Raw genomic sequence first — 54,656 nt, forward strand, 5'->3', positions numbered from 1 at the left:
CTGGACCTGGTGGTCGACGGGCAGCGCGTCCGCGCGGTCGTCAACGCCCAGCTGGGCCTGGACGGCCGCGGCTCCGTCGACGTCGTCCACCGCGGCCAGCTCTTCCGGTTCACGCCGCCCGACCGGCTCGCCGGCCACGCCGACGACCACGACGGCGACCTGCTCGCACCCATGCCCGGCACCGTGCTCGACGTCCGGGTCGAGGCCGGCCAGCAGGTGCAGGAGGGCCAGGTGCTCGGCGTGCTCGAGGCGATGAAGATGGAGCTGGCGATGAAGGCGCCGTACTCCGGCACCGTCACCGTCGTCGACGCCGCCGTGGGACGGCAGGTGCCGCTGGGGCACGTGTTGTTCCACGTGGAACAGGCGGGGCAGGAGGGCACGGCGTGACCGGCGTGATCACCCGGGCGACGGCCGTCCCCGCGCCCGGGCTCCCGGGCCGCGTCACGGTCTACGAGGTCGGACCCCGCGACGGACTGCAGAACGAGAAGGCCGTCGTGCCGGTGGAGGTGAAGGAGGAGTTCGTCCGCCGGCTGCTGGCCGCCGGGCTCCCCGTCGTCGAGGCGACCAGCTTCGTGCACCCGAGGTGGGTCCCGCAGCTGGCCGACGCCGCCGAGCTGATGACCCGCCTGGGCGCCGACGGCCTCGACTGCCCCGTGCTCGTGCCCAACGAACGCGGCCTCGACCGCGCCCTGGAGCTCGGCCTACGCCACGTCGCGGTCTTCGCCAGCGCCACCGAGACCTTCGCCGCCAAGAACCTCAACCGCACCCTCGAGACCCAGTTCGCGATGTTCGAGCCGACCGTGGAGCGGGCCCTGGCGGCTGGCCTGGACGTCCGCGCCTACGTCTCGATGTGCTTCGGCGACCCCTGGGAGGGCCCCGTGGCCCCCGAGCAGGTCGTCACCGTCGGGCAGCGACTGCTGGCCATGGGCGCGACCCAGCTCAGCCTCGGCGACACGATCGGCGTCGGCACCGCCGGCCACGTCACCGCGCTCGTCGAGGCGTTCACCGCCGCGGGCACCCCGCTCGACCGGCTCGCGCTGCACTTCCACGACACCTACGGCCAGGCCCTCTCCAACGTCCAGGCCGGCCTGCGCGCCGGCGTGACGACGTACGACGCCAGCGCGGGCGGCCTCGGCGGCTGCCCCTACGCCGAGAGCGCGACCGGCAACCTCGCGACCGAGGACCTGGTCTGGTTGCTCGACGGCCTGGGCATCGAGCACGGGGTCGACCTCGACGCCCTCGTGGAGACCAGTGCGTGGATGGCTCGGCAGCTCGGTCGGCCCAGCCCCTCCGCGGTGGTCCGGGCGCTGGCACAATCCACCTCGTGACATCCCAGCGTCGGGTCTACCTGCACATCGGTGCGCCGAAGACCGGCACCACCTACGTGCAGGACCGGCTCAGCCGCAACGCCAAGACGCTGGCCCAGCACGGCGTGCACTTCCCGAGCCGCTCCCCGCTGGTGAGCCCCGGGATGTTCCAGTTCCGCGCAGCGCTCGACCTGCTCGGCCAGGACTGGGGCGGCGACCCCGGCCACGCCGACGGCAACTGGGACGCCCTCGTGCGGCGGGTGCGGCGCACCCGCGGCAGCGTCATCGTCAGCCACGAGATCCTCGCCCCCGCACCCGCCGAGGCCGTCGCCCGGGCCAAGGCCGAGCTCGGTGCCGGCGACGACCTGCACGTCGTCTACGGCGTGCGCGACCTGGCCCGACAGCTCCCCGCGGCCTGGCAGGAGAGCATCAAGCAGGGCCGCAAGTGGACCTACCGCGGGTTCCTGCGCAAGGTCCGCACGGGCAAGCCGTGGTTCTACCGTGCCTTCGACGTGCCGGCCGTGCTCAGCACCTGGTCGGCGGGCCTGCCGCCGGAGAACGTCCACGTCGTCACCGTCCCGCAGTCCGGCACCGCCGGCCCCGACGAGCTGTGGCACCGCTTCTGCCGCGCCGTCTCCATCGACCCGGCCTGGGCGCCGGAGGAGTCTCGGCGCACCAACCCCTCGCTGGGGGTCGCCGAGGCCGCGCTCATCCGCCGGCTCAACAAGCGGCTGGGCCGCACGGTGCGCCGCGACGCGACGTACGACGACCTGGTCCGCGGCCTGCTCGCCGAGCAGGAGCTCGCCGGCCGCGAGAGCGCCAAGCTGCTGCTGCCCCCGGGCATGCACGACTGGGTCGAGGCCGAGTCCGCGCGCTGGGTCGAGTGGCTGGAGCAGAGCGGGGTCGACGTCATCGGCGACCTCGAGGACCTCCGCCCGCTCCCGACCCGCCGTGTCGACTACACCAACCCCGACAAGGTCACCTCCAAGGCCCAGCTCGCCGCCGCGCTCGACGCCCTCACCGTCATGACCCAGGAGGCGGCGCGGCGCGAGGACCCCGAGCAGCAGCTCACCCACCGCCTGCGCTCCGGCGTACGCCGGCTGCGCGAGTCGTGACCGGGGCGACCGGGCTGTCCCCGGGCCGCGGGACGTCATACGGACGGGACGTCCGCCCGTGCCGAGCGCATGACGTCCCGCGACGGGCGACCCGCCCCCGTCCGGAGACGTCATACGGCGGGCACGTCCGCCCGTGCCGAGCGCATGACGTCCCGTCGTCGAGGCCCCAGTGAGCGCCCCGGACCCGGGCGCCGCGCGCGCGACCGCCTGGGTCGCGCACCTGCGCGCCGGCGGCACCACCCCGTGGGCCGCGTGGACCGGCACCACCGACGGCCCGGCGCCGCGGGTGCTGCCCGGCGCCCAGCAGCTGGAGCTGTTGCGCCGCCTCAACGAGGTCGGTCCGGTGCCCGACGACCTCGCCGAGCGCGTCCTGGCGGCGAGCGCGGCCGGTCGCGGCCGTCCCGACCTGGAGCTGGTCGGCTCGCGGCCGCCCTCGGAGTTCGGCCCGCCGCCGGTCGACCCGGCCGACCTGCCGGCCGAGGAGCTGCTGCGGGTCGCCGCGCTGCTGCTGGCCGAGGACCTCGCTTCCGCCGACGCCGGACCAGGGGGCGACCCCGGCGCCGACGACCTGCGCCGGCTCGCCGCCGACGCCGCCCGCCGGGTGCGTCGCCGTGCCGCGTGGCGTCGACCCTGGCGCACCCGCTACCGCCTGGTCGGCGACCCCTGGCGCGCCGACGTCCTGCGTCGTGACCTGGTCGCCCGCGGTCGGCCGCCCGGCGGCCGCGGGGCGCTGGTGCTGGTGGTGGCCGACGACCTGGCCACGATGCTCGTCGACCTCTGGACCGACCGCTGCTTCTCCACCGGTGTCGCGGTCCCGGCGTGGGGCACCTGGCTGGACTCGCTGGCCGGGGCACGCCGGGTCGCGCGCGGCGCGGACCCCGCTGCCGTGGCCGCCCGCTGGGCGCGGGGCGTCGGCCGGGACCGGATCCGGATCGTCCTGGACGACCGGTCGCTGGCCGAGCTGCTCGGCGTGGACGCGCTCGCCGCGCGTCCGGTGCTGCCCGCGCACGCGGTCGAGCTGGCCCGGCTGGTCTCGGGCGCGCTCGGGCTGCTCGTCACCCCCGAGCCCGGCCGGCGGCTGATGCGCGAGGTGCTGCTGCCGCGGCTGCTGGAGCAGGCGGCCCGCACGGGCGGCCCGCCCCTCGGCGTACCTCCCGAGCACCACCGGTGGGTGCACCGCCGCTCACTGCGGCTGCGCGATGCGGTGCGCGCCGGTGACTACCCTGTGCTCGGCCAGGTCGAGGACCTGGTCAGCCGGCCGCGCGTCCTCGCCGCCCGCGCGCCCGCGCCCGCGCCCGCCGCGGTCGCGGACGAGCGGGTGCTCGCGCTCGCGGCCGACCTGCTGCTGGGTCGGACCGGGCCGGACGGGACAGCACAGGGGCACGCAGGACCGGACAGTGCAGGACCGGACAGGGCAGGACCGGACAGTGCAGGACCGGACAGGGCAGGACCGGACGGGGCAGGACCGGACCGGGCAGGACCGGACCGGGCACGACAGGAGGAGCAGGCGTGAGCGCGAAGGTCCTGCTGCACGTCGGCACCCCCAAGACCGGCACGTCCCACCTCCAGGACGTGCTCTTCCGCAACCGCGAGCGGCTCGAGCGGCACGGTGTGCTCTACCCCGCCGACCGGTTCGACGCGCACTTCCTCGCCGCCCTCGACCTGATGGCCCTGCCCTGGGGCGGGCTCCAGGCCGAGGCGATCGGCCGCTGGGACGCCCTGGCCGAGCAGGTCCGAGGCCACGGCGGCACCTCGATCATCAGCCACGAGATCCTCGCCACCGCCTCGCGCAGCCAGGTCGGCCGGGCGCTGTCCTCGCTGGCCCACGACGACGGCACCGAGGTGCACCTGGTGCTCTCGGTGCGCGACCTGGTGCGCCAGATCCCGGCCGAGTGGCAGGAGAACGTCAAGCACCGCAGCACGGTCTCCTACGAGGAGTTCCTCGCCCAGCTCCGCGACCCGGCGCGGTCCGGCCGGATCGCCAGCTGGTTCTGGGGCGTGCAGGAGATCCCCGACATCCTCGACCGGTGGGGCCACGAGCTGCCGCCCGAGCACGTCCACCTCGTCACCGTCCCCGCCCCCGGCGGGCCGCCGGACGTGCTCTGGCAGCGCTTCAGCTCCGTGTTCGGCCTCGACGGGCTCGACCTCGACCTCGAGGCCGAGCGCGCCAACCCCTCGCTCGGGGTCCCCGAGACCGCGCTGCTGCGTCGGATCAACCAGGCGGTCAACCCCGTCCTCGACCCGCCCGACTACCGCCCCCTGGTCCGCGAGCTGCTCGCCCACCAGACGCTCTCGCGGCGCACCCGCACGCCCCGGCTCGCGCTGCCCCCGGACCTGCACGAGTGGGCCCGCGACCTGGGCCGGCGGTGGAGCGAGGAGGTGCGCCGGCGCGGGTACGACGTCGTCGGGGACCTCGCCGACCTCGAGCCCGGTCCGCCGCCCGAGCACTGGGCCGACCCGGACTCACCGCGCGAGTCGCAGGTCGCCGGTGCGGCCGTCGAGGCGATCCGCGCGCTGCTGGTCGAGAACGCCCGCACCCGCTCCGAGGAGCAGCGGCTGGCCCACGAGCTCCACGAGGCCCGGGCCGCGCTGGACCGCGCGTACCTGCGCCCGTCGTACCGCGTCCGCGAGAAGCTCCTGCGCGGGGTGCGCCGCACCGCCGTCGGGCGCGGGCTGCACCGGGTCTACCGGCTGGCGCGCGGACGGAGCTCGCGACCGGCGTAGCGGCCGATCTTCCAGGTGGCGTAGCCGTCGGCGCCCATGCCGACCACGCCGCCGACGACCGGGACCCGGCGGCCCACGGTGACCGCGAGCCGCTTGCCGGTCATCCGCGCGATGATCTCCGTGCCCACCTGGGTGGCGATCGTGCGGTGCAGGGCCGGGTCGGCGACCGGTGCGGTGGCCAGGGCCATCGGGGGCGCGGGCAGGGTGCCCCGCTCCATCAGGGCGTCGACCTGGTCGGCGCCCAGCAGGCAGGCCATGATCGCGTTGCGCACCCGGGGGTCGGCCAGGTCGTAGCCGCGCAGGTGCGCGATCCCGGCGATCATCCGGCACTGGACCAGCGCGAGGCCGGTGATGTTGGCGGGGATGGCCACCGCCGCGGTCACCACGCCGCCGATGTTGGTGAGGAAGCCCTGCGCACCGGCGTACCGCACGTGGTTCTCCACCACCTCGTGCACCGCCTTCTCGACGTTGCCGCCCTGCTCGCGCAGCTGGGTCTCGGCGGCCTCCGCCGCGCCCGGCAGCGGTCCGACGCCGCGGATGGCACGCTCCAGGGCCTCGCGGACGAAGGTCTCGGTGATCCCGGGGGCGGCGCCGGCCACCTTGGGGGCCAGCTGACGGCCCACCAGGCCGGCGACGTTGCGGCTCCTGCTCACGGACCCTCCTGCTGCTGCTCGACCGCGCGTGAGGGGCGCGGGTGCTCGTGGTGTGCTCGTGCGGGGAGGGGGTGCTGCCCCTGCGGGCGATCCTACGAAGGGTGCGCTCACCCCCCGGGTGCAAGGGTGTGCCGCCGCGGCGGGCAGGGGCGTACGTTCAGGGGAATGCCCGTCGAGCCCCCCGCCACCGTGTGGACGTTCGGCGACCCCCGGAACTACGACGCGCTCGACGACCTGGTCGGCATCGGTGCGGACCTCGAGCCGGGGACCCTGCTGGCGGCCTACCGGCGCGGGCTCTTCCCCATGCCCTCGGGGCACCCCGGGGACCCGATGTACTGGTTCTGCCCGGTGTTGCGCGGCGTCCTGCCCCTCGACGGGCTGCACGTCTCGCGCTCGCTGCGCCGCTCCACCCGCGACTTCGAGTCGCGCGTCGACACCGCCTTCGAGGAGGTCGTCGCCGCGTGCGCCGACCCGAGGCGTGAGCAGGGCTGGATCGACGACGACATCCGCGAGGCCTACTGCGAGCTGCACCGCCTGGGCTGGGCGCACTCCGTCGAGACCTGGCAGGACGGGCGACTGGTCGGCGGCCTGTACGGCGTGGCCATCGGCGGCCTCTTCGCGGGCGAGTCGATGTTCCACCGGGTCACCGACGCCTCCAAGTCCGCCCTGGTCTCCCTCGTCGGGCTGCTCCACGACGAGCACGCCTCCCAGCGGCTGATCGACGTCCAGTGGCGCACCGACCACCTGGCCAGCCTCGGGGTCGTCGAGGTGCCCCGGTCGGCCTACCTCGCCCGGCTCGAGGTCGCCGTCGCCCTGCCCCTGCCGGCCGCCTTCGCGGGCTGACCCCCACCACCGCCGAGCCGTCAGCTCTGAACCGCCGAGCCGCCAGTTCTGAACCGCCGAGCCGTCGGTTCTGAACCGGCGAACCGTCGGTTGCTCCCCGCCGAGGCGTCCCTCCCGCATCGGCGGTGCCACCGTCCCGGGGCGTTCAGGTGCCTCTTGGGTCGGGATGGCACCGTCAGGGCCGCACCTGATGCACCTGATGCACCCGACGGAAGGTCCCCCGTGAAGCTCGCCCTCGTCCCGATCGCCCTGGTCCTCGGCCTGTCGCTGGCGGCCTGCGGCGCCGACGACTCCGAGGAGGCCGGGCAGTCCTCGTTGGGCTCCGGCACCGTCAGCCCCGGGATCGACTCGAAGGAGGAGGCCGCCTCGGTCGCCCCCTTCTGCGAGGCGCTCCTGGCGACCGCGAGCGTGCGCGACGGGGAGGACGTGGCCGACCTGCGCGACAGCCTTGCCGAGGCAGGTCTGCCGGAGGAGGCGGGGGAGGACGCGCAGTCCGGGCTGGAGGTCTACCTCGAGGTGCTCGGCCGGGTCGAGCCCGACGCCACCGCCCGCGACCTCGCCACCCTGGAGGACCCGGACCTGACGACGCGCGAGCAGGAGCAGGTCGACGCGATGGTCGGCTACGCCACGAGCGCCTGCGCGACCGGTGCCGGCCAGGACCCGGAGGCCACGGAGTCGCCCTCGGTGGAGTGAGCCCGGGCCGGGCCGGCTGCCGTCGTACGTCGGCGAGCTGCCGTCGTCCGACGGGGTCAGCCCAGCAGGGCCCGCATCTGCTCGATCTCCGCGGTCTGGCCCGCGACGACGTCCTCGGCCAGCTCGACGGCCGGGCGGAAGGTGCCCTCGGCGGCCTGCTCCTCGGCCATCGCCACGGCACCCTCGTGGTGGGCGATCATCAGCTCCAGCCAGAGGTCCTCGAACTCCGCGTCGCTCGCCTCCTCGAGCTCACCCAGCTGCTGGACGGTGAGCATGCCGGGCATGTCGCTCCCGCCCGTGCCCTCCATGCCCTCCATCGCCTCGGCCGCGGAGTGGTCGCCGTGGCCGGCGTTGGAGTGGTCGCGCATGGTCGCGGGCACCTCCTCGTCCCAGTCGACCAGCCAGTCCGTCATCAGCTCGATCTCGGGCGCCTGCGCGTCGCGGACCTGCTCGGCCAGCGCCGCGACCTCGGGGTCGAGCGGGCGTCCGCGGGTCAGGTCGACCATGGAGAGCGCCTGCGCGTGGTGCTGGACCATGTCGGTGGCGAAGGCGACGTCCTGCGCGCTGTGCTCGGTGTCGGAGAGGACCCGAGCGGGCTCGTCCGTGCCGCAGCCGGTGAGGAGGAGCGCGGGGACGAGGACGAGCATCGCGGCGATGTGGCTGCGCATGTGTGAAATATACCCCGGTGGGGTACCTGCTCCCACGCCATGGACCACAGCACCCATGCACACGAGGGCCACACCGCACACGCGCAGGACCACTCCGGTCACGCCGGTCACTCCGGCCACGACATGGCCTCGAACCGGATGGCGGTCTCCGCCACGCTCCACTGCCTCACCGGTTGCGCCATCGGCGAGGTGCTCGGACTCACAATCGGCACCGCCCTGGGCCTGTCGACCATCGCCACGATCGCCCTGGCGGTCTCGCTGGCCTTCCTGTTCGGCTACTCCACCCTGCCGCTGCTGCGCGCCGGCCTGGGTGTGGGCGCGGCACTGAGCGTCGTCCTCGCCGCCGACACCCTGTCCATCGCGACGATGGAGGTCGTCGACAACGCGGTGATGGCCGTGGTCCCGGGCGCCATGGAGGCCGGACTGGTGAACCCGGTCTTCTGGCTCTCGATGCCGCTCGCCCTCACGATCGCCTTCTTCGCCGCACTGCCGGTCAACACGTGGCTGCTGTCGCGGGGCAAGGGCCACGCGCTCACCCACGAGTTCCACGGCGCCGCCGTCACCCGCCCCTGGATCCCCGCGCTGCAGACGCCGGTGCTGGTCGCCGCCATCGCCGCCTTCTTCGTGGGCGGCCTGGTCGTCTCCGTCGTCGACGAGCTCGGGGCGGGCGAGTCGGGCAGCCACGCCTCGGCCCTGCGCTGAGCGTTCCGGGAGAGGCGGCGCACCGGGTCGGCCGGGCGGCCAGACCTTCCCGGTGCCGGCCAGGAGCCCGCGCCGCCCTACTTCAGCAGCCGCGACATCCGACGGTCGGCGAGCGGCTTGCCGCCGGTCTGGCAGGTGGGGCAGTACTGCAGGCTCGAGTCGGCGAAGGACACCTCGCGCACGACGTCGCCGCACACCGGGCACGGCTGGCCGGTGCGGCCGTGCACGGCCAGGTTGCTCTTCTTCTCGCCCTTCAGCTCGCTGGCGGCCAGGCCTCGGGAGCGGTCCACCGCGTCGGCCAGGGTGGTGCGCAGGGCGGCGTACAACGTCGACAGCTCCTCGGGCTCCAGCGAGCCGGCCGGCTTGTACGGCGACATCCGCGCCGCGTGCAGGATCTCGTCGGAGTAGGCGTTGCCGATGCCGGCGATCGTGCCCTGGTGCCGCAGCACCCCCTTGAGCTGCTTGCGCCCCTCGGCGGCCAGGATCGACCCGAGCACCTCCTCGGTGAACTCCGGGGCGAGCGGGTCCGGTCCGAGCGAGGCGATCCCGGGCACGTCGAGGGGGTCGCGCACGACGTACATCGCCAGGCTCTTGCGGGTGCCGGCCTCGGTGACGTCGAGCCCGGGGGAGACCCCGGTGCCGTCGTCGTCGAGCACGATCCGCACCGCCAGGGTCGACTTGCTCGACGGCTTCGGCGGGATCGTCGGCACCTCGTCACGCCACCGCACCCACCCGGCCCGCGCGAGGTGCAGCACGAGGTGGGTCCCGGAGCAGTCGAGGTCGAGGAACTTGCCGTGCCGTCGTACGCCGTCGACGAGCGTGCCGTGCAGCGCCGAGATCGGCGGGTCGAAGGTCTTGAGCGCCGCGAACTGCGGCACGTGGACCGTCACGATCGCGCGCCCCGCCAGCCGGCCGGTCAGGTCCTGGGCCAGCGCCTCCACCTCGGGCAGCTCGGGCATGGGCCGATCCTAGGGTGGTCGGCGCACCCGGCCGGGTTTGTCGGCTCCCCGACGAACCCGGGAGTCCCACGACGAAGCTTCCGACCGCAGCTTCCGGGTCTGTCGGTTACCCGACAAACCCGGCCGACGCCGCGCGGAATCGAATCTCACGATTTCACTAGACACCCCGATACCGTCCGATCGTGGACCCGGTACGCAACCCCTACGCCCCCGGCGCCGGCCAGCGCCCGCCCGAGCTGGCGGGGCGCGACGAGCAGCTGGCCGCCTTCGACGTCGTGCTGGAGCGCGTGGCGCGGGGCAGGGCCGAGCGCAGCCTGGTGCTGACCGGACTGCGCGGGGTCGGCAAGACGGTGCTGCTCAACGCGCTGCGTGGCGCGGCGGTCCGTCGCGGCTGGGGCACCGGCAAGCTCGAGGCCCGGCCCGACCAGCCGCTGCGCCGGCCGCTGTCGAGCGCCCTGCACCAGGCGGTGCGCGAGCTCGGCCACCCGGAGGAGGACGAGCGCGACCAGGTGCTCGGTGTGCTGCGGGCCTTCGCCGAGCGCGAGGCCGGCAAGGACGCGAAGCTGCGCGACCGGTGGAGCCCGGGCATCGACGTGCCGCCCGCGCGCGGGCGCGCCGACTCCGGTGACATCGAGATCGACCTGGTCGAGCTGCTCGGCGACGTCGGCGGCCTGGCGCAGGACGTCGGCAAGGGCGTCGCGGTCTTCATCGACGAGATGCAGGACCTCGGACCGGCCGACGTGAGTGCCCTGTGCGCCGCCTGTCACGAGATCAGCCAGTCCGGCCTGCCCGTCATCGTCGTCGGCGCCGGCCTCCCGCACCTGCCGGCGGTGCTCAGCGCCAGCAAGTCCTACTCCGAGCGGCTCTTCTCCTACCAGCGCATCGACCGGCTCTCGCGCGACGCCGCCGACCGCGCCCTCGCCGCGCCGGCCGCCGAGGAGGACGCCGAGTTCACACCCGAGGGCCTCGAGGCGATGTACGCCGCCACCGGCGGCTACCCCTACTTCATCCAGGCCTACGGCAAGACCGTCTGGGACCTCGCCCCGCGCAGCCCGATCACGGCCGAGGACGTCGAGGTCGCCGCCCCCGAGGCCGAGCGCGAGCTGGCCGTCGGGTTCTTCGGCTCCCGCTACGAGCGCGCCACCCCGGCCGAGCGCGACTACCTCCGCGCCATGGCCGACGCCGCCCTCGGCGAGGAGACCGACGCCGTGGGCGCGGTCGCGACCGCCGACGTGGCCGCCGTGCTCGGCAAGAAGCCGCAGTCGCTGTCGCCCGCCCGCGACGCCCTGCTCAAGAAGGGCCTCATCTACTCCGGCGAGCGCGGGCGGATCGCCTTCACCGTGCCGCACTTCGGCCGCTACCTGCTCGGCCAGGAGTAGCCGGCCCGACCGGAGTGCGGGTGACACGCCGGGTGCGTCGTACGCACTCCGGTCCCGCGCGCCGTACGCCGGCGGCCGGACGTCCCCGGAGAGCGACCCGCTCGACCGGGTGGTGTCCGGGCGGTCGGCCGCGGGCACGGTCGAGGTCATGGACCACGCGAACCCCGACAGCCAGGGCGACCGGACCACGGTGGTGCTCGAGCGCACCATCCGGCACGTGGAGGACGAGCTGCGCGGAGCTCCGGAGGAGGAGGTCGTGGCGCGGCTGCGCGCCGAGCTGCCGGCCGACGTCGACGTGCCCGAGCGCAACCTGCTGGCCGCGGCACGCGCCATCGCGGAGGGACGACGCGAGGACGGCACGCCGGACCGCTGATCGCTCACCCCGACGGGCGAACTGGCCCATCATGGGGTCATGCTCGACCGGCCCCTCGTGCTCGCCCACCGCGGAGCCAGCCACGACCACGCCGAGCACACCCTCGGCGCCTACCTCGCGGCGCTGGAGGCCGGTGCCGACGGCGTGGAGTGCGACGTCCGCCTGACCGCCGACGGGCACCTGGTGTGCGTGCACGACCGCGACCTGCGGCGCACCGCCTCCACGCGCGGGATCGTCTCCACGATGGACCTGGCGGAGCTGAGCGAGCTGGACTTCTCCAGCTGGAAGCACCCCTGGGCCGACCTCGACGACGAGCGGCCCGACCTGGTCGAGGAACACGGGCGGGTGCTGACGCTGCGCAAGCTCTTCGAGGTCTGCGCCGACTTCGACCGGCGGATCGAGATCGCGGTCGAGACCAAGCACCCGACGCGGTACGGCGGGCTGGTGGAGCGGCGCGTGGCCGACCTGCTCCAGGACTTCGGGTGGGACGAGCCCGGCGGGCCGGCGCGGGTGATGTCGTTCTCCCACACCGCGCTGCAGCGGATGGAGCGGCTCGCACCAGGGGTGCAGGTGGTGCAGCTGCTCGAGCACATCCCCTACTGGCCGGTGCTGCGCCGGGTCGTGGGCCGTGACTGGCTGGTCGGCCCGGGGGTCAAGCTGCTCCACGAGAGTCCCAGGCTCGGTCGCAGCATCACCGCCGCGGGCCACGACATGCACGTGTGGACCGTCAACACCGACGACGACCTGCGGGTCTGCCAGGAGCTCGGTGTGAAGGCCGTGATCAGCGACCGCCCGGCGTACCTCCTCGACCTGCTGGACGGGCAGTCGGACCAGGCCGGGTAGTTTCACCGCCATGGCCAAGAAGAACCGCACCAAGGGCAAGCCCAAGAAGACGATGCCCGCCTTCGTGAAGCGTCCCTTCGAGGGGCTGCCCTCGGAGTGCGACGTGATCGCCCTGCGCGAGCTGGTCCCGGCCGGTACGGCGCCGCTGAGCCTCAAGGACTCCGACCGCGAGGTCGTGCTCTGCTCGCTGCTGCCGATGGCGGCCCCGGCGATGGTGCGCGAGTCCGGTGCGATCTGGCTCGGCATGCAGGTGCAGCACCACTTCGGCGACCCCGCCCGCGACCTCGGTGCGGTGCTCCGGAAGGCGGTCGCCCAGGCCGAGGCCGGTGAGCCCGGCATCGTCGGGCTGACCGAGCTGCCCGAGGACGCCCCCCGCCTGCAGGACCTCGTCACCGGCGACACCCTCGACGTGACCGTGCACGAGGGCTTCGACTTCTGGCTCGCCGACGTCGAGGAGAAGGACGACCTCGCCGGCGCGCTCGACCAGGCCAACGCCGCGGCCGTCCCGACCTCCCGCCTGAGCGGCGTCGAGGCGGCGTACTGGACCAACATCGGCACCAAGGAGCACCTGCGCTGGGTCATGCCGCACCCCGAGGACGCGCTGCTCACCGCGCTGGCGCGGCTGCACGCTGCCGGCAAGGACGTCCTGGTGCCCGGTGCCCGCTTCGTCGGGATGTTCCGTGCCCACGGCCTGCTCGCCCCGGTGTGGGACCTCGAGGTCGGCACCGGTGCCGACGCGCTCGAGGAGCCGGCCGCCGCGTTCCAGCAGGAGCTCGAGGCCGCGCTCGCCGACGACTCCGACCTGACCCAGGAGGAGCGCTCGGCCCGCAACGGGCTGGCCAACCGCCAGGTCACGCTGCGCTGAGGCGGGGCTCGCGGCGGAAGGGGTACTCCGAATCATTTCTGATGCTCAGCTCGAGCTGAGCATCAGAAATGATTCGGACTACCCCGCTCCGACCGCCTGCCCCGGCGCCCCCACCCGCGCCAGGTGCCGCTCGGCGGCCCGGGCGGCGGGGGCGATGGCGGCTGCTGCGACGACGACGAGGGCGCCGATCGTGATCCAGCCCCAGGTGCCGACCTCCATGGCGAGGAAGGTGTAGGCGGCGGGTGCCCACACCGAGCCGAGGATGAACCCCAGCTGCGACACGCCCTGGTACTCCCCGCGGCGGTCGGGGTCGGACAGCTCCGCCTGCAGGCCCCACGAGCCGGCGGAGTCGTAGAGCTCGGCGAAGGTCACGGTGACGTGCCCGATCCACATCAGCGCGATGGTGACCCAGCCGATCGTGTCGTGGGTGACGAGCAGGACCCCGCACGACAGCACGAAGAAGAACGCCCCCCGGCGCACCGCCCGCAGCGACGTGCCCACGTCGGACACCCCGCGCGCGGTGGCCACCTGCAGCGCCACGGCCATGACGGTGTTGGTGCCGAAGAGCCACGCCAGCAGCACCCGTGGGGCGTCGGTCTCCGCGACCAGCCACAGCGGCACCACGACGTTGAGCAGCACCTGGTGGGTCGACAGGACCCCGCTGAGGGTCGAGGTGAGGATGAAGGGCCGGTTGCGCAGCGCGGCGCGCGGGTCGCTGCGCCGGCTGCCCGCCACCGCCGCCTCGAGCGCGGTGTCCCCGGCCTCGGCGTGCGCCTCCGCCTCGCGCGAGAGCCGCGGCATCCGGGTGATCCACGCGGTGTTGAGCAGCAGGATCACCGCGGTCACCAGCGGGATCGCCATGATCGGTCCGTCGGAGCCGGCGGCCAGCGCGAGGCCGCCCGCGCCGGCGCCGAGGGTGTAGCCGACGTTGCGCGAGGCCCGCATGTAGGCCAGCGACCGCACGCGCGTCTCCCGCGGGAACACCTCGAACCGGTACGCGTTGCGCCCCGACCGCATCCACGAGGCGGCCAGCTCCAGGGCGATGGTGACGGCGACGTACGCCGCGAACCCCTCGACCAGGAACCACGAGCCGAAGAGCAGCGCCTCGAGGAGCGAGCCCAGGATCCAGGTGCGCCGGGTGCCGACCGCGTCCGCGAGCCGGCCGAGCGGCACCGAGGCGCAGAAGACCACGACGCCGCCGATGGTCAGGCCCAGGCCGACCTGTGCAGGGGAGAGCCCGACGATCTGCGTGAAGTAGACCGCCGACCCGGTGAGGAACGCGCCCTCGCCGAAGGCCGACAGCACCGACTGGTAGGACATCGAGCGGATGAGCGGGTCGTCGGAGAGCACCTTCGTCATCAGCCGGGTCACCGGCGCATCCTAGGTAAAGAGCCGGGCCCCGGCGTACTCGATACTGGCGGGTCCCGCGTCGCCGCGTCGTCGGCGTACGACGACGGGCGCTGGGCCGGGGGCACGGGTCAGCCCGAGCGGTCGCCGTCGTCCTCGCGCCGGCGCAGCGCCCACGGCCGCAGCGAGGAGTAGCCCTTCACCGAGGTCCGCGGCACCCGGCGCAGCGACCACGCCGGGTCGTCCCCGAGCTGCTCGCGCATGCCGTCGTCGACCAGCACCGTGCCGTCGCGGGCGATGCCGGTGAGGCGGGCAGCGATGTTGACGGTCGGGCCGAGCACGTCTCCGAGGCGGGTCACGACGTCGCCGTACGCGATGCCGGCGCGCACCTGCGGGAACGGGTCGTCCTCGTCGGAGCCCATCGCCACCAGCGTCAGCGCGATCCGCGCGGCCGCGGCGGGGTCGTCGGCGACGAGCAGCACCTCGTCCCCGATGTTCTTGATGACCCGGCCGCCGTGGTCGACGACGACCTCGGTGGTGCGGGCCTCGAAGGTCTCGATCCACGCGACGAGCTCGGCGTCGCGCATCGAGCGGGAGCGGGAGGTGAAGCCGACGATGTCGCAGAAGCAGACCGCCTGCGGGGTCGTCCCCGCCGTGGCCCCGGTCTCGTCGGACTCCGTGCCGGCCATCAGCCGACCGGAGGCGCCGGCGAGGTGCCGGCGCCACACGTAGGACTGCAGCCGCTCGACCCGGGGGAGCACCTCACCGGTCAGCACCCCGAGCCGCTCGACCGGGTCGGCGTCGGGGTCGGCGGCCGCGACCCGGGCCAGCAGCGTGGTCTGCCACTCCGCGAGCCGGGCGAAGGAGCGGCCCCAGGTGCGCACCAGCGCCGCCTGGGAGTCCTCGCCGAGGATGCCGAGCCCCACGAGGTCCCCGGCCAGCTGGAGCGCCTCGACGTCGGCGGCGGTGAAGGCCGGGTCGTCGTCGGCGGTGGCCGCGAAGCCGAGCAGGCGCCACAGCTCGCGCGCGACCTCGAGGGGTACGCCGGCGGCAGCCGCGACCTCGAGCCGGGTCAACGAGGGGCGCTCGCCGAGCAGCAGTTCCTCGACCGACCCCTCGTCGTCGAGGTCGGGTGCTGGGCCGGGTGCTGGGCCGGGTGCTGGGTCGGGTGCTGGGTCGGGCGCTGGGTCGGGCGCGGGCGGCGGGGCGCCGGGACCGGCCGGGTCCTCGGGCCGTCCGGGCTGCTCGGGGGTGCTCAGCGCGGGGCTCCGGACCGGGTCAGGACTGCTCGCCGCCCCCGGCGAAGCGCTCCTTGGCCACCGCGTCGAGCTGCTCGGCGAACTTCGGCATCTCCACCGCGAGCCGGTTGAGCTGCTCGGGGGTGAAGTGGATGAGCTCGAGCGGGGTCAGCGCCACGATGCTGGCCGAGCGCAGGGAGTGGTTGAGGATCGCGGCCTCGCCGACGATGTCGCCCTCGCCGACCTGGGCGATCTCCTTGCCGTGCTGGCGCACCGAGACCGTGCCGGACAGGATGATGTAGGCCTTGTCGGCGCCGGTCTTCTCCGAGATGGGCGCCCAGCCCTCCGGCAGCGTGACGCGGGTGCCGGCCGAGCTGATCTTCGCGATCTCCTGAGGAGTGAACGCGCTGAAGAACGACATGGGGGTCCTTTCCGCCGGTCGTGGGTCCTCCCGGCCGCATCCTCGCGGACGCGTGTCAGAGGTGTAAAGGAAGCGTCTCGCGCGTCACAGCAGGTCAGCGCGCGACCGGGTGGGCCTCACAGCGGGTCACGGGTGATCGGACAGCTCATGCAGCGCGGGCCGCCGCGGCCCGAGCCGAGCTCGGAGCCGGCGATGCGAACGACCTCGATGCCGGCCTCCTCGAGCCGGTCGTTGGTCTCGTCGTTGCGCTCGTAGGCGACCGCCACCCGCGGCGCGAGAGCCAGGGTGTTGTTGCCGTCGTCCCACTGCTCCCGCTCGGCGGTGACCGGGTCCAGGCCGGTGTCGATCTGGTGCAGCTGGTCGATGCCCATCGCGCGCGCCGCGGCCACGAGGAACGGCTCCGGCTCGGCGACGCTGAGGGTCAGCGTGGCCTCGTCGCCCTGCTCGGTCATGGTCACCGCGTGGGCGACGAGGGAGTCGGCGACGTTGGGGTACATCACGACCTTGTCGACGTCGACCAGGGTGCAGATGGTGTCCAGGTGCATCGTGGCCCGCTCCTGGGCGATCGGCACCGCCAGCACGGTCCGCGCGAGCCCGGCGTGGAACACCTGGCGCGCGAAGCGCTCGACACCGGCCGGCGTCGTACGCTCCCCGACGCCGACGGCGATCACGCCCGGCGCGAGGTGCAGGACGTCGCCGCCCTCGACGTGCTCGGAGTGCCAGCCGTGGATCTTGCGGGTGCCGCGGAAGCGCGGGTGCTCGGTGTAGATCAGCTCGGTCAGCTGGGTCTCGCGCGAGCGTGCCGGCATGGCCAGCGAGGTGATGGCGACCCGGTCGCGCACCCAGACGCTGGAGTCGCGGGTGAACAGCAGGTTGGGCAGCGGGTCGACGAGGAAGTCGTACGGCGAGAGCAGGCTCGTGACCAGGCCGAACCCACCGCGCACCTCGTCGTTGCGGATGCCGGCGGTGAGGTAGGCCGTCAGCTCCTCGGGCGAGGCGTCGTGCAGGAAGTGTGCGAGGTAGTCGCGCAGGGTGTCGCCGAGGTGCAGGCCCGACAGCGCGGAGGAGATCGCGTGGTTGCGGGCGATCTCGTCCTGCAGGGTCTCGGTGAGCAGCTCGGTGAGGTAGAGCACCTCCACGTCGCGGTCGCGCAGCGCCTGGGCGAAGGCGTCGTGCTCCTCCTGCGCGCGGGCCACCCACGGGATGCCGTCGAAGAGCAGCCGGTCGTTGTTGCGCGGGGTCAGTCGCTTCAGCTCGTTGCCGGGTCGGTGCAGCATGACGGTGCGGAGGCGGCCGACCTCGCTGTCGGCGTAGTGGGCGGGGCGCTCGCTCATGGACGCACCCTAGTGAACCCGGCTCGCGCCCCCGGCCACCCGTGAGGCGTGATCGCTGGTCGAGGTGCGAGGAGCGCCAGCGACGAGCCACGAGGCCCGCCCAGGCGCGGGGTCAGGCCTGCGCCCGGAACGGGTCGGCGGGGTAGACGCCGAGGATCGTGATGTCGGTGGTGAAGAAGGCCAGCTCCTCCAGCGCGTTGCGCAGCGGCGTCTCCTCGGGGTGCCCGTCGACCTCGGCGAGGAACTGGGTCGCGGTGAACTGGCCGTCGACCATGTAGCTCTCGAGCTTGGTCATGTTCACGCCGTTGGTCGCGAAGCCGCCGAGCGCCTTGTAGAGCGCGGCCGGCAGGTTGCGGACGTTGAACACGAAGCTGGTCACCACCGGGCCCTTGCCCGGCGCGGCCCGCACGAAGTCGCGGCTGAGCACGACGAACCGGGTCGTGTTGTGGTCCTCGTCCTCGACGTCTGCGGCGAGCACCTCCAGGCCGTAGATCTCCGCGGCCAGCGGCGGGCTGATCGAGGCCTGGGTCGGGTCCTTCGCCTCCGCGACCTCGCGGGCGGCGCCGGCGGTGTCGCCGGAGATGAGCGGGGTCAGGCCGTGCTCGCGGATGATCCGGCGGCACTGGCCCAGGGCGTGCACGTGGCTGTGGACGGTGCGGATCGTGTCCAGGCTCGCGCCGGGCACGGCCATCAGGTGGAACCGGATCCGCAGGAAGTGCTCGGCCACGATGTGCAGCCCGCTGCCGGGCAGGAAGTGGTGGATGTCGGCGACCCGGCCGGCGATCGAGTTGTCGATCGGGATCATCGCCAGCTCGGCCTCGCCGCTCGCCACGGCCGCGAAGACGTCCTCGAACGAGGCGCACGGCAGCGCCTCCAGGTCGGGGTAGTGCTCCTGGCACACGATGTGGGAGTTGGCGCCCGGCTCTCCCTGGTAGGCGATGCGTCGCGGTTCCGGCACCCGCGCAGTCTAGGCCGCGGTCGCCGCGCGTCGCCGTCGCGAGCGGCGCCAGACGCGTGGTCTGGCAAGGCGCCGATGCGAAGGCCCACTCGTTCGTTCGTCGAGCGTCGGCAACGCAGCCAGGGCGCGCGGATGGTGTCGCGTAGCAGGCGACGGTCGGTGGCCGCGGGCTAGGTTTCCGCTCGTGGAGATCCTGGTCGTGCTCACCCTGGTGGTCGCCCTTGCCGCGCTGGCCTGTGCCGTGCAGGCCCTGCGGACGGTCCGCGGCGGCGTACGACGCGAGGGACCGGACGCGCTGCCCGAGGACGTCCTGGGCCTGCGCCAGGAGGTCGCCGCCCTGCGCGCCGAGGGCCGCGACGCCCTGCGCCACCTGGCCGCCGTCCGCTACGACGCGTTCGGCGACATGGGCGGGCACCTCTCCTGGTCGGTCGCCCTGCTCGACGACGGCGGCAACGGCGTGGTCCTCACCTCGATCCACGGCCGCTCCGAGGCCCGCACCTACGCCAAGTCGATCGCCGCCTGGCGCTGCGACCAGCAGCTCTCGCCCGAGGAGGCCGAGGCCGTCGAGGCCGCCCGCCCCTGACGGACCGCCGGGCTGTTGCGATACCCGGTTACCCGGGTATCGCCGCACATCCGGGCCGCTATAGCACTCGAGAAGTGCACCGTGACGCACTTGACCGGGTACTCCACTTGGGCCGTTCGGGCTGCAACACTCAGAACAGGCTGAGGACCCCGACCGCACCGAGTACGCCGGCAGCGACCGCGGCCACCCTGGACACGATCCCGGCCGTCCGTGCCGACCCCGCGGCCGACTCCAGCAGCTGCTCCTCCGACCGGGTCGTGACGACGAGGTCGCCCTTCGCCGGTGCGGCCACGACCAGCCAGCCGTCCCGCTCGCTCACCTCGCCGCGCACGAACAGCCGCGTGCCGGGCGCCAGCACCCACTCCTCGTGCTCGAACCCGATCGTGTCCCGTCCGCCACCGCGCCGGCCCTCGCGGAACTCCGACACGGTCCGCCGCGCCCCGTCGACCCCCGAGATCGGCTCGACGAGCACCTCGCCGGTGGCGTCGCGCAGCACGAAGGCCGACTCCGAGCTCTCCGAGGTGACGGTCTCCTCGGCGGTCGAGGAGGTCCGGTTGCCCTGGGCGTCCTTGGTGACCTTCGTGTAGCGCCGGGTCACCACCTGGCGGTGCCACACGCACGGCGTACCCGTCTCGGGGGACCGCAGCGGACCGCCGGGCCCCGGTGCCGCCTCGCCGGAGAGCTCGACGACCTCGCGGTAGGACCCGGCCCCCGCGGCGCCGGTCGCCGCGGCCGCCAGCTCGTGCAGCGTCGCGACTGTGGAGGTCTCGGTCGCCAGCATCGCGCCGCGTCGCCGCTCGGCAGACCGGCCGACCCACCACGCCACGACCGCCACGACCGCAGCCACTGCTGCACCCACCAGGAATCCCATGACCTGCTCCTCAACGGGCCAGCCCGACCCACCTGTCCGTCCCGAGAGTCGGGGCCAGCCTCGCAGAGCCAGCCGGCGTACGGGCCGGAAGTGACGTCCCGAGGGTGCGGAACTGCCGGTTCGGCGGTGCGGAAGTGCCGGTTCGGCGGGTCAGCGGGGGACGCGGACGAGCACCCGGCCGTGGACGCAGCGCATCGAGAGCTCCCGGCCGGGGCCGATGGAGTCGCCGTCGAGCTGGCGCGGGGTGTCGGTGGCGGCGCGGACGACGACGGTCGAGCCGGTGCGGCGGTCGATGAGCGCGTCGGTGTGCGGCCGCTTGAGCAGCACCCGCCAGGCGAGGGGGATCCAGGCCAGGAAGTTCTTCGGGTGCAGGATCACCACGTCGAGGGTGCCGTCGTCGATGGCGGCGTCGGGCAGCAGCGGCATGCCGGCCTGCAGGAACCCCACGTTGCCGACGACCACGGTGCGGGCGCGGTGCTTGGTGAACTCCCCGCCGTCGACGGAGATCTCGACCTTGACCGCGGGGAACATCAGCGACTTCAGGCCCGAGATGACGTAGGCGATCCAGCCGACCCGCTTCTTGATGTCCTCGTTGACGCCCTCCATGATCGCGGCGTCGAAGCCCATGCCGGCCATGACCATGAAGTAGCTGTCCTCGATGCCGTCGCCGGAGACCTCGACCATGTCGATGGCCCGGTCCTGGCCGGTCAGTGCGACGTCGATGGCGGCGCGGAGGTAGAGCGGGATGTCCAGGTTGCGGGCCAGCAGGTTGCCGGTGCCGGCGGGGACGATCCCGACGGGGATGCCGGTGCCCGCGAGCTCGGCGCACACCTCGCGCACGGTGCCGTCGCCGCCGCACACCAGGACCAGGTCGGCGCCGGCCACGGAGGCCTCCTCGGCCATCCCGGTGCCCGGGTCCTCGACGGTGGTCAGGTGCCAGGTCGGGTCGGCCCAGCCGGCCTCGCGGGCCATGCCGGTCACCACCGTCTGGAACTGCCGGAGGTCCTCGACCTTGATCGGGTTCAGCACGACGGCCAGCCGCTTGGTGCCGGGGATGGCCACCGGCAGCGGCTCGGCCTTGACGGCGTGGCTGCGCGGCAGCGGGGAGTACGCCGCCACGACGGTCAGCAGGACCGCCGCACCGAGCAGCACGCCGGCCACGACGTCGCTGGGGTAGTGCCGCCCCAGCAGCACGCGGTCCAGGCAGATCGCCACGACGACGACCGCGACCGCGGCGTACGCCGTGCGCCGCATGCTCGCCCGGCGCACCAGCATCAGCACCAGCACGCACACCACGCCGCCGAGCGCGGCGGCCGAGGAGGCGTGGCCGGAGGGGAAGGAGTTGGTCGACAGCAGCGCCTCGGGGTCCTGCCACGGGGGCCGCTCGCGGCCGAGCCAGACCTTCATCCCGGTCGTGGCGGCCGCGGTCAGCGCGGGCACGAGGGCGGCGACGAGGGCCGCGCGGCGGTAGCCCTTGGCGAGCATCAGGCCGGCGACGACGACGGTGAGGACCGTCATCCCGATCGTGCCGAAGGTCAGCTCGACCCACCGGAGCAGGTCGTAGGCGGGCGAGCCGGCGTCGACGTACGGCGTCTCGGGGCCCGAGCTGCCGCGGGCGTCGACGTCGGCCAGCGCGCCCCACCCCTGGACGACGCCCACGGCGAGCAGCGCGAGGCCGGCCCAGCACAGCAGCGCCCAGGCGAGCAGCAGGGAACGGGAGCGGTCGAGCACGGGCGACAGCATGGCAGAGGGGAGGCGGCCACCAACTGGGGTGAGGTGGCCCCACGAGCCCGGATAGCCTGACGCCCATGATCGACCCCAAGGTCCTGCGGGACGACCCCGACCGCGTCCGTGCCGCGCTCGCCAAGCGCGGGCTGTCCGACGAGGTCGTCTCCCGCTCCCTGGAGGCCGACGCCACCCGCCGGGCCGCGATCGCCACCTTCGAGGCCAAGCGCGCGGAGCAGAAGCAGCTCGGCGCCCTCATCCCGAAGGCCCAGGGCGAGGAGAAGCAGGCCCTGCTCGCGCAGACCAAGACCCTGGCCGCGGAGGTCAAGGAGGCCGAGGCCGCCCGCGTCGCCGCCGACGAGACGTGGGACGCCGCGCTGAAGGAGATCCCCAACCTCGCTGCCGACGAGGCACCCGAGGGTGGCGAGGACGACTTCGTCGTGCTCGAGACCGTCGGCACCCCGCGCGACTTCGCCGCCGAGGGCTTCGAGCCGCGCGACCACATCGAGCTCGGCAAGCTGCTCGGCGCCATCGACATCGAGCGCGGCGCGAAGGTGTCGGGCTCGCGCTTCTACTTCCTCACCGGCGTCGGCGCCCAGCTGGAGCTGGCGCTGGTCAACCTGGCGATGGAGCAGGCCCGCGAGGCCGGCTTCACCCAGGTCATCGCGCCGTCGCTGGTGCGCCCACGTGCCATGGACGGCACCGGCTTCCTCGGCCAGGCCGCCGACGACGTCTACCGGATCGAGGGCGAGGACCTCTACCTCGTCGGCACCTCCGAGGTCCCGATGGCGGCCTACCACTCCGACGAGATCCTCGACCCGGCGACGCTGCCGCTGCGGTACGCCGCGTTCAGCCCCTGCTTCCGCAAGGAGGCCGGCTCGCACGGCAAGGACACCAAGGGGATCATCCGGGTCCACTGGTTCGACAAGGTCGAGATGTTCGTCTACACGACGCTCGAGGAGTCCTACGCCGAGCACGAGCGGCTGCTGCAGTGGGAGCGTGAGTTCCTCGACAAGCTCGAGCTGGCCTACCGCGTCATCGACGTCGCCGCCGGCGACCTGGGCCTCTCCGCGATCCGCAAGTTCGACTGCGAGGCCTGGATCCCGACCCAGGGCAAGTACCGCGAGCTCACCTCGACCTCCAACTGCACCGAGTTCCAGAGCCGCCGCCTCGACATCCGCGGCCGGTTCGAGGACGGCACCAAGCCGCTGGCCACGCTCAACGGCACGCTCTGCGCCATGACCCGCACCATCGTCGCGATCCTCGAGACCCACCAGCAGGCCGACGGCTCGGTGCGGGTCCCGAAGGCGCTCCAACCGCACATGGGCGGGCTCGAGGTGCTCAGGCCGCTCGGTGGCTGAGCCGGCGGCGGGCTGGGTCCCCAAGCTGGTCGCCCTCGACATCGACGGCACCCTCCTGCGCTGGGTCGAGGGAGCCGGCATGACGCACGCCGACGTCGCGCCCGCGGTCCGCGACGCCGTACGCCGGGCGCAGGACGCCGGTGCCCACGTGGTGCTGGCCAGCGGCCGCTCCCCGCACGGCATGACCCCGGTCGCCGACATGCTCGACCTGCACGCGGGACCCGACGGCGAGGTCGTGCCCGTGTGGGTCGTGGCCTCCAACGGTGCCGTCGTCTTCCGCTACCCGCCGCTCGAGGTCGTCCACGAGGAGACCTTCGACGCCCGGGCCGCCGTGGCCGCCGTGCTCGAGGAGCACCCGGGAGCCCTGGTCGGGGTCGAGGAGCGCGGCCGCGGCTACCGCGTCAACCGGCCCTTCCCGGACGGCGAGCTGTCGGGGGAGATGATCCCGACGCCGCTGGAGGAGATGGTCGCCGAGCCGGTCAGCCGCGTGATCATCCGCGATCCCGAGGCCACCGCCGAGGACTTCGTGGCCCTGGCCGGGAAGCTCGGCCTGCACGGCACCGACTACGTCGTGGGCTGGACGGCCTGGATGGACCTCGCGCCCGTCGGCGTCTCCAAGGCCTCCGGGCTGCAGCTGGTCTGCGACCGGCTCGGGGTCTCGGCCGAGGACGCGCTGGCCATCGGCGACGGTCGCAACGACCTGGAGATGCTGGCCTGGGCAGGTCGCGGCGTGGCCATGGGCCAGGCGATCGAGGAGGTCCGGGCCGCTGCCGACGACGTCACCGCACCGGTCGACGAGGACGGCGCGGCGGTCGAGCTGGGGCGGTACTTCTGAGCATGCCCGAGCCCGCCCCCGTGCTCACCACCGAGCGCCTCGTCCTGCCGCTGTGGTCCTCCGACGTGGTCGCCGACCTCCGCGCCGGCCGCCGCCGACCCGAGTGGCACCGCGACTTCCCGCGCACCGACGACCTCGACGCCGCGACGCTCTGGGTCGACGGTGACCCGTGGGGTCCGCGCAGCATCGTGCGCGGCACCACCGTGCTGGGCTCGATCGGCTGCTTCGGCCCGCCCGAGCCGGCCACCGACGGCGTGCCCGAGACCGAGGTCGGCTACGGCCTGGTCGCCGAGGCCCGCGGCTGGGGCTTCGCCACCGAGGCGCTCTCCGCGGTGCTGGCCGCCGCCGACGCCGCCGCGGTCCGGTTGCGCGCGAGCGTCGAGCCCGGCAACGCCGCCGGCCTCCGGGTGCTCGCGAAGAGCGGCTTCACCAGCCTGCGCGGTGCCGACGAGGAGGGCCGGCTCGTGATGGCCCGCCCGCTGCCGCCGGAGGTCTCCCGTGGCTGAGCACCCGCGCCCCCGCCTGGTCGCCACCGACCTCGACGGCACCCTGGTCGACCGCGAGGGCAACGTCTCCGACTACACCCGCGAGGTCCTGCTCGAGGTCGAGCGCCTGGGGGTGCCGGTCGTCTTCGTGACCGGCCGCCCCCTGCGCTGGGCCCGCGACGTCTTCGAGCACGTCGGCTCCCACGGCCTCGCGGTCATCTCCAACGGCGCGGCCGTCTGGGACGTGGCCGCCGACCGCGCCCGGCTCGAGCGCCCGATCACCCCGGAGGCCGGCCGCGAGTTCGCCCGCCTGCTGCGCGAGGCGGTGCCGGGCACGGCGTACGCCGTCGAGACCCTGGCCGGCATCGAGCTGGAGCCCGGGTTCATGGAGCGCTACCCGATCCCCGACGTCGTGCGACGCGCCCACGTCGACGAGCTGCTCGACGCCGGCGCCTGGAAGCTGCTGGCGCGGCACGAGGAGCTCTCGCCGCAGGAGTTCTGGGACCGGGCCGAGGCCGCCACCGGCGACCGGCTGACCATCACGTGGTCCTCGAGCACCACGCTGCTGGAGATCAGCGCCGCGCAGGTCACGAAGGCCTCGACGCTGGCGATGGTGTGCGCCGACCTCGGGATCGGGCCGGAGGAGGTCATCGCGTTCGGGGACATGCCCAACGACATCCCGATGCTCTCGTGGGCCGGTCGCTCGTGGGCGATGGCCGACGCGCACCCCACGGTGGTCGAGGTCGCCGACGAGGTCGCGCCCAGCCACCACGAGGACGGCGTGGCCCGGGTCCTGGCTGGTGTCTTCGACCTGTGACCTGCTTCCATGGCCCGGTGCTGACGACCGCCCGCATCCTCGCCGCGACGCTGCTGACCAGCGCGCTCGCCGGGGCCGGTGCCGTCACCCTGGTGGCCGGCCCGCCGGCGTACGCCGCCCCGGAGCCCTCCTGCACCGACGTCGGCGTCCCGACCCAGACCCGCCAGGCGCAGGCCGTCTTCACCGGCGAGGTCACCTCGGTGACGACCGGTCCGGCCGAGGGCGACCGCCGCGGGGTGGAGCTCGTGCACGAGGTCACCGTCGAGGCCGTCTACAAGGCCGCGCGGGTCGACGTCCCGGCCGAGCTGCAGGTCCTCACCACCCGCGGCGTGCCCGGCGCCTGCAACCTCGGGCGCCTCGAGGAGGGCGAGCAGGTCGTGTTCTTCGTGCGTGCGCAGACCGACGAGGAGGGCCAGGTCGCCGAGCCCCCGGTCTTCGTCGCCTCCGGTGACTCCGGCACCGCCGCCGCCGACGCCGACCTCCTCGACGCGGTCGAGCGCATCCTCCCCAACCCCTCGCCGCCGGTCCCCGCGGACCCGGCCGAGGCGGAGTTCGAGCCGCTGCCCGTCGACCCGCCCGCCCCGCTGAGCCGCGCCGTGGCCCCGGGCGCCGCGCTCGTCGTCGCCGGGCTGCTCGGGCTCTTCGTCGTACGCCGGCTCAACCGCCGCTGAGGTCCCGGGTCGAGCCGGGTTCGTCGGCTACCCGACAAACCCGGAAGCCCGACGACGGAACTTCGTCGTGGGACTTCCGGGTACTGACGTCACCCGACAAATCTCACGGCGCGCGCAGCCGGCGGAGGACCGGGCTGGGACCCGGCCCACGAGGCGTGTGGAGTGCGTACGACGCGGCCGCCGCGTCATGTGCACTCCGGTCGTGCTCAGAGGTACATGCCCCCGGACTCGCCCGGGGCGTGCGGCGCCTGGGCGCCGGGCTGCGGGGCCGCGCCGCCCGGACCGGCCGGCAGCCCGCGGCGCATCTGCTCGAACTGCGCCCGCGCCGCCATCTGCTGGGCGTAGATCGCGGTCTGCAGGCCGTGGAACAGCCCCTCGAGCCAGCCGACCAGCTGGGCCTGGGCGATGCGGAGCTCCCCCTCGGACGGGGTGACGTCCTCGGTGAAGGGCAGCGAGAGCCGGTGCAGCTCCTCGACCAGCTCGGGGGCCAGGCCGGCCTCGAGCTCGGTGATGGAGGCAGCGTGGATGTCGCGGAGGCGGTTGCGGCTGGCCTCGTCGAGCGGGGCCGCCTTCACCTCCTCGAGGAGCTGGCGGATCATCCCGCCGATGCGCATGACCTTCGCCGGCTGCTCGACCAGCTCGGTGATGTGCCGCTCGTCGTCGTCCTCGTCGTCCCCGGACTGCCCCGCCGCTGCGGCGGCCAGCGCCTGGGCCTGCGCGGCGGGGATGGTGCCGAGGGGCTGACCGTCAGGACCGACGACGACCACGACCTGCTCGCCGTCGGCGTCGGGACCGCCCTGCTGGTCGGCCGGGGCCTGCTGCTGCTCGCTCATGTCGCCCACCGTAGTCACGCCCCGGTGGTGAGCAGGATCTTGCCCGTGTGGGCGCCGGACTCCATCAGCTCGTGCGCCGCGACTGCCTCGTCCAGCCGCATCGTGGAGTGCACGACCGGGCGCACGCTGCCGTCGGCGACCAGCGGCCAGACGTGCTCCACGACGCCGGCGCAGATCGCGGACTTGCCCTCCACCGGGCGCGAGCGCAGCGAGGTCGCGATGACGGCGCCCCGCTTGCGCAGCAGGGCGTTGATGTCCAGCTCGGCCTTCGAGCCGCCCTGCATGCCGATCACGACGAGTCGGCCCTCGAGCGCCAGGACGTCGACGTTGCGGGCGAGGTACTTCGCGCCCATGTTGTCCAGCACCACGTCGGCACCGCGGCCACCGGTGGCCTCGCGCACGACCTCCACGAAGTCCTGCTCGCGGTAGTCGATCGTGATGTCGGCGCCCAGCGAGCGGCAGAACGCCAGCTTCTCCGGGGTCCCGCCGGTCGTGGCCACCCGCGCCCCCAGGGCATGGGCGAGCTGGATCGCGAACGTCCCGATGCCGCCCGCGCCTCCGTGCACGAGCAGCGTCTCGTCCGGGCGCAGGCCGGCCACCATGAACACGTTGGACCACACGGTCGCCGCGACCTCCGGCAGCGCGGCGGCCGTCACCAGGTCGACCCCGGCGGGCACCGGCATGACCTGCCCCGCGGGCACGGCCACCTTCTCGGCGTACCCACCCCCCGCGAGCAGCGCGCACACCTCCTGGCCCACCTCGAGGCCGGTCAAGCCCTCGCCGAGCGCCAGCACCCGGCCCGAGCACTCCATGCCGATGATGTCCGAGGCCCCCGGGGGCGGCGGGTAGAAGCCGCGGCGCTGCAGCAGGTCGGCCCGGTTGAGTCCCGCGGCGACCACTTCGAGCAGGACCTCGCCGGGCCCGGCGACAGGATCGGGTACGTCGGTGACGGACAGGACCTCGGGACCACCGGTCCCCTGGGCGACGACGGCACGCATGGCCGCGACGCTACCGAGCCGTCCGGGTGCCGGCCTCGCCCGCCCGGGGTGGCTCGCCCGCCCGGGGTGCCGGGCCCGCGTGCGTCGCCGGTGGCCGGCGGCGTGCCGACAGCCGGTCCGACCGTGCCCGCCGTGCCCGATGGGGTCGAGGTGCGGGTCGAGGTGCGGGTTGAGGTGCGGGGACGCGCAGGAGCGCGTCCTCAGGCCTCGACGCAGGCCTCGACGCAGGCCTCGACGCCGGCCTCGACGCCGGCCTCGACCCAGGCCTCGACGCCGGCCTCGACCCTGGGCGCAGCAGGCGCGTGAGGCGAGCCACGAGGTCCGGACCCGCCGTACGGCGTGGACTCAGGCGTCCTCGAGGTCCCGGACGTCAGCGGTGTGGTCCACGGCGCTGTCGTCGGGGACCTCGACGTCGACCTTCGGCTCGTCGGCACCACGCGGCCGGTCCCAGGACTCCGCGAGCGCGCGGGCGCGGCCGGCCAGCTCCTCGACCTTCTCGGGGTCGGCGCCCTGGCGCCCGGCAGCCAGGCCGAGCAGGAACGTCGAGATCGGCGCCGCGGGGCGCGTGACGTTGTGCGCGGCGACCCTGGCCAGGTCCAGCACGAGGCCCTCGTCGACCTCGGCGTCGAGGTCCAGCGCGTCGCAGAGCTCGTCGATCCAGTCGTGCAGGTTCACCCAGCCCACTATCCGCGTGGCTCCCCGCCCACGACAAGCCCCGACGCGGCCCGGGCGCGTCGTGCTTCCGACGACAGCCGGCCGGTCCCGTCCCGTCGACTCGTCAAGGAACGGGCACACGTGCCGGTCCTCGACCTCGCCCCGCCGGGGGCGGAGCCGTCGCAGAGGACGTGTGCCCGTTGCTTGACCAGCGGACCCGGGGCTCCGGTCCGCCCGGCGGCTCAGGTCAGGCGTCCCGCTCGGCGTCCGGCTCGGCGAGGTCGCGCAGGTCCTCCCAGGTGTCGACGTCGCGGTGCTCGTCCCCGACCGTGGGCACCTCGGCCAGCCGCAGGGGCGCGAGCAGGGCCCGCAGCGCCATGCCGTGCTGCCCCTCCCGGTCGGGTCGTACGCCGTCGAGCCGGTCGGTCCGCAGCACCAGCGCCAGGGGGTGCCGGCCTCCGGGGTCGAGCAGGCGGGCACCGTCGGCGTCGCCGACCCCGGCCCGCAACCGGTCGAAGGTCGCGGGAGTGACCCGGGGCATGTCGACGGCCAGCACCGCCACGAGCGGCGACGGCCGCAGCAGCGCGTCGCGACCGGTGAGCAGCCCGGCGACCGGACCGCCGTGCCGCGGGTCCTCCCGGACGAAGGTCACGGGGCGGTCGGTCGGCACCTCGTCACCGACCACCACCACCTCGCGGGCGTCCAGCACCGCCTCGAGCGCGTGCGCCAGCAGCGTGCGGCCGCCGAGCTCGACCGAGGCCTTGTCGATCCCGCCCATCCGCGCAGCGGTGCCACCCGCGAGGACGACCGCGGAGAAGGCCCCCAGCGCGGAGGGCGACGACGGGACGGGCGGCGGTGAGGACGGGCTCGGGCTCACGGGCAGCACTCTCACAGACCCCGGGGCCGGGGTGGGAGGGTGGAGACATGACTCACCCCGTGCTCCGGGTCGCGCTGGTCCAGGTCGCCTCCGACCGCGACCCGGCCCGCAACCGCGAGCGCCTGGCCGAGCTGGTCCCCGAGGGCGCGGACCTGGTGGTGCTGCCGGAGGCGTTCGCCCGCGACTTCGGCCCGGTCGACGACGACCTCGCCCCGGCGGGGGAGCAGCAGGGCGGGCCCTTCGACACCGAGCTCTCCCGGGTCGCGGCTGCCCGCGGCACGACCGTCGTCGCGGGTGCCTTCGAGCGCAGCGACGACCCGACCCGCCCGTTCAACACCCTGCTCGTGCGGGGTGGCGCGGTGGCGGCGTACCGCAAGATCCACCTCTACGACTCCTTCGGCTACCGCGAGTCCGACCGGCTCACGGCCGGTCCCACCACCCCGGTCACCGTCGAGGTCGGTGGACTCGTCGTCGGCCTGATGACCTGCTACGACCTGCGGTTCCCCGAGCACGCCCGCGCCCTGGTCGACGCGGGCGCCCAGCTGCTCGTGGTGCCGGCGGCGTGGGTCGCCGGGGAGCGCAAGGTCGACCACTGGCGCACCCTCGTGCGGGCGCGCGCCATCGAGAACACCGTCTTCGTCGCGGCCTGCGCCCAGCCCGCGCCGCGCTACAGCGGGCACTCGATGGTCGTCGACCCGCTCGGCGACGTGCTCGCGGAGGCCGGTCCCGGCGGCGCCGACGAGGTCGAGGTCGTGCGGGCCGAGGTGGGCCTCACACGCCTGCTCGAGGCCCGTCGGACCAACCCCTCCCTGGCCAACCGACGGCTGTAAGGTCCTTCGGCGTGTCCCGAGCCGCCCCCCGACGTCGCGCCGAGAAGCCGCGCCGCGTCCGCCGGGGTCGCGACCGGGCACCCGTGGCGCCCGCCTCGCCGGCCGTCGGCCCCGTCGTACGTCGGGTGTCCGACGAGCCCGCCCCGGCCCCCGCCGCCGCCACGCCGGTCGTCGCCCAGCCCGACCCGAAGGCCGCGCCCGCGCCAACTGCAGCTCCCGCAGTCGCAGCGCCTCCGGCCACCGCAGCAGCAGCCCCGGACACCCCCGCCACTCCCGCAGGCGACGGGGACACCGGCCAGCCCTCCGCCCGCGCCACCGCCTGGCGCGAGCGCCTGACCCGCCTCCGCCGCTCCCGCGTGCCGCAGGTCGCCTGGTGGCTGACCGTCCTGACCGGCACCGCGCTGCTCGTGTGCGGCGTCGTGCCGGTCGGCCCGTCGTGGCTGGGTGGGGCCGGCTCCGTGGCGGTCGTGACGGCGTACACCTGGGCGCTCGCCGCCCGCACCGGCGGTCGGCCCGTGGTCTTCGGCGCCCTGGCCCTGGCGTTGGGCGTGCTCGTGCTGCTGCTCGACGACGACCGCGGTCGCACCGGTGCCGCCGTGATGACCTGCGCGATCGCCGCGGTGCTGGCGGTCATGACGACGGTCCCGGCGAAGCGGTTCCGCGAGGCGGCGCGCGAGTGCACGATCGCGGTGGCCGTCGCCTCGGTCGGTGCGCTGGCGACCGTCGGGTTCGCCCCGGCGCTGACCGTGGTGCGCTTCCAGTACGTCACCCTCGGCCTGGCCCTCGTCGGCGCGTTCCTGCTCGTGCACCGCCTCGGCGCCGGCTTCCACGGCCTCGGGCGCCGCGGCCTGCTCGCCACCGTCGGGGGCGGCGCGGTGCTGCTCGCCTTCGTCGGGTACGCCGAGCTGCTGCGCACCTACGGCCCCAGCGACCTGGTCGCCACCCTGCTCGACGGCGTGCGCTGGTGCCGGGAGAACCTCGGCGCCTTCCCGCGCCCCCTCGAGACCGTCCTCGGCGTGCCGGCCCTCGCGTGGGGCTGCCACATGCGCGCCCGTCGCCGCCAGGGCTGGTGGGTCTGCGCGTTCGGCGCCGCCGGCACCGCCTCGGTCGCCAACGCCCTCACCGACCCCTCGGTCGCGCTGCTCGAGAGCGGCCTCTCCGTGCTCTACGGGCTCGTCCTCGGCCTGGTCCTGGGGTATGCCGTCATCCGGGTCGACCTGCGCCTCACCGGCTCCCGCGGCCGCCGTGCCCGCCGCGACGAGCAGGACTCCGCCGAGCGCCCCGAGCCCGCCCGCAGCCGCGCCCTGCTCTGAAGGCTGGGCCGCTCACTCGGCACTGCTTCGAGCCCCACTCGGCACGCATCCGAGTGCGACTCGGCGCGGATTCGAGCGCCACTCCCCGGCGCCGGGCCGAGCGAATCGGGGTACGCACCGGTAACCCTTAGGTTCGACCCGTGCCCCGCGAACAGCTGATCGACATCGTGGCCGAGATGGTCGCCAACGTGCTCGAGGTGACGGTGGCCCCGGGTGCGGAGGTCGCCGCCGGGCAGACCGTGGCGCTGCTGGAGTCGATGAAGATGGAGATCCCGGTGATCTCCGAGCACGCCGGCACCGTCACCGCGGTGACGGTCACGCCGGGCGACGTCGTCCAGGAGGGCGACGTGCTGCTCACCCTCCGCGCCTGAGCGCCCCGGGGACGCTCCCGGCCAGCCGGCAGAGAGGGCGGGATTCGAACCCGCGGTAGCTCTCGCTACGACCGCTTTCAAGGCGGTTCCGATCGGCCACTCCGGCACCTCTCCTCGGCCCGCCGCCGCAGCGCCGGGCCACCGCCAGCCTAGGAGACGCCGCCCGGCCCCCGCTGTCCGCCCCTCCGCGGGACCGTGGTGCGCCGCACGCGCAGCGGCCGCGCCCCACCCCGGCCGGCCACCGCGTTGCACCCCGCTTGAGAGGATGGCGCCATGTCGACGCTGCCCACGCCGTACACCTACCGCCTGGCGCCCGCCCTCGCCGCCCGGCTGGTCGGCCCGGCGCTGGTGCTGCTGGCGGTCCTCGTCCTGGGCCTCACGGCCCTCGTCGCCGCCGCCGACCTCTCCCCGGACCTCCTCGTCCTCGGCGCGGCCCTCGGCCTGCTGGCCGTCCTGGGCCTCGGCTGGTGGCTGCGCACGCGGGCGTGGGTGCTGCGCGTCGACGAGGACGGGTACGCCGTCGGGCTGGTGCGCGGCGCCGGCACCCGGCGCGCGCGCTGGACCGACGTGGCGCAGGCGGCGACCGCGAGCCCGCGCGGCATCCCGTGCTTCGTGCTGCACCTCAAGGACGGCACCGCCACCACGATCCCGGTGCAAGCCCTGGCGGTGGACCGCGAGGACTTCGTGCGGGAGATGCAGCGCCGGCTCGCCGCCGGCCAGAAGCTCCGCCCGCTCTCCTGACGGCTCGCGCAGGAGCGCCCGGTCGCTGACCGGCGGGTCGCCGGCAGTCCCCGGCGGTGAGGCGGGCGATTCGCCGGGCGATTCGGCGGGCGCGCCGCGCTGCTAGTAGCCTGTCGGCGCTGTCGCGAGGAGGCGTCGCCTAGTCAGGTCTATGGCGCCCGCCTGCTAAGCGGGTTTGGGGCTACAACCCCATCGAGGGTTCAAATCCCTCCGCCTCCGCCAGCCTCGGCCCCCGTCCGCCAGGTCGGGGGCCGAGCCGTCTGCCCCTGGGTGTCGACCTGAGTGTCGCCCCGGAGCACCTCACTTGCAGGTTTCTGCATTGCACAGAGGTGAGCCGACGCAGCCGTGGGTATCCACGCAGACCCGACGCATGATGGGTGCCGAGGGCCATTCCGTGGGCCCGCAGCCACGAGGGAGACCACACCGCATGACCATCCTCCGCAAGGCCGGCGTCGTCCTGGCCACCTCGATCATGTCCCTGGGCGTCCTCGGCGCCGTCTCGCCCGCCGAGGCCAAGGACACCAGCTGGGGCTGCGGCGGCTTCTGCCGCACCGCTCCCTGACCCTCCGCTCCACCCGCAGACCCGGCCGACCACCCTCTCGGCCGAGGTGGCCACCCACCCCCCTTGGGCCACCGACACCTGACCCGGCGCCCGGACGTCCCCCGGCGCCGGGTCAGTCTTCTGTGCTGGGGCTCCCGGCGCCGCCGGGTACGCCGTCTGGCGACGGCTCCTCGCCGGGTCGCTCGCTCCCGGTGATGCCGAGCCGTCCCATCGCGTAGCCGATCTGGAAGCGGGTCTGCACCCCGAACTCGGCCTTGAGGTCGGCCACGTAGCCGGCGTACGTGCGGGGGCTGACGCCCAGCCGCTTGGCCGAGACCGGGTCGGCGTGACCCTCGATGAGCATCCGGATCGTCATGGCGCGCTGCTCGGCGGCGATGTCCTTGAGCATCGAGGTCTCGCGGTCGCCGAACGGTCGCCCGCGCTCCCAGGCCCGCTCGAAGACGTCGACGAGGTAGGCGATGGTCGACGGCTCGCGCACGGCGACCGCCACCCGCAGGTCCTCCGCGCCCGGGATGAGCGCGACCCGGCGGTCGACGATGATCATCCGGTTGAAGAACTCGTCCAGCGTGCGCACCTCCGCGCCGCGGGCGGTCACGTCGGCGACGTACTTGTGGGTGACCGAGGACCGTCGCGCGGAGTGCTGGTAGAGCGTGCGGATCTTGACCCCGCGCTCGAGGGCGGCGACGTCGCGCAGGGCGGCGGCGGCCAGCGTCTGCGGGTCGCGACCGGCCTGCGGCTGCGCCGTGAGGATCTCGGTCTCGACCTCGGCGACCAGTCCGGCGAGGAAGGTGCCGATGGCCTCGTCGCGCAGGTAGGTGAACGGGCCGCGGGCGTCGGAGCGGGGGGCGCGGCGCCAGGCGGTCGTGACGCCGGTGAACGCCTCGGCCCAGTCGCCGGACTCCTGCAGCAGCCGGGCGCTCTCGCTGGCCAGCGGGGAGACCACGCGCGACTGGGCGCGGGCGGGGTCCTCGGGCAGCCAGCGGTCGGCGCCGGGGTCGAGCAGGAGCAGCCCGAGGCTGCTCAGCAGCTCCAGCGCCGCCCGGTCGGGACCGCCCTCGGCGATCCGCTCGTCGTCGACGGCGATGCCGTCCTCCTCGAGGACCCGCTCGAAGAACGCCAGGCCCTCGGACTCCAGCAGGGCCCGCTGCTCCGGCCCGTACGTCGACACCGGGGCGCTCCCTTCGTCGATCCGTCCCGAGGTGGCCAAGCGTTGCACATTCCTGCAACTGGCCGGTCCTGCCCCCATCACGCAGCGAGCCCGCCCCGGACGACCGGGACGGGCTCGCTCAGGCTCCGGCGGAGCGAAGGACTCACATGCCCAGGCGCGCCTTGAGGCCGTCGAGCTCGGACCACAGGACGGTCGGGAGGTCGTCGCCGAACTTCTCGAACCACTCCTGGATCTGCGGCACCTCGGCCTTCCACTCCTCCACGTCGACGTGCAGGGCGGCGGCCAGCGCCTCCTCGGTCATGTCGAGGCCGTCGGTGTCGAGCGAGCCCGGCGCCGGGACGTGGCCGATGGGGGTCTCGACCGCGGCGGCCTGGCCGTCGAGGCGCTCCACGACCCACTTCAGGACGCGGGAGTTCTCGCCGAAGCCCGGCCACAGGAAGCCGCCGTCCTCGTCGCGACGGAACCAGTTGACGTAGAAGATCTTCGGCAGCTTGGACTCGTCGTTGTCCTTGCCCATCGCGATCCAGTGGCTGAAGTAGTCGCCGGCGTTGTAGCCGATGAAGGGCAGCATCGCCATCGGGTCGCGGCGCACGACGCCGGTCGCGCCGATCGCCGCGGCGGTCGTCTCCGAGGAGAGCGTCGCGCCGAGGAAGGTGCCGTGGGTCCAGTCGCGGGCCTCGAACAGCAGCGGGATGGTGGTCTTGCGACGGCCGCCGAAGAGGATCGCGTCGATCGGGACGCCGCGCGGGTCGTCGAACTCCGGGGCGAGGATGTCGCACTGCTTGATCGGGGTGCAGTAGCGGCTGTTGGGGTGGCTGGACAGCTCCTCGGAGTCCGGGGTCCAGGGCTCGCCCTTCCACGAGGTCGCCCTGGCCGGCGGGTTCTCCAGGCCCTCCCACCACACGTCGCCGTCCTCGGTCAGGGCGACGTTGGTGAAGACCGAGTTGCCCTTGTTGATGGTGGCCATCGCGTGCGGGTTGGTGTGCTCGTTGGTGCCGGGGGCGACGCCGAAGAAGCCGTACTCGGGGTTGACCGCCCACAGACGCCCGTCCTCGCCGATCCGCATCCAGGCGATGTCGTCGCCGATGGACTCGACCTTCCAGCCGGGGATGGTCGGCTTGAGCATGGCGAGGTTGGTCTTGCCGCAGGCGCTCGGGAAGGCCGCGGCGACGTACTTCACGACGCCCTGGGGGCTGGTGAGCTTCAGGATCAGCATGTGCTCGGCGAGCCAGCCCTCGTCGCGCGCCATCACCGACGCGATCCGTAGCGCGTAGCACTTCTTGCCGAGCAGCGCGTTGCCGCCGTACCCGGAGCCGAAGGACCAGATCGCGCGCTCCTCGGGGAACTGCACGATGTACTTCGTGTCGTTGCACGGCCACGCGACGTCGGCCTGGCCCTCGGCCAGCGGCATGCCGACCGAGTGGATCGCCTGCACGTAGTCGGCGTTCGTCTCGGTCATCTTGTCGAGCACCTGCGTGCCCATGCGGGCCATGACGCGCATCGAGGCGGTGACGTACGCCGAGTCGGTCAGCTCGATGCCGAACATCGGGCGCTCGGCCTCGAGGTGCCCCATGACGAAGGGGATGACGTACATCGTGCGACCACGCATGCAGCCCTCGTAGAGGCCGCGCATGATCCCCTTCATCTGCTCGGGGTCCATCCAGTTGTTGGTGGGCCCGCAGTCCTTCTCGTCGACCGAGCAGATGTAGGTGCGGTCCTCCACGCGCGCGACGTCGATCGGGTCGCTGGCGGCGTAGAAGGAGTTCGGCTTGATCGAGGGGTTGAGCCGGGTGAACGTGCCGGTGGCCTCGAGGGCCTCGGTCAGCATCGTCCACTCCTCGTCGGACCCGGTGCACCAGTGGATGGCGTCGGGCTGGGTCAGCGCGGCCACCTCACGGACGAAGGACAGGATGCCTTCGTGCGTCGTGGGGGCGTCGCTGAGGTCGAGGGAGTCCTGCGTGACGGTCATCGGGCCTCTTCGGGTCTCGCCTGGATGGGGTTCGAGGTGGACCTGTGGCGCCGTTGCCGGCCACGCTCGCGAGTGCCGGGCCCACCGCTCGAGACGAGGGCTCCGCCCGGCTGGCGTGACCCTAACTTCGGACGTTCGCGTCCGCATATTGGATCGAGCCAAGACTCGTGGGCCAGGTCACAGGCTGGATCGGGCTCTCCTGGGCACGTCCCCGGAGCGACCACCGGATCGGCCCCGATTCGGCGCCCGCGCGAGGGTTCGCTAAGATCAACCAGTCCTCGCGGCAGCCCCGCGCAGGATGGGCGCCTGTAGCTCAACGGATAGAGCATCTGACTACGGATCAGAAGGTTTGGGGTTCGAATCCCTACAGGCGCGCAGGACACGAAGGCCCCCGAGCACCAGCTCGGGGGCCTTCGTCGTGCCGGCGTACGCCGTCGTGGCGGCGGGTCTCGCGGCTCGCTGCGCTCGCACCCCGACCGGCGGCGGCTCAGACCAGGCTGACCCAGTAGTCCCAGAACCGCTGGAGCACCAGGACGACCACGACGAGGTAGAAGCCCATCAGCACGACGGCGTGGTTCTCGGCGAGCACGCCGACCGCGCGGCTGTCGGCCGCGCGCCGGCCGAGCCGACCGCCGGTGAGGTTGGCGAGCGTGACGTACCAGAAGGCCGGGATCACCACGGCCCACACGACCATGCAGTAGGGGCACAGGGCGCCGATGTCGTAGAGGCTCTCCTCGACCAGCCAGGCCACGAAGACCAGGCCGAGGGTGGCGCCCACCTGCAGGCCCAGCCAGTACCACCGCGGCAGCCGCGCCCCGGTGGAGAGCACCACGCCGGAGGTGATGAGGACGGCGAAGGCGACCAGCCCGATGAGCGGGTTGGGGAAGCCGAAGAGCTCGGCCTGCTCGGTGCTCATGATCGAGCCGCAGCTGAGCACCGGGCTGATGCTGCAGGTGGGGACGTAGTCGGGGTCCGCGATGAGCGCGATCTTCTCGACGGTGAGCGTGAAGGCCGCCACGAGGCCCACGACGCCGGTCGCCGTCAGCAGCCAACGCAGGGTGCGGTCGAAGAAGCCGGCGTAGTCGGTGGCGGGCGGGAGCCCGGGGTCCTCGTCCACGAGCAGGTCGTCGACGTCGTGCTGGGAGGTCACGGCTCGATCCTCTCCCCGAGCGCCAGGACCGGGGGTGCCGGGTCGCCGCACGAGCAGTCGCTGCAGCACACGGAGCCGACCGGCTGCACGTCGCCCGTCGCGGGGGCGGCGGGACCGCAGCAGCTCTCCCCGCGCCAGGCCTCGCGCCCCTCTTTGACCGCGACCGCGGCGATGACCAGGCCGGCCACCGGGTCGGCCCACGACCAGCCGAGGGTCGCGTTGAGCACCAGGCCGACCAGCAGGACTGCGGAGAGGTAGGTGCACAGCAGCGTCTGGGTGGAGTCGGCGACGACGGCGTGGGAGCCCAGCGCCCGGCCGGTACGCCGCTGGGCCCAGGACAGGAAGGGCATGACGCACAGGGAGGCGATCGCCAGCCCGATGCCGACGCGCGAGGTCTCGGAGTCGTGGCCGACGAGCAGTGCCCGGACCGACTCGAACCCGACGTACGCCGCCAGCGCGAAGAACGAGAGCGCCATCAGCCGCAGGGCCTGGCGCTCCCGAGACTCCGGCAGCCGGTGGCGGAACTGCCACAGGATGATCAGCCCGCTGGAGACCTCGACGACCGAGTCGAGGCCGAAGCCGACGAGGGCGACCGAGCCGGCGACGATCCCGGCGGCGACCGCGACGACCGCCTCGACCAGGTTGTAGGCCACGGAGGCGCCAGCCAGCAGCTGGGCGCGACGTCCGAGCCGGGCCCGCTCCGCGGAGGGGATCGCCGTGGTGTGGACGTGGGCGCTCATCGCCGCGCCCCCTGGCGCTCGCGCCCGGCGCCGTACGTCGGGCACAGCACGACTGCGTCGCCGGTCGCCGCGAGCAGTCGCTCGGCGGCGGCCAGCAGGTCGAGCACCTCGCGCTCGTGGGTCAGCGACCACACGGTCGCGCGCCCCTCGGGGCGCGAGGTCACGAGCCCGCAGTCCCGCAGGCAGGCCAGGTGCTTGGAGACCGTCGACTGCGCCAGGCCGAGGTGGCCGACCAGGTCGACGACGCGGTGCTCGCCGGTGAGCAGGTGCTGGAGGATCGTCAGCCGCGAGGGGTCCGAGAGACCCTGGAAGAGGCAGGCCGCTGCCGAGAGGGCGGCGGGCTCGACGGTCACGGTCCCGTCGTCGATGCTGCTCGTCGTTGTCATCGCCACCTGACGATGAAAGCACCGGTAGGCGTCGACGTCAACGCCTCCGCCCGCACGCACGAGGCCCCCGCCCCGGGATCACCGGGTCGGGGGCCTCGTCGTGGTCGACGCGCGGGCGCCGGCCGTGCCGCCGCCGGGATCGGGCGACGGGACCTGGGGGCGTGGCGTCAGGCCGCGGACGACTCCTCGAGCACGGGGTAGTCGGTGTAGCCCTCGGCGCCGCCGCCGTAGAAGGTGCTGGGGTCGGCCTCGTTCAGCTCGGCCCCACGACGCCAGCGCTCGGCGAGGTCGGGGTTGGCCAGGAACGGGCGGCCCACGGCGACCAGGTCCGCGAGGTCCTCGGTGATGAGCTCCTGGACCTCCTCGAAGGTGGTCGGGCTGGCGAAGCCGGAGTTCAGGACCACGGGTCCGCCGAAGCGCCGCCGGAGGTCCTGGGTCAGCTCGCCGCGCGGGTCGGCCAGGATCGAGAGGTAGGCCAGGCCGAGGTCCTTGATGCCGTCGATGACGGCCTCGTAGGTCGCACGGGTGTCCTCGGCGTCCTCCTCGAGCACGCCCTGGATGTTGTGGGCGGGGCTGATCCGGATGCCGACCTTGTCGGCGCCGATCGCCTCGGCCACCGCGCGGGTCACCTCGACGGTGAGGCGGGCGCGGGCCTCGGGGGAGCCGCCGTAGGAGTCGGAGCGGGTGTTGCTGACCGGGGAGAGGAACTGGTGCAGCAGGTAGCCGTTGGCGGAGTGGACCTCCACCCCGTCGACACCGGCGGCCACGGCCTGCTCGGCCGCGTGGACGAACTCCTCGACGATCCCGGGGATCTCGTCGGTGCCGAGCGCACGCGGCTCGGGGTGCGGGAAGGAGCCGCCGGCGGTGATCATCTCGCCGGGCGCGGCGATGGCGCTGGGCGCGACCGACTCGAGGCCGCCCTTGTTGTCGGGGTGCGCGACCCGGCCGGCGTGCATGAGCTGGACGACGATCCGGCCGCCCTCGGCGTGGACCGCCTCCGCCGTACGCCGCCAGCCGGCGACCTGCTCGTCGGAGTGGATGCCGGGCGTGCCGAGGTAGCCCTGGCCGACCGCGCTGGGCTGGGTGCCCTCGCTGATGATCAGGCCGGCGCCGGCGCGCTGGGCGTAGTAGCGGGCGTTGAGCTCGGTGGGGACGGTCTCGGGCGAGCGGTTGCGCGTCAGTGGGGCCATCACGAACCGCTGCGGCAGCTCCCAGGAGCCGACCCGGACGGACTGGAACACGGCGGAGTTGCTGTTGTCGCTCATGCAGGGTGGAACGTTCCAAGGTGTGTGGAACCTTCCGGGTCCGGGCCGAGACGAGGCTCACGCCGGGAGGGGTGAGCAGGCGACACAGGTCCGTCACGCCCCTAGCCTCGGTCGCGTGAGCGAGACCACCGCGCCGTCGTACGCCGCCGGCACGCTCCGCGAGCTCTGGCGCTTCCCGGTGAAGTCGATGGGCGGCGAGCAGCTGACCGAGTGCGCCGTCGGGCCCCGCGGGCTGCACGCGGACCGGATGTGGGCAGTGCGCGACCTCGCGCTCGGGGTCGTCACCACCGCCCGCCGGCTGCCCCGGCTGCTGCTGTGCACCGCCCGCTTCGAGGCCGAGCCGCCGGCGGGCGTCGGGCCGGGCGACGTCGCGCACGTGGCGGTCACGCTGCCCGACGGCACCGAGATCGGCAGCCGCGACGGCACCCGCCTGGACGCCGCGCTCTCCGAGCTGGTCGACACCCGCGTCTCGCTCGTGCCGCTGCCGCCGCTGCACGACAAGGCGGCCTACCGCGGGGTGCTGGCCTCGCAGGAGGACCTGAGGAAGCAGTTCGGCCTCGCCGAGGGCGACCCGCTGCCGGACCTGTCGATGTTCCCCCTGCGCAAGCTCGCCGAGCTGGCGGTCTACGCGACGCCGGTCGGCACCTTCGCCGACGCCTACCCCGTCCACGTCCTCACCTCCTCCAGCCTGCGCGCGGTCGCCGAGCACGCGGGTGCGGCCGAGGTGGACGTACGCCGCTTCCGCCCCAACCTGCTGGTCGACGGCGCGGCTGCGGGGCTGGCCGAGCAGGCCTGGGTCGGCGGGACGCTGCGGGTCGGAGAGGTGGGGCTGCGCGCGGAGATCCCGACCGTGCGGTGCACCGTGCCGCTGCGCGAGCAGGCCGGTGGGCTCCCCGCCGACCCTGCCGTGTCGAAGGCGGTCTCGCGGGTCGGCGATCGGTGCCTGGGGGTCTACGCCGAGACGACCCTGACCGGTCTCGTACGGGTCGGCGACCCGGTCTCGGTCGCCCTGCCCCGCACCCCGGGTGCCGTCCCCGCCTCGGTCGGCCGGGTCGCCGAGCGGGTCAAGCGGGGGGCGCTGCGCGCGGGCAACCGGTTCCTGCCGCGCTGATCCGGCCGCGGCCCTAGGGTCCGGTCATGGACACCCCTCCCACTGTCGTCGCGTGGCACGCGCTCGCCGCTGCCCGCGACCCCGCCGGGCTCGATGCGCTGCTGGACGAGGACTGCGTCTTCCGCTCGCCCGCGGTCCACACCCCGCAGGTCGGCAAGGCCCTCACCACGGCGTACCTCTCCGCCGCGCTGGTCGTCCTCGGGCCGACCCTGACCTACCGGCGCGAGTGGTACGCCGAGGACTCGGCGGTCCTGCAGTTCGCCGCCGACCTCGACGGGATCGCCGTCGACGGGGTGGACATGCTGACGTGGGGCGAGGACGGGCGGATCACCGAGTTCGCCGTGATGGTGCGGCCGTTCAAGGGGCTGACGGCGCTGATGGAGCGGATGGCGGTGGAGCTGCAGAAGGGCTGAGGCTGGGTCCTCGGGTGACTCGGGTGGGGTGTGCGGCACCACGCCCCCGAGGAACCCGGTGGCGCGCCGGCGCCGGCCGACGGCGCCCCCTTCGTCGCAACCACCCGGCTCGTTCGTCCCTCACGAGCCGGGGGCCAGGCCCATCCACGCTCCTCCGGGGGCGCCGTCGGCCGGCCCCGGCGCGCGGTGGTGCTCTCGGGGGCGTGGCGCCGCACGCCCGACTCTCGTGCGGGTGACGGGTCAGCCGGGGAGATCGACGTTGTGGCGGTGCAGCCAGCGGACGAGCTGGCGGGCGCCGTTCTCGGTGGGCATGACGCCGTGGACGAGGGTCGGCGGGAGGCCGGAGCTGGCCGGCCAGACGTGCCGGACCCAGGCGCCCTGGGTGGTGAGGCCGAGACCCTCCTCCTGGCCGGGGTGGTCGGGGTCGGGCTCGAGGGTGACCAGCCAGAAGCGGGTGTCCTCGGCCTCGGCGCGGCGGCCGCGGAGCCAGCCCGTCGCGACCTTGGCGGTGGTGCCCGCGTGGGTCTGCACGCCGCGGGCGCGGACGAGCTCGGCGATGCGGGCCGGGTCCTGGACCAGGGCCACGGCGGCGACGTCCTGGTCGGCGGCGATCGCACGGGCCTCGCGGCGGGCCTCGGGGGTCGCACCCTCGCAGGCCGCGCACCAGTCGGCGGTCGGGACGCCACGGCGGAAGCCGCGGTGAGCCGCGCAGAAGGCGGCACCGTCCTCGGCGCACCTCGCCAGCACGGACCCGCGGCAGCGCGAGCCGTTGCTGAGGAAGAGCTCGCAGCGTCCGGTCATGCCTCCATGATCGGCCGGGGACGGCCCCGGTGGAACCGGCCGGTACTTCTGTTACCGAGCGGTGGAGGAGTGGACCAGACCAGCCGCGCGCTCCCGCCCGCGCCGGCCACCGGCGCCGGGCTCAGTGCGCGGCGAGGTGGCCCTGCCGCCGGCGTACGGGGTCGGACAGCCAGGTACGCCGCGCCAGCACCACCCAGCACAGCAGCGCGAGCGCCGACAGCAGGGCGGGGACGACGTGGCCCAGCAGGCTGGAGGCGACGGTGGAGGAGACGAAGGCGACCAGGTTGAGCACCACGTCGTAGACAGGCGCCACGAAGAGCCGGTTGGCCACGTGGGCGACGGCGATGAGCACCCCGCACCCGAAGGTGACCGAGAGCAGCAGGTTGACCATGCGGCCATCCTCGCGCGGTGCCGGGCGCCCCCGGTGGTCGGTCCGGTCGCGATCCCGGTGCCCTGGGGGCAAAGTCGGCCACACTGGAGGGGTGATCGACGCCCTGACCCGTCGCGGGTACGCCGCGCTGGGCTCGCGCTATCCCGTCGCCGTGGTCGGCGTGACGGTGGCCGAGTCGGTCGGGATCGCGGTCATCTCGGTGGCGATCATCGCCACCTTCTACCGCCCCGACCTGGGTGCGGTGGCTGCGGTCGCGGCCGTCGGTGCGGTCGTGTCGGCCTGCTCCGTGGTGCTGGCGGCGTGGCGGGCGCGGGACGAGCGGCGGGGGCTGGGGGAGTGGATCCGGCTGACCCACCCGACCCCGCGGGAGACTGCGAAGGCGTGGGAGGTGGTGACGACGCTGACCCTGGAGCAGTACCGCCGGTCCTCGGCCGTCGTCGTGCTGCTCTCCGTCGTCCCCACGGGGCTCGCGGCCGCCGCGTGGTGGGACCTCGGCTGGGGCGGTCTCGCGGCGGTGCTGCTGGCGGGCGTGATCCCCGGGCTGTACGCGACGGTCCTGTCCTACTCCATCGGCGAACGGCTGCTGCTGCCCGTGGTCGAGCACGTGGCCTCGGCGCTGCCCGACGACTTCACGTTCTCCGCGCGGGGGCTGCCGCTGCGCAAGCGGCTGATGCTCGCGGTGCCGGCGTACACCACCACCTCCGCGGTGCTCGTGGGCGGTCTCGTGGGGCTCGGCTCCGACGACGGGTCCCCCTCGGGGCGGCTCGTACTGACCGTCGGGGTGTCGATGGCGATCGGGCTCTTCATGTCCTTCGAGCTCACCGGGCTGCTCACCGGCAGCATCACCCGTCCGCTGCTGGACGTGCGGACCCAGCTCGCGCGGGTGCGCGACGGCGACCTCGCCGCCCGGGCGCCGGTGCTCAGCAACGACGAGCTCGGCGAGCTCGCCCGCGACTTCAACACGATGGCGCGTGGCCTGGCCGAGCGCGAGGAGCTGCGCGAGCACTTCGGCACCTACGTCGACCGCGAGATCGTGCGGCTGATCCTGGCCGGCGAGGTCCCGCAGGAGGGCTTCGAGGTCGAGGTCTCGGTGCTGTTCGTCGACGTCCGCGGCTTCACGAGGTACGCCGAGCGCCGGCCGGCCGCCGAGGTCGTGGAGACCCTCAACGGACTCTTCGCGGAGATGGTGCCGGTCGTGGAGGCCTACGGCGGCCACGTCGACAAGTTCATCGGCGACGGGCTGATGGCCGTCTTCGGCGCCCCCGCCACGCAGCCCGACCACGCCGACCGTGCCCTCGACGCCGCGCGGATGATCCTCGACGCGGTGCACCTCGGCTCGACCGGCCTGCGGGTCGCCGCCGGCATCAACTCGGGCCCGGTCGTGGCCGGCCCGATCGGCGGGGCGGGACGGCTGAACTTCTCGGTCATCGGCGACGTCGTCAACGTCGCGGCCCGGGTCGAGGCCGCCACCCGCGACACGGGCGACGACGTGCTGCTCACCGCCGCCACCCGCGACCTGCTCACCCGTCCGCACGCCCTCGTCTCGCGCGGGGAGCTGGCGCTGAAGGGCAAGTCGCAGCCGGTCGAGGTGCTGGCGCCGGTCTCGACGGTCGAGCGCGACCTGGTCGCCGAGGCCAGCACGGTCTGACAAGGGTCCCTGTCCGATCGGTGGACCCACCCGACCAACCCCTGGTGATTGGAGTCACAGCGATCTAGGTTCGAGGGCACGCACCCGGCGTACGCCGGTGACAGCGATCGACACCGAGGAGGACGCGTGCCCGAGCGGGAGACCTACGACTACGTGGTGGTGGGGGCCGGCAGTGCCGGTGCCGTGGTGGCCGCCCGGCTCACCGAGAGCCCGCGCACCCGGGTGCTGCTGCTGGAGGCCGGTCCGCCGGCCAACGCCGACGAGGTGACGGTCCCCGCGGCCTTCGCCAACCTCTTCCGCACCAAGTGGGACTGGAACTACCACACCACCGAGCAGAAGCAGCTCGAGGGACGTCGCGCGCACTGGCCGCGGATGAAGGCCCTCGGCGGCTGCTCGTCGATGAACGCGATGATCTACATCCGCGGCAACCGGCACGACTTCGACACCTGGCGCGACGACTACGGCGCGACCGGTTGGGGCTACGAGGACGTGCTGCCCTACTTCGTCCGCTCCGAGGGCAACACCCGCCTCGGCGGGCCGTACCACGGCCAGGACGGCCCGCTCCACGTGGAGGACCGCGGCTACACCCACCCGCTCACCAGCATGTGGGTCGAGTCGGCGGTCGCGTCCGGCTTCAAGCCCACCGACGACTTCAACGGCGCCGAGCAGGAGGGCGCCGGGCTCTACCAGGTCACGTGCAAGAAGGGTCGTCGCTGGTCGACGGCCAAGGCCTACCTCGAGCCGGCGATGTCGCGCCCCAACCTCACGGTCCACACGGGCGCGCTGGCGCACAGGGTCGTCGTGGAGGGGGGCCGCGCGACGGGAGTGGAGTACGAGCTCGAGGGCACCCGCCGCACGGCGTTTGTCGAGGCGGAGGTCGTCCTGAGCGGCGGGGCCGTCAACAGTCCGCAGCTGCTCATGCTGTCGGGCATCGGTCCCGGCGAGCACCTGCGCGAGGTCGGGGTGGACGTGATCGTCGACCTGCCGACCGTCGGGGCCAACCTGCACGACCACCCGGCGCTGCCGATGGTCTTCCGCACCCGCGACATCGGGGACCTGCTCGACCACAACAACCTGGTGCAGTTCCTGCGGGCCAAGACCCGCGGCACCGGTCCGCTGACGTCCAACGTCGGCGAGGGCGGCGGGTTCTTCAAGACCCGCAACGAGCTGCCCGCCCCCGACCTGCAGGTGCACGTCGCGCCGAGCGCCTTCTATGCGAACGGCCTGCACGAGGCGACCGCCCGCTGCGTGACCGTGGCCCCGACGTTGGTGCACGTCGCCAGCCGCGGCTCGGTGCGCCTGCGCGGCACCGACCCGCGCTGGCACCCCGAGATCGATGCCGGCTACTACGACGACCAGGTCGACCTCGACGCGATGGTCGCCGGCATGCGGCGGCTTCTCGACACGGTGCACAGCGGCCCGCTGGCCAAGCACGTCGAGGACGGGCTGCTGCCGACCATGCGCGGCTGGGGCGTCGACCCCACCGACGCCCAGCTCGAGGCGCACCTGCGCGCCGAGACCCAGACGCTCTACCACCCGGTCGGGACCTGCGCGATGGGCTCGGACGAGCGCGCCGTCGTCGACCCCGAGCTCAAGGTGCGCGGCGTCGAGGGCCTGCGGGTCGCCGACGCCTCCGTGATGCCGATGGTCACCCGCGGCAACACCAACGCCCCCTCCATCATGATCGGCGAGAAGGCCGCCGACCTCCTGCGCGGAAGGACCGCCCGATGACCCAGCTCGACGACCGTCCCACCAGCTCGGACACCTTCACCTCGCTCAACCCCGCGACCGGCGAGGTCGTCGGCACCTACCCCGTCCACACCGCCGCCGACGTCGACGCCGCGGTCGCCCGCGCCCGCGCGTCGGCGTCCTGGTGGGAGGGGCTGGGCTTCGAGGGCCGCAAGGAGGTGCTCGACCAGTGGCGCGGAGTGCTCGCCCGCCGCGTCGCCGCCCTCGTCGACGTCGTGCACCGCGAGACCGGCAAGCCGCACGGTGACGCCCAGCTCGAGGCCGCGCTGGCCATTGACCACCTCGCCTGGATCGCCTCGCACGCCAAGAAGGTGCTCGGCCCCAAGAAGGTCTTCGCGGGTCTGCTGCTGGCCAACCAGGCGGCTTCCGTGGAGTACCGCCCGCTCGGTGTCGTCGGCGTCATCGGTCCCTGGAACTACCCCGTCTTCACGCCGATGGGCTCGATCGCCTACGCCCTCGGCGCCGGCAACACCGTGGTGTTCAAGCCCAGCGAGCTCACCCCCGGCGTCGGTCACTGGCTGGCCGACAGCCTGCGCGAGGTCGTGCCCGGCCACGACCTGCTCCAGGTCGTGACCGGCAACGGCTCGACCGGTGCCGCGCTGTGCCGTGCCGACGTCGACAAGGTCGCCTTCACCGGCTCCACGGCCACCGGCAAGCGGGTCATGGCGGCCTGCGCCGAGCGGCTCGTGCCGGTCGTCATCGAGGCCGGTGGCAAGGACGCCATGCTCGTCGACGAGGACGCCGACATCGAGGCCGCCGCCGACGCCGCTGCGTGGGGTGCCTTCTCCAACGCCGGCCAGACCTGCACCGGCATCGAGCGGGTCTACGTCCACGACAAGGTCCACGACGCTTTCCTGGACGCGCTGACCCGACGCGCGCGCGAGGTGCGCTCGGGCCACGACCCGGCCGCGAACTACGGCCCGATGACCATGCCGTCCCAGCTCGACGTCGTACGCCGTCACGTCGACGACGCGATCGCCAAGGGCGGCCGCGCGGTGGTCGGCGGGCCCGAGGCGGTGGGTGACCGGTTCGTCCAGCCGACCGTGCTCGTCGACGTGCCCGAGGACTCCGAGGCCGTGTGCGAGGAGACCTTCGGCCCGACCGTCGTGGTCAACCGTGTGCGGTCGATGGACGAGGCGATCGAGCGGGTCAACGTCGGGAAGTACGGCCTGGGCTCGTCGGTCTTCTCCGCCTCCCGCGGCGAGGAGATCGCGCGGCGACTGCGCACGGGCATGACCGCGATCAACTCGGTCATCTCCTTCGCCGCCGTCCCGGGCCTGCCCTTCGGCGGCGTCGGCGACTCCGGCTTCGGCCGGATCCACGGCCCCGACGGGCTGCGGGAGTTCTGCTACGCCAAGGCGGTCACCCGCACGCGGTTCAAGGCGCCGCTCAACCTCACCACCTTCGAGCGGACCCCCGAGCAGGACGCCCAGGTCGCCACCCTCCTCGCCGTGCTGCACGGCCGGGCCACCCAGCTGCCCAAGCGGCCGCTGCGGGTGAGGCGGCACAAGAACCTCTGAGGCACGCGGCACGGGGTAGGTCGGGCGTGGCCGGGTTTGTCGGTTACCCGACAGACCCGGCCACGGGACGACGGAGTTTCGTCGTGGGGCTTCCGGATCCTGACGTCACCCGACGAATCTCGCGGAGGTCGCGCGGCCGGGTTTGTCGGCTCCCCGACAGACCCGGCCATGCGACGACAGAGTTTCGTCGTGGCGCTCCCGGGTCCTGACGTCACCCGACAAATCTCGCGGCACCGGGCTGCAGCCGCACCGCCCCGGCCCTGGCAGAGTCGCCGTCATGCCTTCCGGTGAGGGGACCAGCCCGCTGACGACGTACGACGTGGGGCGCGTGCGCGCGTAATTCCCCGGGATCCGTGAGGAGCTGGCCCGCTTCGACTCGCCCGGCGGGTCGCTCGTCGCGCGGCCGACCGCGGGGTGGTCGCGCCGCACTCGTCGTTCTACGCGCTGGAGGCCTCACGGGCACTGGGCCTCGGGGACGCCGGCGGGGTGCGGGTCGGGCTCGCGGCGTACACCACCCGCGACGAGGTCGACCGCCTCCTGACCGGGCTCGCCAGCCTCGGCTGACCGTCTCCCGTCGCGCCGGCGCGACGGGACGTCATACGACCTGCCGTGGGGGACGTCCTGCCCGTATGACGTCCCCGCGCGGCGGGGCGGCGGGTGCGCGAGGCACAGCACTCAGCGGCGAGGGAAGGTGAAGACCGTGTGCACCCCGGGGCTGAAGGCGACGTGGTCCGGGGGCCGCTCGGCGAGTCCGGGGAACCCGGCGACGGCCAGGAGCGAGTCGTCGAGGGAGACCAGCCGGGCCTCGTGCAGCGGCCAGGGGTCGTGGGCGTTGCGGACGTAGAGGCCCTGCCGCGCGACGGTGGTGTGCAGCGCCCACCGGGCGGTGAGGAAGACGTCGAGCGGGGTGGGGGCGCGGCGCCCCCCGACCTGGAGCTCGATCCGGGTGGCGGCCGGTCCGCCGGGGGGGCGCGGGCCAGCGCACCGTGGAGGCCCAGGTGTGCCGGGTGCCGCCGGCGACGGGTCGGTGGGTGTGCCGCATGCGGGCCCAGCGGTACGGCGTGCCGAACCCGAGCCGGGCAGCGGCGGTGACGACCAGCCGGTCGCAGTCGAGGCTGAGGAAGACCACCCCGCGGCGGCCCTGCTCGTCGACGGAGTAGACCCGGACGTTGGTCTCCAGGAACGTGCCGAGCCACGGGACCGCTGGGCCGCGGCCGAGCCCGGCGTCGACCATGGTGAACGGCACGAGCCCGACATAGGTGCGCCCGTCGAGGGTGTCGGGTCGCACCCCGCGCGGCAGCAGCGGAGCGACCTGCTCGGGGTCGACGGCCCAGTGCACGAAGCCGACGTCGCGCCAGTCCTGCGACATCAGCGCCCGCCCGGGCAGCGGCGGCGGCCGGTCGTCAGGGCGGGGCATGCGGGAGGGCTGGGACGGCAGGGCGCTCACGCCGGGTCAGCCCTCCCCGCGGATCAGCCGGAGCCGCTCGGGCTGGGGGCGCTGGTGGCCGAGCTCGCCGCCGATCCGTCCGCCGTAGGGACGGCCGTGGTCGGCGTACTCCTCGCGCGCGAAGGCCAGGCAGTGCTCCCCGAGCTCCAGGCGCGTGCCGGTGCGCAGCAGGCCCTGCTGCACCCGGGCGCCGTGCACGCGGACCTCCCCGTCGACGGCCTCGGCCACGAACTCGTCGTCGTCGTCGTGCACGACCAGGCAGTGGTGGGCAGCCAGGCCGGGCAGCCGGATGTGGCAGTCCTCGGCGGAGCCGATGAGGAAGGTGTCGCCGCAGTCGCCGGCGAGGGAGTAGATCGTGCGCCGTGTGTCGGGGCCGGCGAGGTCGGGCACGACCACGAGCCGCGGGCTGCCGCCGCGGGCCGGGTCGTGGGTGCCGGTGACGTGCCGGGGCCGGGCGCCGAAGGTCGGCAGGAGCGGCGAGAGGGTCGGCGGCGGTGCCGAGAGCAGGCTGGGGAGGACCGGCTCGCGGCCCTGGGCGCGCGCCTGGGCGGCGGTCCAGAGGCCGCGGAGGCTGCCGACGCGCAGGTGGCGCGAGCGGGTCAGCCGGCGCTGCCACCAGGGGGCGCGCACGTCGCCGAGGCGCACCAGCGTGGAGCGCCCGTCGGTGACGCGGACCTCGAGCCGGCGGGCGGCGAGCTCGTCGGCGACGTACCGCACGGCCGCGGCGTCACCGGCGCCGGCGAAGGCGCCCGGGTCGTCGATGCGCAGGGTGAGCACCTGGCCGCTGCCGGTGAGGTGCCCGTCGATCCGCTGGCCGTCGGCATCCTCCACGCGGAAGCAGAGGTCGGCCTCGACCGAGGTCCTCACGACCGGTCCGTGGTGCCGCGGGTGGTGTTGTCGGAGGTGGAGACGGCGATGGTGCCGGAGAGCTTCCAGGTCGCGCGGGGCGAGGTCGGGCCGGTGTCGCGCGGGACCTCGATGACGACGTCGTCGAGGTGGTAGCGGATCTCGGCCTCGCGGCCGGTGAGGAAGTCCCACATCTTGCGGCCGAGCGCGGTCCAGTCGACGACGTCCTCGTCGGGGGTGCCGTCGATGGACTGCCGGTCGATGTGGATCTGGGGTGCCTGGGTCATGACTGCCTCCGGAGGTTGATATCTCAACAGTATGTTGAGATCAGTCACTCCACCATGAACCTGCTGTTGAGGTCCTGCCTCACATGCAGGGGTGAGGCCCCGGGGTCGGGCGGGGTACGCCGAGCGGGCAGCTCTTCCACGAAGCCCTGCCCGCTCGGCCACCCTCGTGACGATCAGCCCTCGAGCAGGGCCTCCATCTCGGCGATCTCGGCCTCCTGGGCCTCGATGATCTCCTCGGCGAGCGCGACGGCCTCGTCGTACTCGCCCTCGGCGACCTCGACCTCGGCCATCTCCACGGCGCCCTCGTGGTGCTCGATCATCATCGAGAGCCACATCTGCTCGAAGGCGGAGCCCTCGGCGGCCTCGAGGTCGGCCATGTCCTCGGCGCTCATCATCCCGGTCATGCCGTCCATCTCGCCCATGTCGTCCATGTCCCCGTGGTCCATGTCGCCGTGGTCCATGTCGGACATGTCGCCCGAGCCCATGCCGTTCATGTCCCCGAGGTCCGGGACCGGCTGGTCCCACTCCTCGAGCCAGCCGGTCATCAGCTCGATCTCGGGTCCCTGGGCGTCCTCGATGCGCTCCATCAGGTCGGCGGTCTCAGGGGAGATGTCGCGGCCGTCGGCCATGTCGACCATCACCAGCGCCTGGGCGTGGTGCGGGATCATCCCGGTCGCGAAGTCGACGTCGGCGGCGTTGAACTCGGCGTCGGCCGGGATGTCGGCACCGGTGTCGTCCTCGCCGCCGCAGGCGGTCAGCAGGAGGGGCGAGCCCAGGGCCAGGGCCAGGGCGGCGAAGCGGGTGCGTGCGTGCATGGTGGTTCCTTCCGTGCAGGTCTGTCGTGTGCGGGTGCTGGGTGCGTGGGGGCCGCGGCGTCCCGTGCGGGCGCGGCCGGCTCGTCGCTGATCAGCAGCGCAGGACCGACAGGGCGTGCAGGTCGGGTGGACGCAGGACGCGCCGCACCGCGTCCCACGGGAGCACGGGCGCGGGCAGGTCGAGCCGCAGGACCGAGGACCGCCGCCAGCCGAGGCCCAGGAGCAGCAGCCCCGCGACGGTCAGCAGCACCGTCAGGCACAGGGTCATGAGCACCTCGGCCACCTGCCGCGGCAGGGGGCCCGCGGTGTCGCCGGCGCACGAGCCCGGGCAGGGCGCGCCAGCAGCGTCGGCGTACGTCGCCTGGCCCGCGAGGCCGTGGGGACCGGCCGAGGTCTGCACGGCCGCGTCGTGCGAGGACCCGGCGTGCACGGCCGGGTCGTGCGCGGGCCCGGTGTGCGCGAGCCCGGCGTGCGCAGGCCCGGCGTGAGCGCTGTGCCCCCCGACGCCGTGCATCAGCAGCAGCCCGAGGAGGGCTGCGGCGACAGCGAGGGCGCGACGGCTCACGACTCCATTGAAGCGTGCGGGACAACCCGCGGCGAGGGACCTCCGACCCCCTCTCACCCGCGGGTCCGGGTCGTGCGACCGATGTTGCCGGGACCCGGTACGGCTCACCAGCCGGGGACCGGCTCCAGGGTCGCCCCACGGTCGGTGCTGCGCTGCAGCCCCTGCCCGTCGAGGACCCACACGGTGTCGTCGGGCCCGACCGTCATCGCCTGCAGCTCCTCGCCGGCCCGGCCGCCCGCGGCTTCCCAGGACCCCTCGCCGAGCCCGACCTGCAACGACCCGTCGGCGGCCACGCCCACGACCGTGCCGTCGGTGAAGAAGTCGACCAGCAGCAGCCGGGGTGCGTCCGGCACGGGCTCGAAGGTGCGGCCGCCGTCCTCGCTCGCCACCAGCACGCCCTGTCCGGTGGTGCCGAGGAAGCGCTCGGAGCGGGGGTCGGCGGCGAGGTCGAGGAAGCCGGCCGGCGCGTCGAAGTCCTCCCACTGCTCACCGTCCGGGCTCAGGCGCAGCTGGCCGGTGGCGGCGTCGTACCCCACGATCCCGTCCTCGTCGGCGGCCAGCGCGTGGAAGTCGGCCTCCCCGGACAGTGACACCGGCTCCCAGGTGCGACCGCCGTCCGTGGAGGAGACCAGTCCCACCGAGGAGGGGCCGTCCTCGCCACGGCCCGGGTGCCCGGAGCCGTAGAAGGTGCCGCCGGGGCCGACGGTGAAGCCCATGAAGTCGGCGTTGCTCTCGCTGACCCGTTCGACACCGGACTCCGTCCACACGCCGAAGCCCTCGTGGGTGGCGACGAAGACGCGGCCCGGGTCCTCGGGGTCGACCGCCAGGCCGTGCGTGTGCGTGACGTCGAGGGGCTCGCCCGGGCCGGCCTCAGGGGCCTCGGAGCAGGCACCGAGCACCAGGAGCGGCCCCAGGAGGGGGACGACCCGGAGGGCGCGGCGCGCGGGCCGGGCGGCGCTCACCGCTCGCGGGCGCCGTACAGCAGGTCGGCGTAGTCGGGGTGCTTGTCGATCCAGCCCTTGATGAACGGGCAGGTGGCGATGACCTTGCGCGGGCCCAGGGGCTCCTCGCCGGCCCGCACCGCGTCGAGCGCGCCGCGGGCCAGGGCGGAGCCGACACCCCTGCCCTCGAACGCGGGGTCGACCTCGGTGTGGGTGAAGACGATCAGCCCCTCGGCCAGCTGGTACTCCGCGAAGCCGGCCAGCCCTCCGTCGAGATGGGCCTCGAACCGGCTCTGGTCGGGTGCGTGCGAGACGGCGACGTCGCTCATGCCGCCACGGTACCCAGCCCGGCGTGCCTCGAGGCGTGCCCTGGACGGCCGGGCGTCGTTGACCCGGCATGCGTCGTACGCCGCTCGCCACCGCCCTGCTCTCCCTGGCCGCCGTCCCCCTGCTCCTCCCCGCGCTCACCCACGCGCCGGCGCAGGCGGCCGAGCGCGAGGACGCGACCTGGACCGAGGTGTACTTCCAGACCCCCGACGGCACCACGCTGCACGCCGACGTCCTGCGCCCCGCGGGGCTCGCCGACGACGTGGAGACCCCGGTCGTCCTCACCGTCAGCCCCTACACCAGCCACTCCGGGGGCGTCTCGGCCCCCGACCCGATGGGCGAGCCCCCGAGCGAGCGGTTCTACGACTTCCTCGACCTCACCGGCGCGCTGGACGAGGGCTACACCTACGTGATGGTCGACCTGCCCGGCACCGGGGGCAGCGGCGGCTGCAACGACTGGGGCGGGCCGGCCGAGCAGGGTGCGGTCGAGGCGGCCGTGGAGTGGGCCGCGGACCAGCCGTGGTCGACCGGCAAGGTCGCGCTCATCGGCAAGTCCTACGACGCCTGGACCGGGCTGATGGGTGTCTCGCGGCGCCCCGACGGACTCGAGGCCGTGATCGCGATGGAGCCGGTCTTCTCGGGCTACTCCTACCTCTACAACCGCGGCGTGCGCTTCGCGAACTCCGTCGGCACCCCGGTGGTCTTCCAGGCCAACGACCTGTTCCCCGGCTCGCTGGCCGATTCCCCGGAGTACCAGCTGACCGGTGCGCCCCTCACCCCGTGCCACGCGCTCAACATCGGCCAGCAGCAGGACGACGTGGAGGGCTCGGCGTTCTGGGTCGAGCGCGACCTCGTGCCGACCTCCCGCGGGTCGCGGCTGCCGGTGCTGCTGACCCAGGGCTTCCTGGAGACCAACACCAAGCCCGACCGCGCCTTCGACTACTGGTCCGGGCTGCGCGGGCGGCACAACATCGGTTGGTTCGGGCAGTTCGACCACGTCCGCGGGTGGGAGACCGACGCCGAGGGGCGCCCGCAGGTCGGACGCGACCCGATGGTCTTCGCCCGGCAGGTCGAGGCCTTCCTCGACAAGCACCTGCTCGGTGAGCGCGGCCGGTCCGTGCGGGCGGCCCGGCCCGGCGTCCAGGTCCAGGACAACCTCGGCCGCTGGCGCCGCGAGGCGGTCTGGCCGCCCAGCGACGTCCGCTCCCTGCGCACGGTGCTGAACACCGGCTCGTACGCCGACGACGGGGCCAACACCGCCACCGGACCCGACGCGGGTCAGGGTGTCTGGTCGGTCTCCGCGCCGCTGCGCCGCCCGGCCTGGATCGCCGGCGAGCCGCGGCTGGACGTCAGCGTCACCACGACCCTGCCCCGGGCGAACCTCGTCGCGCTCGTCTACGACATCGCCCCCGACGGCACCGCCACGGTGATCAGCCGGGGCACCCAGCTCGTGCGGGACGCCGGCTCTACGTCGTACTCCCTGCCGCTCTACGGCCAGGACTGGCGCCTGGCCCGCGGCCATCGGATCGGGGTGCTGCTCAGCGGCGCCGACGCCGGGTGGTGGGTGCACACCCCCACCGGCAGCGACGTGGTCGTCGACGAGGCGGCGATCCGCCTGCCGTTCCTCACCCGCGAGCGCAGCCGCTTCCTGGCGGGCGGCTCGACCCCGCGGCTCGAGGAGCACCTGGCCGACACCGCCACGGTCCCGGCCGAGGTGCTGGACGAGCCGGTCCGGTTCCGGGTGGCGCGGCTGCGCTGACGCTCTCGCCGGGCTGCGCTCAGCAGACCCGGTCCAGCACGTGGTGCCGCCCGATCGGCAGCACGATCGGCTTGCCCGAGACCGGGTCCTCGACCACCTGGGACTCCATGCCGAAGACGTCACGCACGACGTCTGCGGTCAGCACCTCGGCCGGGATGCCGTTCGCGTGGACGCGGCCGGCGCGCACGGCGACCAGGTGGTCGGCGTACCTCGCGGCGAGGTTGAGGTCGTGCAGGACCATGACGATGGTCGTCCCGCGTTGCCGGTTGAGGTCGGTCAGCAGGTCCAGCACGTCGATCTGGTGGCTCACGTCGAGGAACGTCGTGGGCTCGTCGAGCAGCAGCAGGTCGGTCTGCTGGGCCAGCGCCATCGCGATCCAGACCCGCTGGCGCTGCCCGCCGGAGAGCTC

Annotated in this window: 60 protein-coding genes, 3 tRNA genes and 1 pseudogene (2 of these 64 only partly in view); 32 read left to right on the top strand and 32 right to left on the bottom strand. The window is 74.0% G+C overall.

Features of this window, described 5'->3' with window-relative positions; translation table 11 throughout:
* The 5 genes from ACYVID_RS13575 to ACYVID_RS13595 form a co-directional block, all read left to right on the top strand.
* On the top strand, positions 1-387 hold the 3' portion of the coding sequence (locus ACYVID_RS13575) for an acetyl/propionyl/methylcrotonyl-CoA carboxylase subunit alpha (RefSeq protein ID WP_460737888.1). Its footprint begins 1,560 nt before the window's first position; 387 of the gene's 1,947 nt are visible here — the last part of the coding sequence; its start codon lies off the left edge, out of view; the stop codon is at positions 385-387.
* Positions 384-1,328 (top strand): hydroxymethylglutaryl-CoA lyase, encoded by a 945-nt coding sequence (locus ACYVID_RS13580; protein ID WP_460737890.1) that lies wholly within the window; start codon positions 384-386, stop codon positions 1,326-1,328. The genes ACYVID_RS13575 and ACYVID_RS13580 overlap by 4 nt, the downstream gene beginning before the upstream one ends.
* Positions 1,325-2,422 (top strand): hypothetical protein, encoded by a 1,098-nt coding sequence (locus ACYVID_RS13585; protein WP_460737892.1) that lies wholly within the window; start codon positions 1,325-1,327, stop codon positions 2,420-2,422. Before ACYVID_RS13580 ends, ACYVID_RS13585 begins: the two co-directional genes overlap by 4 nt.
* Before the next feature lie 169 nt (positions 2,423-2,591).
* Positions 2,592-3,935, top strand: a complete 1,344-nt coding sequence (locus tag ACYVID_RS13590; RefSeq protein ID WP_460737894.1) for a hypothetical protein — start codon at positions 2,592-2,594, stop codon at positions 3,933-3,935.
* On the top strand, positions 3,932-5,146 hold the full coding sequence (locus ACYVID_RS13595; RefSeq protein ID WP_460737896.1) for a hypothetical protein: 1,215 nt from the start codon (positions 3,932-3,934) through the stop codon (positions 5,144-5,146). The genes ACYVID_RS13590 and ACYVID_RS13595 overlap by 4 nt, the downstream gene beginning before the upstream one ends.
* Here ACYVID_RS13595 and ACYVID_RS13600 read toward each other — a convergent pair.
* Positions 5,107-5,799, bottom strand: a complete 693-nt coding sequence (locus ACYVID_RS13600; protein WP_460737898.1) for an EcsC family protein — start codon at positions 5,797-5,799, stop codon at positions 5,107-5,109. The genes ACYVID_RS13595 and ACYVID_RS13600 overlap by 40 nt on opposite strands.
* Positions 5,800-5,964: 165 nt before the next feature.
* On the opposite strand from ACYVID_RS13600, the gene aat reads away from it, so the two are divergent.
* Together aat and ACYVID_RS13610 are read left to right on the top strand one after the other, a co-directional pair.
* Entirely contained in the window at positions 5,965-6,642 is a 678-nt protein-coding gene (gene aat / locus ACYVID_RS13605; RefSeq protein WP_460737900.1) for a leucyl/phenylalanyl-tRNA--protein transferase, read from the top strand.
* Positions 6,643-6,864: 222 nt separating this feature from the next.
* A complete protein-coding gene (locus ACYVID_RS13610) occupies positions 6,865-7,335 on the top strand; it encodes a hypothetical protein (protein WP_460737902.1) in 471 nt (156 codons plus the stop codon).
* A 56-nt stretch (positions 7,336-7,391) separates the two neighbouring features.
* Here the strand turns inward: ACYVID_RS13610 and ACYVID_RS13615 are convergent, their stop codons facing one another.
* The gene (locus ACYVID_RS13615) at positions 7,392-8,003 is read right to left on the bottom strand and encodes a DUF305 domain-containing protein (RefSeq protein WP_460737904.1); all 612 of its coding nucleotides are present in this window, start codon (positions 8,001-8,003) and stop codon (positions 7,392-7,394) included.
* 39 nt (positions 8,004-8,042) lie between these two features.
* On the opposite strand from ACYVID_RS13615, the gene ACYVID_RS13620 reads away from it, so the two are divergent.
* A complete protein-coding gene (locus ACYVID_RS13620) occupies positions 8,043-8,705 on the top strand; it encodes a DUF4396 domain-containing protein (protein WP_460737906.1) in 663 nt (220 codons plus the stop codon).
* A gap of 77 nt (positions 8,706-8,782) precedes the next feature.
* Here the strand turns inward: ACYVID_RS13620 and ACYVID_RS13625 are convergent, their stop codons facing one another.
* On the bottom strand, positions 8,783-9,664 hold the full coding sequence (locus tag ACYVID_RS13625) for an Fpg/Nei family DNA glycosylase (protein ID WP_460737908.1): 882 nt from the start codon (positions 9,662-9,664) through the stop codon (positions 8,783-8,785).
* A 182-nt stretch (positions 9,665-9,846) separates the two neighbouring features.
* Between ACYVID_RS13625 and ACYVID_RS13630 the strand changes: the two genes are divergently transcribed.
* From ACYVID_RS13630 to ACYVID_RS13645, 4 genes are all read left to right on the top strand, one after another.
* The gene (locus ACYVID_RS13630) at positions 9,847-11,043 is read left to right on the top strand and encodes an ATP-binding protein (protein ID WP_460737910.1); all 1,197 of its coding nucleotides are present in this window, start codon (positions 9,847-9,849) and stop codon (positions 11,041-11,043) included.
* Positions 11,044-11,191: 148 nt separating this feature from the next.
* Entirely contained in the window at positions 11,192-11,416 is a 225-nt protein-coding gene (locus ACYVID_RS13635) for a hypothetical protein (protein ID WP_460737912.1), read from the top strand.
* Positions 11,417-11,455: 39 nt separating this feature from the next.
* Positions 11,456-12,259: a glycerophosphodiester phosphodiesterase gene (locus tag ACYVID_RS13640; protein ID WP_460737913.1), complete on the top strand. Its 804-nt coding sequence runs from the start codon at positions 11,456-11,458 to the stop codon at positions 12,257-12,259.
* A gap of 10 nt (positions 12,260-12,269) precedes the next feature.
* The gene (locus tag ACYVID_RS13645) at positions 12,270-13,124 is read left to right on the top strand and encodes a DUF5926 family protein (RefSeq protein WP_460737915.1); all 855 of its coding nucleotides are present in this window, start codon (positions 12,270-12,272) and stop codon (positions 13,122-13,124) included.
* A 78-nt stretch (positions 13,125-13,202) separates the two neighbouring features.
* Here the strand turns inward: ACYVID_RS13645 and ACYVID_RS13650 are convergent, their stop codons facing one another.
* From ACYVID_RS13650 to ACYVID_RS13670, 5 genes are all read right to left on the bottom strand, one after another.
* Positions 13,203-14,495 carry an MFS transporter gene (locus ACYVID_RS13650; protein ID WP_460737917.1) on the bottom strand — a complete coding sequence of 431 codons (1,293 nt, stop codon included), beginning with the start codon at positions 14,493-14,495 and terminating at the stop codon, positions 13,203-13,205.
* 107 nt (positions 14,496-14,602) lie between these two features.
* Positions 14,603-15,547, bottom strand: a complete 945-nt coding sequence (locus ACYVID_RS13655) for an adenylate/guanylate cyclase domain-containing protein (RefSeq protein ID WP_460737919.1) — start codon at positions 15,545-15,547, stop codon at positions 14,603-14,605.
* A 202-nt stretch (positions 15,548-15,749) separates the two neighbouring features.
* The gene (locus ACYVID_RS13660; RefSeq protein ID WP_300639886.1) at positions 15,750-16,130 is read right to left on the bottom strand and encodes a Crp/Fnr family transcriptional regulator; all 381 of its coding nucleotides are present in this window, start codon (positions 16,128-16,130) and stop codon (positions 15,750-15,752) included.
* Between the two features lie 116 nt (positions 16,131-16,246).
* Positions 16,247-17,464, bottom strand: coding sequence for an arginine deiminase (locus tag ACYVID_RS13665; RefSeq protein ID WP_460737921.1), 1,218 nt, complete (start codon positions 17,462-17,464; stop codon positions 16,247-16,249).
* 112 nt (positions 17,465-17,576) lie between these two features.
* Positions 17,577-18,422 (bottom strand): prephenate dehydratase, encoded by an 846-nt coding sequence (locus tag ACYVID_RS13670; protein WP_460737923.1) that lies wholly within the window; start codon positions 18,420-18,422, stop codon positions 17,577-17,579.
* Positions 18,423-18,606: 184 nt separating this feature from the next.
* Between ACYVID_RS13670 and ACYVID_RS13675 the strand changes: the two genes are divergently transcribed.
* Entirely contained in the window at positions 18,607-19,005 is a 399-nt protein-coding gene (locus tag ACYVID_RS13675; protein WP_460737925.1) for a DUF4446 family protein, read from the top strand.
* Between the two features lie 130 nt (positions 19,006-19,135).
* Here ACYVID_RS13675 and ACYVID_RS13680 read toward each other — a convergent pair whose 3' ends face one another.
* Together ACYVID_RS13680 and ACYVID_RS13685 are read right to left on the bottom strand one after the other, a co-directional pair.
* Complete coding sequence (locus tag ACYVID_RS13680; RefSeq protein ID WP_460737927.1) at positions 19,136-19,876, bottom strand: GIDE domain-containing protein; 741 nt, start codon at positions 19,874-19,876, stop codon at positions 19,136-19,138.
* Positions 19,877-20,026: 150 nt separating this feature from the next.
* The gene (locus tag ACYVID_RS13685) at positions 20,027-21,607 is read right to left on the bottom strand and encodes a bifunctional phosphatase PAP2/diacylglycerol kinase family protein (RefSeq protein ID WP_460737929.1); all 1,581 of its coding nucleotides are present in this window, start codon (positions 21,605-21,607) and stop codon (positions 20,027-20,029) included.
* A gap of 77 nt (positions 21,608-21,684) precedes the next feature.
* On the opposite strand from ACYVID_RS13685, the gene serS reads away from it, so the two are divergent.
* The 5 genes from serS to ACYVID_RS13710 are packed head-to-tail and all read left to right on the top strand — an operon-like array spanning position 21,685 to position 25,770.
* A complete protein-coding gene (gene serS / locus ACYVID_RS13690; RefSeq protein WP_460737930.1) occupies positions 21,685-22,962 on the top strand; it encodes a serine--tRNA ligase in 1,278 nt (425 codons plus the stop codon).
* Positions 22,963-22,987: 25 nt separating this feature from the next.
* Positions 22,988-23,797, top strand: a complete 810-nt coding sequence (locus ACYVID_RS13695) for an HAD family hydrolase (protein ID WP_460738005.1) — start codon at positions 22,988-22,990, stop codon at positions 23,795-23,797.
* A gap of 2 nt (positions 23,798-23,799) precedes the next feature.
* On the top strand, positions 23,800-24,303 hold the full coding sequence (locus ACYVID_RS13700) for a GNAT family N-acetyltransferase (RefSeq protein ID WP_460737932.1): 504 nt from the start codon (positions 23,800-23,802) through the stop codon (positions 24,301-24,303).
* Entirely contained in the window at positions 24,296-25,099 is an 804-nt protein-coding gene (locus ACYVID_RS13705; protein WP_460737934.1) for an HAD family hydrolase, read from the top strand. Before ACYVID_RS13700 ends, ACYVID_RS13705 begins: the two co-directional genes overlap by 8 nt.
* A 17-nt stretch (positions 25,100-25,116) precedes the next feature.
* A complete protein-coding gene (locus tag ACYVID_RS13710) occupies positions 25,117-25,770 on the top strand; it encodes a hypothetical protein (RefSeq protein ID WP_460737936.1) in 654 nt (217 codons plus the stop codon).
* Positions 25,771-25,976: 206 nt separating this feature from the next.
* On the opposite strand, the gene ACYVID_RS13715 is transcribed toward ACYVID_RS13710, so the two are convergent.
* From ACYVID_RS13715 to mobA, 4 genes are all read right to left on the bottom strand, one after another.
* Positions 25,977-26,603, bottom strand: a complete 627-nt coding sequence (locus tag ACYVID_RS13715; RefSeq protein ID WP_460737938.1) for a bacterial proteasome activator family protein — start codon at positions 26,601-26,603, stop codon at positions 25,977-25,979.
* A gap of 14 nt (positions 26,604-26,617) precedes the next feature.
* The gene (locus ACYVID_RS13720; protein WP_460737940.1) at positions 26,618-27,601 is read right to left on the bottom strand and encodes an NAD(P)H-quinone oxidoreductase; all 984 of its coding nucleotides are present in this window, start codon (positions 27,599-27,601) and stop codon (positions 26,618-26,620) included.
* A gap of 345 nt (positions 27,602-27,946) precedes the next feature.
* Positions 27,947-28,276, bottom strand: a complete 330-nt coding sequence (locus ACYVID_RS13725) for a DUF6457 domain-containing protein (RefSeq protein WP_460737942.1) — start codon at positions 28,274-28,276, stop codon at positions 27,947-27,949.
* Positions 28,277-28,502: 226 nt separating this feature from the next.
* The gene (gene mobA / locus ACYVID_RS13730) at positions 28,503-29,132 is read right to left on the bottom strand and encodes a molybdenum cofactor guanylyltransferase (protein WP_460737944.1); all 630 of its coding nucleotides are present in this window, start codon (positions 29,130-29,132) and stop codon (positions 28,503-28,505) included.
* Between the two features lie 47 nt (positions 29,133-29,179).
* On the opposite strand from mobA, the gene ACYVID_RS13735 reads away from it, so the two are divergent.
* The 3 genes from ACYVID_RS13735 to ACYVID_RS13745 all read left to right on the top strand — a co-directional run bounded on the left by ACYVID_RS13735 (position 29,180) and on the right by ACYVID_RS13745 (position 31,646).
* The gene (locus tag ACYVID_RS13735) at positions 29,180-29,962 is read left to right on the top strand and encodes a carbon-nitrogen hydrolase family protein (protein WP_460737946.1); all 783 of its coding nucleotides are present in this window, start codon (positions 29,180-29,182) and stop codon (positions 29,960-29,962) included.
* An 11-nt stretch (positions 29,963-29,973) separates the two neighbouring features.
* Positions 29,974-31,275, top strand: a complete 1,302-nt coding sequence (locus ACYVID_RS13740; protein ID WP_460737948.1) for a hypothetical protein — start codon at positions 29,974-29,976, stop codon at positions 31,273-31,275.
* 140 nt (positions 31,276-31,415) lie between these two features.
* Entirely contained in the window at positions 31,416-31,646 is a 231-nt protein-coding gene (locus ACYVID_RS13745) for a biotin/lipoyl-binding carrier protein (RefSeq protein ID WP_300639838.1), read from the top strand.
* A 29-nt stretch (positions 31,647-31,675) separates the two neighbouring features.
* Here ACYVID_RS13745 and ACYVID_RS13750 read toward each other — a convergent pair.
* A tRNA-Ser gene (locus tag ACYVID_RS13750) sits at positions 31,676-31,760 on the bottom strand.
* A gap of 159 nt (positions 31,761-31,919) precedes the next feature.
* Here ACYVID_RS13750 and ACYVID_RS13755 point away from each other — a divergent pair.
* From ACYVID_RS13755 to ACYVID_RS13765, 3 genes are all read left to right on the top strand, one after another.
* Positions 31,920-32,387, top strand: coding sequence for a hypothetical protein (locus tag ACYVID_RS13755; RefSeq protein WP_460737950.1), 468 nt, complete (start codon positions 31,920-31,922; stop codon positions 32,385-32,387).
* Between the two features lie 128 nt (positions 32,388-32,515).
* Positions 32,516-32,609: transfer RNA gene (locus tag ACYVID_RS13760), tRNA-Ser, on the top strand.
* A 205-nt stretch (positions 32,610-32,814) separates the two neighbouring features.
* Entirely contained in the window at positions 32,815-32,949 is a 135-nt protein-coding gene (locus ACYVID_RS13765; RefSeq protein ID WP_300639833.1) for a hypothetical protein, read from the top strand.
* A 112-nt stretch (positions 32,950-33,061) separates the two neighbouring features.
* Here the strand turns inward: ACYVID_RS13765 and ACYVID_RS13770 are convergent, their stop codons facing one another.
* The gene (locus tag ACYVID_RS13770; RefSeq protein WP_460737952.1) at positions 33,062-34,156 is read right to left on the bottom strand and encodes a LuxR family transcriptional regulator; all 1,095 of its coding nucleotides are present in this window, start codon (positions 34,154-34,156) and stop codon (positions 33,062-33,064) included.
* A 103-nt stretch (positions 34,157-34,259) separates the two neighbouring features.
* The gene (locus ACYVID_RS13775; RefSeq protein ID WP_460737954.1) at positions 34,260-36,086 is read right to left on the bottom strand and encodes a phosphoenolpyruvate carboxykinase (GTP); all 1,827 of its coding nucleotides are present in this window, start codon (positions 36,084-36,086) and stop codon (positions 34,260-34,262) included.
* 302 nt (positions 36,087-36,388) lie between these two features.
* Between ACYVID_RS13775 and ACYVID_RS13780 the strand changes: the two genes are divergently transcribed.
* Positions 36,389-36,461: transfer RNA gene (locus ACYVID_RS13780), tRNA-Arg, on the top strand.
* Between the two features lie 112 nt (positions 36,462-36,573).
* Here the strand turns inward: ACYVID_RS13780 and ACYVID_RS13785 are convergent.
* The 4 genes from ACYVID_RS13785 to ACYVID_RS13800 form a co-directional block, all read right to left on the bottom strand.
* Positions 36,574-37,236 carry a vitamin K epoxide reductase family protein gene (locus ACYVID_RS13785; RefSeq protein ID WP_460737956.1) on the bottom strand — a complete coding sequence of 221 codons (663 nt, stop codon included), beginning with the start codon at positions 37,234-37,236 and terminating at the stop codon, positions 36,574-36,576.
* Positions 37,233-37,976: a cation diffusion facilitator family transporter gene (locus ACYVID_RS13790; protein WP_460737958.1), complete on the bottom strand. Its 744-nt coding sequence runs from the start codon at positions 37,974-37,976 to the stop codon at positions 37,233-37,235. Before ACYVID_RS13790 ends, ACYVID_RS13785 begins: the two co-directional genes overlap by 4 nt.
* Entirely contained in the window at positions 37,973-38,362 is a 390-nt protein-coding gene (locus ACYVID_RS13795; protein ID WP_460737960.1) for an ArsR/SmtB family transcription factor, read from the bottom strand. Before ACYVID_RS13795 ends, ACYVID_RS13790 begins: the two co-directional genes overlap by 4 nt.
* A gap of 167 nt (positions 38,363-38,529) precedes the next feature.
* Positions 38,530-39,627: an alkene reductase gene (locus tag ACYVID_RS13800; RefSeq protein ID WP_460737962.1), complete on the bottom strand. Its 1,098-nt coding sequence runs from the start codon at positions 39,625-39,627 to the stop codon at positions 38,530-38,532.
* A gap of 115 nt (positions 39,628-39,742) precedes the next feature.
* Between ACYVID_RS13800 and ACYVID_RS13805 the strand changes: the two genes are divergently transcribed.
* Together ACYVID_RS13805 and ACYVID_RS13810 are read left to right on the top strand one after the other, a co-directional pair.
* Positions 39,743-40,738, top strand: a complete 996-nt coding sequence (locus tag ACYVID_RS13805) for an MOSC domain-containing protein (RefSeq protein ID WP_460737964.1) — start codon at positions 39,743-39,745, stop codon at positions 40,736-40,738.
* Between the two features lie 26 nt (positions 40,739-40,764).
* The gene (locus tag ACYVID_RS13810) at positions 40,765-41,151 is read left to right on the top strand and encodes a nuclear transport factor 2 family protein (protein WP_460737966.1); all 387 of its coding nucleotides are present in this window, start codon (positions 40,765-40,767) and stop codon (positions 41,149-41,151) included.
* 240 nt (positions 41,152-41,391) lie between these two features.
* Here the strand turns inward: ACYVID_RS13810 and ACYVID_RS13815 are convergent, their stop codons facing one another.
* A complete protein-coding gene (locus tag ACYVID_RS13815; protein ID WP_460737968.1) occupies positions 41,392-41,952 on the bottom strand; it encodes a hypothetical protein in 561 nt (186 codons plus the stop codon).
* 121 nt (positions 41,953-42,073) lie between these two features.
* Positions 42,074-42,343, bottom strand: a complete 270-nt coding sequence (locus tag ACYVID_RS13820; protein WP_460737970.1) for a hypothetical protein — start codon at positions 42,341-42,343, stop codon at positions 42,074-42,076.
* Between the two features lie 91 nt (positions 42,344-42,434).
* On the opposite strand from ACYVID_RS13820, the gene ACYVID_RS13825 reads away from it, so the two are divergent.
* From ACYVID_RS13825 to ACYVID_RS13840, 4 genes are all read left to right on the top strand, one after another.
* On the top strand, positions 42,435-43,991 hold the full coding sequence (locus ACYVID_RS13825) for an adenylate/guanylate cyclase domain-containing protein (RefSeq protein WP_460737972.1): 1,557 nt from the start codon (positions 42,435-42,437) through the stop codon (positions 43,989-43,991).
* Between the two features lie 126 nt (positions 43,992-44,117).
* Positions 44,118-45,722 carry a GMC family oxidoreductase gene (locus tag ACYVID_RS13830; protein ID WP_460737974.1) on the top strand — a complete coding sequence of 535 codons (1,605 nt, stop codon included), beginning with the start codon at positions 44,118-44,120 and terminating at the stop codon, positions 45,720-45,722.
* Positions 45,719-47,260 carry an aldehyde dehydrogenase family protein gene (locus ACYVID_RS13835; RefSeq protein WP_460737976.1) on the top strand — a complete coding sequence of 514 codons (1,542 nt, stop codon included), beginning with the start codon at positions 45,719-45,721 and terminating at the stop codon, positions 47,258-47,260. Before ACYVID_RS13830 ends, ACYVID_RS13835 begins: the two co-directional genes overlap by 4 nt.
* Before the next feature lie 414 nt (positions 47,261-47,674).
* On the top strand, positions 47,675-47,824 hold the full coding sequence (locus tag ACYVID_RS13840) for a hypothetical protein (RefSeq protein ID WP_460737978.1): 150 nt from the start codon (positions 47,675-47,677) through the stop codon (positions 47,822-47,824).
* Positions 47,825-47,935: 111 nt separating this feature from the next.
* Here the strand turns inward: ACYVID_RS13840 and ACYVID_RS13845 are convergent, their stop codons facing one another.
* The 8 genes and pseudogenes from ACYVID_RS13845 to ACYVID_RS13880 all read right to left on the bottom strand — a co-directional run bounded on the left by ACYVID_RS13845 (position 47,936) and on the right by ACYVID_RS13880 (position 52,490).
* Positions 47,936-48,343, bottom strand: coding sequence for a DUF2071 domain-containing protein (locus ACYVID_RS13845; protein ID WP_460738007.1), 408 nt, complete (start codon positions 48,341-48,343; stop codon positions 47,936-47,938).
* Positions 48,306-48,677: pseudogene (locus tag ACYVID_RS13850) on the bottom strand (YqjF family protein); the annotation flags it as partial. The gene ACYVID_RS13845 and the pseudogene ACYVID_RS13850, both read right to left, overlap by 38 nt.
* A gap of 36 nt (positions 48,678-48,713) precedes the next feature.
* Positions 48,714-49,574, bottom strand: a complete 861-nt coding sequence (locus ACYVID_RS13855; RefSeq protein ID WP_460737980.1) for an FHA domain-containing protein — start codon at positions 49,572-49,574, stop codon at positions 48,714-48,716.
* Complete coding sequence (locus ACYVID_RS13860; protein WP_460737982.1) at positions 49,571-49,840, bottom strand: hypothetical protein; 270 nt, start codon at positions 49,838-49,840, stop codon at positions 49,571-49,573. Before ACYVID_RS13860 ends, ACYVID_RS13855 begins: the two co-directional genes overlap by 4 nt.
* 173 nt (positions 49,841-50,013) lie before the next feature.
* A complete protein-coding gene (locus ACYVID_RS13865) occupies positions 50,014-50,655 on the bottom strand; it encodes a DUF305 domain-containing protein (protein ID WP_460737984.1) in 642 nt (213 codons plus the stop codon).
* A 91-nt stretch (positions 50,656-50,746) separates the two neighbouring features.
* Entirely contained in the window at positions 50,747-51,220 is a 474-nt protein-coding gene (locus tag ACYVID_RS13870; RefSeq protein ID WP_460737985.1) for a hypothetical protein, read from the bottom strand.
* A 104-nt stretch (positions 51,221-51,324) separates the two neighbouring features.
* On the bottom strand, positions 51,325-52,182 hold the full coding sequence (locus tag ACYVID_RS13875) for a F510_1955 family glycosylhydrolase (RefSeq protein ID WP_460737987.1): 858 nt from the start codon (positions 52,180-52,182) through the stop codon (positions 51,325-51,327).
* Positions 52,179-52,490 carry a GNAT family N-acetyltransferase gene (locus tag ACYVID_RS13880; RefSeq protein ID WP_460737989.1) on the bottom strand — a complete coding sequence of 104 codons (312 nt, stop codon included), beginning with the start codon at positions 52,488-52,490 and terminating at the stop codon, positions 52,179-52,181. Before ACYVID_RS13880 ends, ACYVID_RS13875 begins: the two co-directional genes overlap by 4 nt.
* 68 nt (positions 52,491-52,558) lie before the next feature.
* Here ACYVID_RS13880 and ACYVID_RS13885 point away from each other — a divergent pair, with 68 nt between their 5' ends.
* The gene (locus ACYVID_RS13885) at positions 52,559-54,247 is read left to right on the top strand and encodes a CocE/NonD family hydrolase (RefSeq protein WP_460737991.1); all 1,689 of its coding nucleotides are present in this window, start codon (positions 52,559-52,561) and stop codon (positions 54,245-54,247) included.
* Positions 54,248-54,266: 19 nt separating this feature from the next.
* Here ACYVID_RS13885 and ACYVID_RS13890 read toward each other — a convergent pair whose 3' ends face one another.
* Positions 54,267-54,656, bottom strand: the final stretch of a protein-coding gene (locus ACYVID_RS13890) for an ABC transporter ATP-binding protein (protein WP_460737993.1). It continues 444 nt past the right edge of the window; the window shows 390 of its 834 coding nt (coding positions 445-834); the start codon falls outside the window, past its right edge; it ends in the stop codon at positions 54,267-54,269.

Source organism: Nocardioides ginkgobilobae (genome assembly GCF_054781275.1).

Bases quoted from the DNA above. Each gene is read 5' to 3' on its own strand.
- ACYVID_RS13660 (WP_300639886.1), bottom strand. From the start codon at position 16,130: ATGTCGTTCTTCAGCGCGTTCACTCCTCAGGAGATCGCGAAGATCAGC.
- ACYVID_RS13885 (WP_460737991.1), top strand. From the start codon at position 52,559: ATGCGTCGTACGCCGCTCGCCACCGCCCTGCTCTCCCTGGCCGCCGTC.
- ACYVID_RS13860 (WP_460737982.1), bottom strand. From the start codon at position 49,840: ATGACCCAGGCACCCCAGATCCACATCGACCGGCAGTCCATCGACGGC.
- ACYVID_RS13795 (WP_460737960.1), bottom strand. From the start codon at position 38,362: ATGACAACGACGAGCAGCATCGACGACGGGACCGTGACCGTCGAGCCC.
- ACYVID_RS13700 (WP_460737932.1), top strand. From the start codon at position 23,800: ATGCCCGAGCCCGCCCCCGTGCTCACCACCGAGCGCCTCGTCCTGCCG.
- ACYVID_RS13810 (WP_460737966.1), top strand. From the start codon at position 40,765: ATGGACACCCCTCCCACTGTCGTCGCGTGGCACGCGCTCGCCGCTGCC.
- ACYVID_RS13790 (WP_460737958.1), bottom strand. From the start codon at position 37,976: ATGAGCGCCCACGTCCACACCACGGCGATCCCCTCCGCGGAGCGGGCC.
- ACYVID_RS13640 (WP_460737913.1), top strand. From the start codon at position 11,456: ATGCTCGACCGGCCCCTCGTGCTCGCCCACCGCGGAGCCAGCCACGAC.
- serS (WP_460737930.1), top strand. From the start codon at position 21,685: ATGATCGACCCCAAGGTCCTGCGGGACGACCCCGACCGCGTCCGTGCC.
- ACYVID_RS13820 (WP_460737970.1), bottom strand. From the start codon at position 42,343: ATGGTCAACCTGCTGCTCTCGGTCACCTTCGGGTGCGGGGTGCTCATC.
- ACYVID_RS13615 (WP_460737904.1), bottom strand. From the start codon at position 8,003: ATGCGCAGCCACATCGCCGCGATGCTCGTCCTCGTCCCCGCGCTCCTC.
- ACYVID_RS13625 (WP_460737908.1), bottom strand. From the start codon at position 9,664: ATGCCCGAGCTGCCCGAGGTGGAGGCGCTGGCCCAGGACCTGACCGGC.
- ACYVID_RS13715 (WP_460737938.1), bottom strand. From the start codon at position 26,603: ATGAGCGAGCAGCAGCAGGCCCCGGCCGACCAGCAGGGCGGTCCCGAC.
- ACYVID_RS13835 (WP_460737976.1), top strand. From the start codon at position 45,719: ATGACCCAGCTCGACGACCGTCCCACCAGCTCGGACACCTTCACCTCG.
- ACYVID_RS13720 (WP_460737940.1), bottom strand. From the start codon at position 27,601: ATGCGTGCCGTCGTCGCCCAGGGGACCGGTGGTCCCGAGGTCCTGTCC.
- ACYVID_RS13645 (WP_460737915.1), top strand. From the start codon at position 12,270: ATGGCCAAGAAGAACCGCACCAAGGGCAAGCCCAAGAAGACGATGCCC.
- ACYVID_RS13880 (WP_460737989.1), bottom strand. From the start codon at position 52,490: ATGAGCGACGTCGCCGTCTCGCACGCACCCGACCAGAGCCGGTTCGAG.
- ACYVID_RS13665 (WP_460737921.1), bottom strand. From the start codon at position 17,464: ATGAGCGAGCGCCCCGCCCACTACGCCGACAGCGAGGTCGGCCGCCTC.
- ACYVID_RS13680 (WP_460737927.1), bottom strand. From the start codon at position 19,876: ATGGGATTCCTGGTGGGTGCAGCAGTGGCTGCGGTCGTGGCGGTCGTG.
- ACYVID_RS13620 (WP_460737906.1), top strand. From the start codon at position 8,043: ATGGACCACAGCACCCATGCACACGAGGGCCACACCGCACACGCGCAG.
- ACYVID_RS13635 (WP_460737912.1), top strand. From the start codon at position 11,192: ATGGACCACGCGAACCCCGACAGCCAGGGCGACCGGACCACGGTGGTG.
- ACYVID_RS13765 (WP_300639833.1), top strand. From the start codon at position 32,815: ATGACCATCCTCCGCAAGGCCGGCGTCGTCCTGGCCACCTCGATCATG.
- ACYVID_RS13735 (WP_460737946.1), top strand. From the start codon at position 29,180: ATGACTCACCCCGTGCTCCGGGTCGCGCTGGTCCAGGTCGCCTCCGAC.
- ACYVID_RS13815 (WP_460737968.1), bottom strand. From the start codon at position 41,952: ATGACCGGACGCTGCGAGCTCTTCCTCAGCAACGGCTCGCGCTGCCGC.
- ACYVID_RS13775 (WP_460737954.1), bottom strand. From the start codon at position 36,086: ATGACCGTCACGCAGGACTCCCTCGACCTCAGCGACGCCCCCACGACG.
- ACYVID_RS13865 (WP_460737984.1), bottom strand. From the start codon at position 50,655: ATGCACGCACGCACCCGCTTCGCCGCCCTGGCCCTGGCCCTGGGCTCG.
- ACYVID_RS13800 (WP_460737962.1), bottom strand. From the start codon at position 39,627: ATGAGCGACAACAGCAACTCCGCCGTGTTCCAGTCCGTCCGGGTCGGC.
- aat (WP_460737900.1), top strand. From the start codon at position 5,965: ATGCCCGTCGAGCCCCCCGCCACCGTGTGGACGTTCGGCGACCCCCGG.
- ACYVID_RS13755 (WP_460737950.1), top strand. From the start codon at position 31,920: ATGTCGACGCTGCCCACGCCGTACACCTACCGCCTGGCGCCCGCCCTC.